The organism is Sporofaciens sp. SGI.106 (assembly GCF_050314255.1).
Taxonomy (GTDB): Bacteria; Bacillota; Clostridia; order Lachnospirales; family Lachnospiraceae; genus Claveliimonas.
This window is the reverse complement of record NZ_JBNPMZ010000004.1, coordinates 115,343-173,013: the sequence shown is the minus strand read 5'-3', so window position 1 is coordinate 173,013 and position 57,671 is coordinate 115,343. Positions and strand designations below refer to the sequence as shown.

At 42.9% G+C, this 57,671-nt stretch carries 53 protein-coding genes and 1 pseudogene (2 of these 54 running past the window's edge); 48 read left to right on the top strand and 6 right to left on the bottom strand.

Features of this window, described 5'->3' with window-relative positions; translation table 11 throughout:
* The 9 genes from ACQRCC_RS04990 to ACQRCC_RS04950 form a co-directional block, all read left to right on the top strand.
* On the top strand, positions 1-673 hold the final stretch of the coding sequence (locus ACQRCC_RS04990) for a diguanylate cyclase domain-containing protein (RefSeq protein WP_427849705.1). The gene continues 1,610 nt to the left of window position 1, outside the view; 673 of the gene's 2,283 nt are visible here — the last part of the coding sequence; its start codon lies beyond the left edge, outside the window; the stop codon is at positions 671-673.
* A complete protein-coding gene (locus ACQRCC_RS04985; protein ID WP_427849704.1) occupies positions 573-3,482 on the top strand; it encodes an ABC transporter substrate binding protein in 2,910 nt (969 codons plus the stop codon). Before ACQRCC_RS04990 ends, ACQRCC_RS04985 begins: the two co-directional genes overlap by 101 nt.
* Positions 3,460-3,804 (top strand): Hpt domain-containing protein, encoded by a 345-nt coding sequence (locus ACQRCC_RS04980; protein WP_427849703.1) that lies wholly within the window; start codon positions 3,460-3,462, stop codon positions 3,802-3,804. Before ACQRCC_RS04985 ends, ACQRCC_RS04980 begins: the two co-directional genes overlap by 23 nt.
* A gap of 91 nt (positions 3,805-3,895) precedes the next feature.
* A complete protein-coding gene (locus ACQRCC_RS04975; protein ID WP_427849702.1) occupies positions 3,896-4,909 on the top strand; it encodes a stage V sporulation protein AD in 1,014 nt (337 codons plus the stop codon).
* A 12-nt stretch (positions 4,910-4,921) separates the two neighbouring features.
* Entirely contained in the window at positions 4,922-5,278 is a 357-nt protein-coding gene (gene spoVAE, locus ACQRCC_RS04970; protein WP_427849701.1) for a stage V sporulation protein AE, read from the top strand.
* A 135-nt stretch (positions 5,279-5,413) separates the two neighbouring features.
* The gene (locus ACQRCC_RS04965) at positions 5,414-7,054 is read left to right on the top strand and encodes a Na/Pi cotransporter family protein (protein ID WP_427849700.1); all 1,641 of its coding nucleotides are present in this window, start codon (positions 5,414-5,416) and stop codon (positions 7,052-7,054) included.
* A 153-nt stretch (positions 7,055-7,207) separates the two neighbouring features.
* Positions 7,208-7,945 (top strand): ABC transporter ATP-binding protein, encoded by a 738-nt coding sequence (locus tag ACQRCC_RS04960; protein WP_427849699.1) that lies wholly within the window; start codon positions 7,208-7,210, stop codon positions 7,943-7,945.
* On the top strand, positions 7,929-9,449 hold the full coding sequence (locus ACQRCC_RS04955) for a COG1361 S-layer family protein (protein WP_427849698.1): 1,521 nt from the start codon (positions 7,929-7,931) through the stop codon (positions 9,447-9,449). Before ACQRCC_RS04960 ends, ACQRCC_RS04955 begins: the two co-directional genes overlap by 17 nt.
* Positions 9,412-10,827, top strand: coding sequence for an ABC transporter permease (locus ACQRCC_RS04950; protein ID WP_427849697.1), 1,416 nt, complete (start codon positions 9,412-9,414; stop codon positions 10,825-10,827). Before ACQRCC_RS04955 ends, ACQRCC_RS04950 begins: the two co-directional genes overlap by 38 nt.
* 25 nt (positions 10,828-10,852) lie before the next feature.
* Here the strand turns inward: ACQRCC_RS04950 and ACQRCC_RS04945 are convergent, their stop codons facing one another.
* The gene (locus tag ACQRCC_RS04945) at positions 10,853-11,116 is read right to left on the bottom strand and encodes a hypothetical protein (RefSeq protein ID WP_427849696.1); all 264 of its coding nucleotides are present in this window, start codon (positions 11,114-11,116) and stop codon (positions 10,853-10,855) included.
* 435 nt (positions 11,117-11,551) lie between these two features.
* On the opposite strand from ACQRCC_RS04945, the gene ACQRCC_RS04940 reads away from it, so the two are divergent.
* The 13 genes from ACQRCC_RS04940 to ACQRCC_RS04880 all read left to right on the top strand — a co-directional run bounded on the left by ACQRCC_RS04940 (position 11,552) and on the right by ACQRCC_RS04880 (position 26,499).
* The gene (locus ACQRCC_RS04940) at positions 11,552-12,616 is read left to right on the top strand and encodes a PTS transporter subunit IIC (RefSeq protein ID WP_427849695.1); all 1,065 of its coding nucleotides are present in this window, start codon (positions 11,552-11,554) and stop codon (positions 12,614-12,616) included.
* A 123-nt stretch (positions 12,617-12,739) separates the two neighbouring features.
* Entirely contained in the window at positions 12,740-13,264 is a 525-nt protein-coding gene (locus ACQRCC_RS04935; RefSeq protein WP_427849694.1) for a cob(I)yrinic acid a,c-diamide adenosyltransferase, read from the top strand.
* Positions 13,265-13,387: 123 nt separating this feature from the next.
* Positions 13,388-14,035, top strand: a complete 648-nt coding sequence (locus tag ACQRCC_RS04930) for a GTP pyrophosphokinase (RefSeq protein ID WP_427849693.1) — start codon at positions 13,388-13,390, stop codon at positions 14,033-14,035.
* 164 nt (positions 14,036-14,199) lie between these two features.
* A complete protein-coding gene (glpK, locus tag ACQRCC_RS04925; RefSeq protein WP_427849692.1) occupies positions 14,200-15,699 on the top strand; it encodes a glycerol kinase GlpK in 1,500 nt (499 codons plus the stop codon).
* A gap of 41 nt (positions 15,700-15,740) precedes the next feature.
* Positions 15,741-15,890: a hypothetical protein gene (locus ACQRCC_RS04920; RefSeq protein ID WP_427849691.1), complete on the top strand. Its 150-nt coding sequence runs from the start codon at positions 15,741-15,743 to the stop codon at positions 15,888-15,890.
* Between the two features lie 110 nt (positions 15,891-16,000).
* Positions 16,001-17,239, top strand: a complete 1,239-nt coding sequence (locus ACQRCC_RS04915) for a 6-phosphofructokinase (RefSeq protein WP_427849690.1) — start codon at positions 16,001-16,003, stop codon at positions 17,237-17,239.
* A gap of 139 nt (positions 17,240-17,378) precedes the next feature.
* Positions 17,379-18,713, top strand: coding sequence for an MATE family efflux transporter (locus ACQRCC_RS04910; protein ID WP_427849761.1), 1,335 nt, complete (start codon positions 17,379-17,381; stop codon positions 18,711-18,713).
* 89 nt (positions 18,714-18,802) lie between these two features.
* Positions 18,803-20,347 (top strand): protein kinase domain-containing protein, encoded by a 1,545-nt coding sequence (locus tag ACQRCC_RS04905; protein ID WP_427849689.1) that lies wholly within the window; start codon positions 18,803-18,805, stop codon positions 20,345-20,347.
* On the top strand, positions 20,332-22,104 hold the full coding sequence (locus ACQRCC_RS04900) for a hypothetical protein (RefSeq protein ID WP_427849688.1): 1,773 nt from the start codon (positions 20,332-20,334) through the stop codon (positions 22,102-22,104). The genes ACQRCC_RS04905 and ACQRCC_RS04900 overlap by 16 nt, the downstream gene beginning before the upstream one ends.
* Before the next feature lie 346 nt (positions 22,105-22,450).
* Complete coding sequence (locus ACQRCC_RS04895; RefSeq protein WP_427849687.1) at positions 22,451-23,467, top strand: glycosyltransferase family 2 protein; 1,017 nt, start codon at positions 22,451-22,453, stop codon at positions 23,465-23,467.
* 55 nt (positions 23,468-23,522) lie between these two features.
* On the top strand, positions 23,523-24,158 hold the full coding sequence (gene rbr / locus ACQRCC_RS04890; RefSeq protein ID WP_427849686.1) for a rubrerythrin: 636 nt from the start codon (positions 23,523-23,525) through the stop codon (positions 24,156-24,158).
* A gap of 55 nt (positions 24,159-24,213) precedes the next feature.
* The gene (locus tag ACQRCC_RS04885) at positions 24,214-25,032 is read left to right on the top strand and encodes a S8 family serine peptidase (protein ID WP_427849685.1); all 819 of its coding nucleotides are present in this window, start codon (positions 24,214-24,216) and stop codon (positions 25,030-25,032) included.
* Positions 25,033-25,137: 105 nt separating this feature from the next.
* Positions 25,138-26,499, top strand: coding sequence for a peptide MFS transporter (locus ACQRCC_RS04880; protein WP_427849684.1), 1,362 nt, complete (start codon positions 25,138-25,140; stop codon positions 26,497-26,499).
* A gap of 104 nt (positions 26,500-26,603) precedes the next feature.
* Here ACQRCC_RS04880 and ACQRCC_RS04875 read toward each other — a convergent pair whose 3' ends face one another.
* A complete protein-coding gene (locus ACQRCC_RS04875) occupies positions 26,604-27,692 on the bottom strand; it encodes a M24 family metallopeptidase (protein WP_427849683.1) in 1,089 nt (362 codons plus the stop codon).
* Positions 27,693-27,713: 21 nt separating this feature from the next.
* On the bottom strand, positions 27,714-28,604 hold the full coding sequence (pepI, locus tag ACQRCC_RS04870) for a proline iminopeptidase (RefSeq protein WP_427849682.1): 891 nt from the start codon (positions 28,602-28,604) through the stop codon (positions 27,714-27,716).
* 199 nt (positions 28,605-28,803) lie between these two features.
* Between pepI and ACQRCC_RS04865 the strand changes: the two genes are divergently transcribed.
* The 5 genes and pseudogenes from ACQRCC_RS04865 (at position 28,804) to ACQRCC_RS04845 (ending at position 32,164) form a co-directional block, all read left to right on the top strand.
* Positions 28,804-30,036, top strand: coding sequence for a recombinase family protein (locus ACQRCC_RS04865; RefSeq protein WP_427849681.1), 1,233 nt, complete (start codon positions 28,804-28,806; stop codon positions 30,034-30,036).
* 17 nt (positions 30,037-30,053) lie between these two features.
* Positions 30,054-30,989 (top strand): annotated as a pseudogene (locus ACQRCC_RS04860) (S8 family peptidase); the annotation flags it as partial.
* Between the two features lie 98 nt (positions 30,990-31,087).
* Positions 31,088-31,411 (top strand): hypothetical protein, encoded by a 324-nt coding sequence (locus tag ACQRCC_RS04855; RefSeq protein WP_427849680.1) that lies wholly within the window; start codon positions 31,088-31,090, stop codon positions 31,409-31,411.
* Positions 31,386-31,751 carry a hypothetical protein gene (locus tag ACQRCC_RS04850; protein ID WP_427849679.1) on the top strand — a complete coding sequence of 122 codons (366 nt, stop codon included), beginning with the start codon at positions 31,386-31,388 and terminating at the stop codon, positions 31,749-31,751. The genes ACQRCC_RS04855 and ACQRCC_RS04850 overlap by 26 nt, the downstream gene beginning before the upstream one ends.
* A gap of 113 nt (positions 31,752-31,864) precedes the next feature.
* Positions 31,865-32,164: an ATP-binding protein gene (locus tag ACQRCC_RS04845; protein WP_427849678.1), complete on the top strand. Its 300-nt coding sequence runs from the start codon at positions 31,865-31,867 to the stop codon at positions 32,162-32,164.
* A 101-nt stretch (positions 32,165-32,265) separates the two neighbouring features.
* Here the strand turns inward: ACQRCC_RS04845 and ACQRCC_RS04840 are convergent, their stop codons facing one another.
* A complete protein-coding gene (locus ACQRCC_RS04840) occupies positions 32,266-33,390 on the bottom strand; it encodes an ROK family protein (RefSeq protein WP_427849677.1) in 1,125 nt (374 codons plus the stop codon).
* 205 nt (positions 33,391-33,595) lie between these two features.
* Here ACQRCC_RS04840 and ACQRCC_RS04835 point away from each other — a divergent pair, with 205 nt between their 5' ends.
* The 7 genes from ACQRCC_RS04835 (at position 33,596) to ACQRCC_RS04805 (ending at position 42,382) form a co-directional block, all read left to right on the top strand.
* Complete coding sequence (locus ACQRCC_RS04835; RefSeq protein ID WP_300110485.1) at positions 33,596-34,372, top strand: SDR family oxidoreductase; 777 nt, start codon at positions 33,596-33,598, stop codon at positions 34,370-34,372.
* 168 nt (positions 34,373-34,540) lie between these two features.
* Complete coding sequence (locus ACQRCC_RS04830) at positions 34,541-35,560, top strand: helix-turn-helix domain-containing protein (protein ID WP_427849676.1); 1,020 nt, start codon at positions 34,541-34,543, stop codon at positions 35,558-35,560.
* A gap of 84 nt (positions 35,561-35,644) precedes the next feature.
* Positions 35,645-37,345 (top strand): alpha-glucosidase, encoded by a 1,701-nt coding sequence (locus ACQRCC_RS04825; protein WP_427849675.1) that lies wholly within the window; start codon positions 35,645-35,647, stop codon positions 37,343-37,345.
* Positions 37,346-37,435: 90 nt separating this feature from the next.
* Positions 37,436-38,041, top strand: a complete 606-nt coding sequence (locus tag ACQRCC_RS04820) for a TetR/AcrR family transcriptional regulator (protein ID WP_427849674.1) — start codon at positions 37,436-37,438, stop codon at positions 38,039-38,041.
* Positions 38,042-38,088: 47 nt separating this feature from the next.
* On the top strand, positions 38,089-38,565 hold the full coding sequence (locus ACQRCC_RS04815; RefSeq protein ID WP_427849673.1) for a hypothetical protein: 477 nt from the start codon (positions 38,089-38,091) through the stop codon (positions 38,563-38,565).
* A 43-nt stretch (positions 38,566-38,608) separates the two neighbouring features.
* Entirely contained in the window at positions 38,609-41,257 is a 2,649-nt protein-coding gene (locus ACQRCC_RS04810; protein WP_427849672.1) for a hypothetical protein, read from the top strand.
* A 30-nt stretch (positions 41,258-41,287) separates the two neighbouring features.
* Positions 41,288-42,382 carry a linear amide C-N hydrolase gene (locus tag ACQRCC_RS04805; protein ID WP_427849671.1) on the top strand — a complete coding sequence of 365 codons (1,095 nt, stop codon included), beginning with the start codon at positions 41,288-41,290 and terminating at the stop codon, positions 42,380-42,382.
* 40 nt (positions 42,383-42,422) lie between these two features.
* Here the strand turns inward: ACQRCC_RS04805 and ACQRCC_RS04800 are convergent, their stop codons facing one another.
* Complete coding sequence (locus ACQRCC_RS04800; RefSeq protein WP_427849670.1) at positions 42,423-43,310, bottom strand: RluA family pseudouridine synthase; 888 nt, start codon at positions 43,308-43,310, stop codon at positions 42,423-42,425.
* An 89-nt stretch (positions 43,311-43,399) separates the two neighbouring features.
* Between ACQRCC_RS04800 and ACQRCC_RS04795 the strand changes: the two genes are divergently transcribed.
* The 11 genes from ACQRCC_RS04795 (at position 43,400) to ACQRCC_RS04745 (ending at position 54,263) form a co-directional block, all read left to right on the top strand.
* Entirely contained in the window at positions 43,400-43,876 is a 477-nt protein-coding gene (locus ACQRCC_RS04795) for an NUDIX hydrolase (protein WP_427849669.1), read from the top strand.
* Between the two features lie 73 nt (positions 43,877-43,949).
* Complete coding sequence (locus tag ACQRCC_RS04790; protein WP_427849668.1) at positions 43,950-44,384, top strand: MarR family winged helix-turn-helix transcriptional regulator; 435 nt, start codon at positions 43,950-43,952, stop codon at positions 44,382-44,384.
* Between the two features lie 155 nt (positions 44,385-44,539).
* Positions 44,540-44,824, top strand: coding sequence for a co-chaperone GroES (locus tag ACQRCC_RS04785; protein ID WP_427849667.1), 285 nt, complete (start codon positions 44,540-44,542; stop codon positions 44,822-44,824).
* 31 nt (positions 44,825-44,855) lie between these two features.
* The gene (gene groL, locus ACQRCC_RS04780) at positions 44,856-46,469 is read left to right on the top strand and encodes a chaperonin GroEL (protein WP_427849666.1); all 1,614 of its coding nucleotides are present in this window, start codon (positions 44,856-44,858) and stop codon (positions 46,467-46,469) included.
* A gap of 104 nt (positions 46,470-46,573) precedes the next feature.
* Positions 46,574-47,101: a hypothetical protein gene (locus tag ACQRCC_RS04775; protein ID WP_427849665.1), complete on the top strand. Its 528-nt coding sequence runs from the start codon at positions 46,574-46,576 to the stop codon at positions 47,099-47,101.
* On the top strand, positions 47,073-48,413 hold the full coding sequence (locus tag ACQRCC_RS04770) for a citrate/2-methylcitrate synthase (RefSeq protein ID WP_427849664.1): 1,341 nt from the start codon (positions 47,073-47,075) through the stop codon (positions 48,411-48,413). Before ACQRCC_RS04775 ends, ACQRCC_RS04770 begins: the two co-directional genes overlap by 29 nt.
* A 140-nt stretch (positions 48,414-48,553) precedes the next feature.
* A complete protein-coding gene (locus ACQRCC_RS04765; protein WP_427849663.1) occupies positions 48,554-48,997 on the top strand; it encodes a hypothetical protein in 444 nt (147 codons plus the stop codon).
* Positions 48,976-49,194 carry a type II toxin-antitoxin system HicA family toxin gene (locus ACQRCC_RS04760; protein ID WP_427849662.1) on the top strand — a complete coding sequence of 73 codons (219 nt, stop codon included), beginning with the start codon at positions 48,976-48,978 and terminating at the stop codon, positions 49,192-49,194. The genes ACQRCC_RS04765 and ACQRCC_RS04760 overlap by 22 nt, the downstream gene beginning before the upstream one ends.
* Positions 49,195-49,353: 159 nt before the next feature.
* On the top strand, positions 49,354-51,936 hold the full coding sequence (gene clpB, locus ACQRCC_RS04755) for an ATP-dependent chaperone ClpB (protein WP_427849661.1): 2,583 nt from the start codon (positions 49,354-49,356) through the stop codon (positions 51,934-51,936).
* Between the two features lie 57 nt (positions 51,937-51,993).
* Positions 51,994-53,283 carry a Y-family DNA polymerase gene (locus tag ACQRCC_RS04750; protein ID WP_427849660.1) on the top strand — a complete coding sequence of 430 codons (1,290 nt, stop codon included), beginning with the start codon at positions 51,994-51,996 and terminating at the stop codon, positions 53,281-53,283.
* A 119-nt stretch (positions 53,284-53,402) separates the two neighbouring features.
* On the top strand, positions 53,403-54,263 hold the full coding sequence (locus ACQRCC_RS04745; RefSeq protein ID WP_427849760.1) for a YitT family protein: 861 nt from the start codon (positions 53,403-53,405) through the stop codon (positions 54,261-54,263).
* Here ACQRCC_RS04745 and pepT read toward each other — a convergent pair whose 3' ends face one another.
* Complete coding sequence (gene pepT, locus ACQRCC_RS04740) at positions 54,264-55,484, bottom strand: peptidase T (protein WP_427849659.1); 1,221 nt, start codon at positions 55,482-55,484, stop codon at positions 54,264-54,266.
* Positions 55,485-55,677: 193 nt separating this feature from the next.
* Here pepT and ACQRCC_RS04735 point away from each other — a divergent pair, with 193 nt between their 5' ends.
* The 3 genes in view from ACQRCC_RS04735 to ACQRCC_RS04725 are tightly spaced (at most 20 nt apart) and all read left to right on the top strand, a layout consistent with a single transcriptional unit that may run on beyond the window.
* Positions 55,678-56,889 carry an ATP-grasp domain-containing protein gene (locus ACQRCC_RS04735; protein ID WP_427849658.1) on the top strand — a complete coding sequence of 404 codons (1,212 nt, stop codon included), beginning with the start codon at positions 55,678-55,680 and terminating at the stop codon, positions 56,887-56,889.
* 16 nt (positions 56,890-56,905) lie between these two features.
* Positions 56,906-57,622 (top strand): aspartate/glutamate racemase family protein, encoded by a 717-nt coding sequence (locus ACQRCC_RS04730; protein ID WP_427849657.1) that lies wholly within the window; start codon positions 56,906-56,908, stop codon positions 57,620-57,622.
* 20 nt (positions 57,623-57,642) lie between these two features.
* Positions 57,643-57,671, top strand: the beginning of a protein-coding gene (locus ACQRCC_RS04725) for a Mur ligase family protein (protein ID WP_427849656.1). 1,492 nt of this gene lie beyond the right edge of the window; the window shows 29 of its 1,521 coding nt (coding positions 1-29); its start codon is at positions 57,643-57,645; its stop codon lies beyond the right edge, outside the window.

Below are 57,671 nucleotides of genomic sequence, written 5' to 3'. Positions count from 1 at the left end.
TTTTGAAACAGGTATTTATGATACGGTTCTGGAATATCAGACTCAAGAAGCAGACGGCAATGTGTATTGGATTGCCTGCAATATTCGGGTGAAAAAGTCGGAAGATCAGAAAGAATTGATAGCTTATCTGGTATATAGGAATATTGATAAGCGTAAGAAACAACAGATGAAACTTGAGAAGGAAGCAACTTATGACACATTGACCGGAGCATTTAAGAGACAGCCGGCAAAGGAGAGGATCCAGAAGAAGATGCAGGAGTCTCTTCCACAGGGATGTTGTCATGCATTTCTTCTGTTGGATATGGATAATTTTAAGAAACTGAATGATACTCTGGGTCATATGTGTGGAGATCAGGCACTGATTAATTTTGTCAAAATTGCAAAAGAGAACTGCCGTCGTCAGGATATTGTCTGTCGTCTGGGAGGAGATGAATTCATTATCTTTCTGGAAAGTACGGTTGAAGATGCAGTGGAAAAGAAGATCCAGTCACTTCAGGAGAAATTCCGTGTAACATATGAAAAGGATGGTAAGTCGGTGACGGTCAGCGCGTCCATAGGAGTGGTAATGATTTATGATAATACCAGAAGCTTCGAAGAACTGTATGCGTTGGCAGATAAGGCACTTTACAGAGTCAAAACTTCGAAAAAAGGAACATATTGTTTTGCGGATTAATCAGGTAAATGGAGGAAGACTGTTTATGAAGGGCGGGAAAAGATATATATGCCGCATAGCGGCGGCAGTGGCTGCAGTCATTCTTTTTCTCTGCAATCAGGGACAGGTTCTGGCACAGGAACAGGATGAGGAAAAAACAGAAACCCGGATGGCGGAAAGCCGCCGGGTATTGTTTATCAGCTCTTATTCTTATACATGGTCAACAGTGCCATTGCAGATGAAAGGTATCCAGACTTCACTTGCGGACAGTGTATCGCTGGATGTGGAATTTATGGATACTAAAAATCTGTCGCCGGAGATTGCGGAGGAGGAGCTTCTGGAGAGAGTGAAGTTCAAGGAAGAACATGCCGGGGGATATGATGCAGTGATCGTAGGGGATGATGCGGCTTTTCAATTTGCAATGAAATACCGGGAGGAGTTATTTCCGGGAATCCCCGTGGTATTTGAGGGAATAAATAATATTGAGTATGCCCGGGAGATGAGTCAGGATCCACTGGTAACTGGCGTGATTGAGAGTTTCTCTTATAAAGAGAATATTGAATTTGCTCTTAAGATTCAGCCAGAGGCAAAACACATACTGGCTATTGTAGATGATACAGTAACCGGGGAAGGGGAACAGCAGCAGTTTTATGCACAGGAGAAGGATTATCCCCAGCTTGATTTTGGTGTGATCAATGGTTCGCGCCTGACAGAGAAGGAGATCATTTCGGCCATTTCAGATGTGGAAGAAGATACGATTCTGATATATTTGATTCTCTCGGAAGATAAGGAGGGAAATCTGTATACGAATGAGCAGATTTGTCACATGCTTCGGGAATATGCAAAAGTTCCTGTGCTCCGATTTGTCCAGGCGGGTATTGGTGATGGAGTTTTGGGTGGAAATATTGTGCTCCACGAGGAGTCCGGGGTCATTGCAGGAAGAATGGTTATGGAGATTCTGAATGGCACAGATCCGGCCTCTATTGCGATGGTGAATGACAGCCCGAATGGTTTCTATCTGGATCAGAATGTGCTGGACCGTTTTCAGATATCTGAAAAAATAATTCCGGAAGATGCGGTGATTATTAATCAGCGTACGAGTTTCTGGGAAGAGCATGGAAAAGTGATATTGATTACGGTAGGAGCAGCACTGGTTGTTATGGCTGTGATCGTGCTTTTGATACGTGCGGAATATGCCAGACGAAGACGTATGGAACTGGAGGAGAAGAACAGGCAGCTTGCAGAAGCGGTGCTGGCGGCTGAAAATGCTAATGGAGCAAAGTCCCAGTTCCTGGCTCAGATGAGCCACGAGATACGGACACCTATGAATGCGGTGATCGGTCTGACGACCATAGCAAAGACAGAAGTGAATTCTCCGGATAAGGTGAAAGAGTATTTGATGAAAATAGAATCCAGTTCCCGGCTTTTGCTTGGAATTATTAATGATATTCTGGATATGTCGGCCATTGAGCGTGGTAAGATGAAACTGGAAAATGTTCCTTTTGATTTTAAAAAGCAGTTGTCCAGTGTGGTTTCCATGTTCTATCAGCAGGCAAAACAGAAAAATATAACTTTCAGGATGCATATGAACGGAGTTACGGAAGAGTCACTGGTTGGAGATGAATTAAGGATCAGTCAGATTATGATGAATCTGTTGTCTAATGCGGTGAAGTTTACTCCTTCCGGAGGAACGATAGATTTTACTGTTACCCAGACCAACCGTTCATTGGATAAGGTTTACATGCGGTTTGTAGTGAAAGACAGTGGCTGCGGTATGAATGAAGACATGCTGAAGCGTCTGTTCCGGCCTTTTGAACAGCAGGATGCATCTACGGCACGCAAACACGGGGGTAGTGGACTGGGTCTTTCTATTACCAGAAGTCTGGTAGAAATGATGGGAGGAACCATCCGGGCAGAGAGTGCTCCGGGAGAAGGAAGTGCTTTTATTGCAGACATTCCTTTCGGTTCCTGTAAAGATGTCCGGTTTGTGGCAGAAGGTTTTGAAAACATCCGTACACTGATAGTGGACGATGACGAGGAGACTTGTCAATATTGTGGAATTCTTCTGAAACGTCTGGGTGTTCCTTATGATTATGTGATGGATGGAGAGGCGGCCTTAGACGCTTTGGGAGAAGCAGAGAATGAAGGAAATCCATATCGTCTCTGTATCATTGACTGGCAGATGCCATCCATGGATGGCATGGAGATCACCCGCATGATTCGAACAATCTACGGAGACGAGTCTGTTGTAGTTCTTCTCTCTGCATTTGACCTGAATGAGGTGGAGAACGAAGGAAGAGAAGCCGGTGCCAATTATTTCGTGACAAAGCCAATATTTCAATCTGTTCTTTTTAATGTATTGAGCCGTGTTGCTGGAAAAACAGTAGAGGAGCATACAGAGGGACGAACCGAAAATTATGACTTCTCAGGACGGCGTGTTCTGATTGCGGAAGATGTGGAGCTGAATATGGAAGTTGCGGTAAAGATTCTTGAGCGAACCGGCATAGAGGTGAGCTGTGCTGAGAATGGAAAGAAAGCACTGGAAATCTATGAACAGTCTCCGGAAAAATATTTTGACTGCATTTTCCTGGATATTAACATGCCGGAGATGGATGGATATGAGACAGTGCGTGCTATTCGTAAAAGTGGAAGAAAAGATGCGTCAGATGTTCCGGTATTTGCTATGACGGCAAATGCATTTGCTGAGGATATTTCGGCAGTAATGGATGCAGGTATGAATGGCCATATTGCAAAGCCTATAGAAATAGATATTTTATATGAGACACTTCAGGAGGTTTTCAAAAAAAGTGAACAGATACAGATTATTTAAAGCAGGAGTGGATGTGAACCAGGGCCTGAAACGGATGGATAATGATATAGAGTTTTATGAAAAAATGCTGAAAAGATTCCGGGAGGATGATTATTGCAGACTGTTGGAGAATGCGCTGGGACAGAATGACATTGAAAAGGCATTTCAATATGCGCATGCCTTTAAAGGGGCAGCAGGCAACCTGAGCCTTGTCCGGTTAAATGATGCGCTGGTGCCTTTGGTGGAGGAATTAAGAAAGGGTGACAGAGAGACGGCAGAACAGTATCTGCCGGAGGTGAAAACAGCATATGATGCTCTGATAGGAGCGTTGGGAGACAGTTAAGGCTGTCTCCTTTTTTTCGATGAACCGGCACATAATGGTGAATAATAAAGAAAAACCGGCGAATACTAGTATAGAAATGGGAGGTGACAGAATGATTCAGAAAACAAAAGGTAAGCAGAGCATCCGGTTCTCTGAGGCGCCTTACATTCTATCCTCAGCCTCAGTGGCAGGTAAGAAGGAAGGAGAGGGACCTTTGGGAAAGTTCTTTGATGTAATAGATTCAGAGAATCTGTTCGGAGAGAATACATGGGAAGCGGCGGAAGGAACCATGCAGAAGGAGGCGTGTTCTCTCGCTCTGGGAAAGATACATCTGGGCCCGGAGAAAATACGATGTATCTTTGGAGGAGATCTGCTTCGACAGGGAATTGCCACTTCCATGGGTGTGGAAAGCCTGCAGATTCCCCTGTTCGGTCTATTTGGAGCCTGTTCCACATCCGGGGAGGCGCTGGCGCTGGCAGCGATGAGTGTGGCAGCAGGATATGGAGACTATATGATGGCAGTAACTTCCAGCCATTTTGGAACGGCTGAAAAGGAATTCCGTTTCCCACTGAGTTATGCGAATCAGCGTCCGCTCTCCGCACACTGGACGGTGACAGGAAGCGGGGCGTTCGTAGTGGGTATGCAAAAGAGTCATGTTAGAATCATAGGAGTGACGGTGGGAAAGATCGTAGATTTCGGACTAAAGGATTCTCAGAATATGGGTGCCTGTATGGCTCCTGCTGCAGCAGATACGATTGCTCAGAATCTGGAGGATTTTGGATACAAAGAACAGGATTATGACCGGATCATTACAGGGGATCTGGGGTATGTAGGACAGAGCATTCTTTTTGATCTGATGCGAAAAAAAGGACTGGATATTATGAAAAATCATATGGATTGTGGGATGACAATATTTGACCGGCAGACTCAGGATACTCATGCCGGAGGAAGCGGCTGTGGCTGTGCGGCTGTCACATTAGCTGCTTATATTCTTCCCAAAATCATAAAAGGGGAATGGAAGAGGGTACTTTTTGTTCCTACAGGAGCACTCTTGTCCACTGTAAGCTATAACGAGGGGGAGAGCGTGCCGGGAATAGCCCATGGGATTGTTCTGGAGCACTGCTAGAAAGGAGAGGTTATGGATTATATTAATGCATTTTGGACAGGGGGACTGATATGTGCTCTGGTTCAGATTCTTCTGGATCGGACAAAGCTGATGCCGGGCAGGATAATGGTGCTTCTGGTATGCAGCGGTGCCATACTTGGATTTCTGGGGCTTTATCAGCCCTTTCAGGAATTTGCAGGTGCCGGAGCCAGTGTTCCGCTGCTCGGATTCGGTAATACGCTGTTCAAGGGAGTAAAGGAAGCGGTAGATAAAGAAGGGTTCATCGGCATCTTTCTGGGAGGTTTCAAGTCCAGTGCGGCAGGCATCAGTGCAGCACTGATTTTTGGATATCTTGCATCAATAGTATTTGAGCCAAAGATGAAAAAGTAGGCATTAGGACAAAATCATATTTTATAATTGTTTTCCATAAATAAAGGTGTTATGATGAAAATTGTATGAAAAGTAAATAACAAATGAGAAAAGAATGAGGAACATCGGGGTGTTCTGAGATTCGGGAGGGAAACAGTGGACTACGTAAATATTATCATCCCCTTTGTCGGGGGACTCGGAATGTTTATTTACGGTATGCAGATCATGGCACAGGGTCTGGAAAATGCAGCCGGAAATAAGATGAAATCACTGCTGGAAGTATTGACGAAAAACAAATTGATGGGAGTACTGCTTGGAGCAGCAATCACTGCTGTTATTCAGAGTTCTTCCGCGACGACTGTCATGGTTGTCGGATTTGTAAATGCGGGAATTATGAACCTGACCCAGGCAATGGGCGTGATCATGGGTGCCAATGTGGGTACAACCGTAACCGGATGGCTGGTATCATCCGTGGAATGGGCAGAATTCCTGAGTCCGTCCAAGTTGGCACCGATAGCTGTAATCATTGGTGTTGTTATTATGCTTACCGGAAAGCGGCGTTCCGCAAAGGATATCTCCAGTATTATCATTGGATTTGGTATCCTGTTTATCGGTATCTCTACTATGTCATCATCCGTGGCACCGCTTCAGGAATCGGAGGCTTTTTGTAATCTGTTTGTAACACTGGGACAGAACCCGCTTCTGGGTATATTTGCAGGTGCGCTGGTTACTGCTGTGATCCAGAGCTCCTCTGCATCAGTAGGTATCCTGCAAAGTCTTGCGGCAGCAGGGCTGGTGCCGTTCAGTGCGGCTATTTACATTATCATGGGACAGAATATCGGTACCTGTGTGACGGCGATGATGTCCGGTATGGGTGCAAAGAAGAATGCGAAGACTGCAGCGCTGATGCATCTTCTGTTTAATATTATCGGAACAGTCATCTTCAGCGTCATAGCTATTTTATATTTTGAAGTGCTGAACCCAACGGGAGGAACAGGACTCATTTCCCAGACTCAGATCAGTATGGTGCATACAGTCTTCAATATCGGAACGACGGTGATGCTTTTCCCGGCATCCAACCTGATCATTAACCTGGCTAAGAAGATCGGCAGAGTGGAAGAAGCCGAGCAGGATGACAGCCGGGTGCTGCTGGATGACCGTATGCTGCAGACTCCTGGTATTGCACTTCAGTCAACCGTAAAAGAAGTGCTTCGTATGGGAGAAATCGTAGCAGAGTCCCTGAAAGTAGCAAAGGATGTTATGTTTACAACAAAAGCAGAGGATATAGCATTTTTGAAAGAAGAAGAAACCAAGGTGGATAAGCTGAGTGCTGGAATTACCGAGTATGCAATTAAACTGAGCGGTCTTCAGATTAGCGAGAAGGAGCATCAGCAAGTATCTCATCTGTTGCAGATGGTGTCGGATATTGAACGTGTCAGTGATTACTGTGAGAATATTTCTGAATTTGCAGAAACTCTGCAGGAAAAGAAACTCAGTTTCTCAGAGATTGGTACACAGCAGCTGAAAGAGATGCTGGATATCTGCGTCGACAGTTACATGTATGCGCTGGAAAGTTTCCGTGAACAGAGCAGAGAAAGTGCGCTGAAGGTAATCGAGAAAGAGACTCAGGCAGATGATCTGGAGATATCACTGCGCAGCAGGCATATTCAGAGACTTGCAAGCGGACAGTGCAATACAGAAGCAGGAGTGGTATTCCTGGATGCACTGGTATGTCTGGAACGTGTGTCTGACCATTCCAGGAATATTGCAGAAGAAGTGCTGGAACAGATTGCATAGTTCCTATTATAAAACCATAGAGGATATGAAATTCAAGATACAAAGAATTTCGTATCTTCTTTTTTAATATTAAGAAAATCTTCATAAATTCATATGGGAAGTCTTTTGTTTTATCGTATATGATGGAATCAGTAATTGTGAGAGGAGGGTATTATGAGGAAGGTAATAGAAGTCCGGAATTTGTATAAGCTTTATCGGGTAGGCACGGAAGTGGTACACGCGCTGGACGGAGTGGACTTTGCGATATATGAGGGAGAGTTCTGTGCCATTGTAGGAACCTCGGGTTCGGGAAAGTCGACGCTTTTAAATATGCTTGCCGGTCTGGAAAAACCTACGAAAGGGGAAATTGTTATCAGTGGACAGCATATTGAAAAATTAGGGGAGGAACAGCTGGTAAAGTTCCGGCGGGATCATGTGGGATTCGTGTTTCAGTCCTTCCATCTGCTGGGGACTATGAATGCGGTAGAAAATGTGGCCCTACCATTAAGCTTTCGCGGTGTGCCCAGGGCGGTAAGATTGAAGAAAGCGGAAAAAATGCTGGAGCTTGTGAAGCTTGGCGGCCATAAGAATCACATGCCGAATCAGATGTCCGGCGGACAGCAGCAGAGAGTGGGCGTTGCCAGGGCTCTGGTGGTGGATCCGGATATCATATTTGCCGACGAGCCTACGGGTAATCTGGATTCCCATACGTCTGAGGAGGTTATGAGGCTGATGCAGCAGGTGGTTCGTGAACAGAAGAAGACTCTGGTCATGGTAACCCATGATGATCATCTCGCCACATATGCAGACCGGATATTTCATATTATTGATGGGAAAATCGTCCGGATTGAAGATAATCGAAAGGATATAAAAAAAGAGCAGGAGGATAGGGAAAATGAAGAAAATCAGTAAGTGGGGATGTATGATTCTTGCGGTTATTATGGCATTTATCATGACAGGCGGAATACCGGTCACCGCAGCGGAACCGGCTGGACCGTCAGTAAAGGTTTCGGTACCCGATAATAAGGTGCTGACCTATAAATACAGGGAAAAACAGGATTTTATACTGAATGTGACCAATACCGGAGATCAGGATCTTTCGAATGTAACAGTTGAGCCAATTTTAAAAGAGGAAGGAGAAAAATGGCCTTTCCAGACGGAATATCAGAGCTACAGTGAAACGATTGCACTGCTCCCCAGGGGAGAAACGGCTCAGGTGAAATTTACCTTTACGGAGAGAGATGATGTGCCAACGGCACGGTTTGTGCTGACGTTTGTTGTTACGGCAACGGACGGAACTGGGGCTCAGGTTATTAATAATCAGCAGTCTTTCTATGTAAATACGACGGCGAAACCGGCTGAGGAAGCAAAGGAAGATCCCAAATCGGGAGAATCGCAGGGAAAGGGGCAGGAGCAGGCGGTAAGTGATGAGGGGCTTCTGACCGCAGAGGCAGGAGGATTTGATAATGGGGGCGTTACTTATTCGGGCGGCGGCTCCGGCAATGGTTCGGTACCAAGGGTTATTGTGACGGGATTTTCTACAGATCCGGTACAGGTGAAGGCGGGCAGTGATTTCACTTTAACTATTCACCTGAAAAACACTTCCAAATCCACCAGAGTAAGCAATATGCTGTTTGAACTCACGGCACCGACAGAGGGAAGTGATGAGCAGACGGCTGCTCCGGCATTTCTTCCCACATCCGGATCCAACTCTATTTATCTGGAAGGGATGAAAGCAAATGGTACAGCTGATATTTCCATACAGCTTAATGCCAAGGCGGATCTGGTGCAGAAGCCTTATAGCATTAATCTGAGTATGCAGTACGAGGACGGTAATGCTTCACAGATAGAGGCGCAGTCCAGCATTTCCATACCGGTAAAGCAGGATGCCAGGTATGAGTTCAGTGAGTTTGAGATTACTCCGGATACAATCGAGGTGGGGGATGAAGCCAATGTATCCTGCAGTCTCTACAATCTGGGCCGTATCAAACTTTATAATGTAAAGGCTGTTTTTGAAGGAAGTGATATCGAGCGGGAAGAGGTATTTATCGGTCATGTAGAGGCAGGGGCCAGTGCGTCCATAGATGCTATGCTGGAAGGAAAGAAAGCAGGCACGGCAGCCGGAAAGGTGAAAATGACTTTGTCCTACGAGGATGAGGCGGGAGCAGTATCTACGACAGAAAAAGAGTTCTCCCTTACTGTGACTGAGAAAATGGAAGAGCCGGCAGGTATGGAGACCATGGAGTCGGAAGAAAAAGGATTTCCGGTGATTCCGGTTCTGATCGTTGTAGTGATTCTTATTGTGCTTGCAGCAGTTCTGGTAATCAGAAATAAAAAGAAGAAACAATTATTGTCAGAAGAAGAGGAGGGATTGTTAGATGAGCTGGATAGACCTTCTGAGGATGAGCAGCAGTAATTTAAAGAGGCGAAAGCTTAGAACCTTCCTGACGATTCTTGGTGTGCTGATTGGAACTACTTCCATTGTGGTAATGATTTCACTGGGACTTGGAATGCAGCAGGCTATTTATAAAGATGTGGAAATGTCCGGTGGGTTAAATACCATCAATGTGACAGGGGCAAGTGCCGGGGACAGTATGATTATATATCATAACGGTGGCGATTCTGAAGAGTCCGATAAACGAATTACGGACGAGGCACTGGAGGAGCTTAAGAAGCTGGAGCATGTGACAATGGTGATTCCGGTCTATGAAATGCCGGTCATTATGTTGAAGGGGCCGTATGAGGGATGGGCACAGCTGATCGGTATGCCGGAAGAAGGAATTGCAGCACAGAATCTGGAGCTTCGCCCGGGAGGAACCATCCCCAAAAGCGGCAGCAAGCTGGAGCTGATCTATGGAAATGGTATCATTACACAGTTTACGGACCGTTCTGGTAATAACCCTTATTGGGAGACCGGAGAACTTCCGGATATTGACCTGGAGAATGATTCTGTATTTCTTATTCTGGATCAGGACGGCTATTATCAGGCGAAGGATTCACAGGGAATGGCGGCGTCTCAGGGAGATGTGAAAGAAGGTGGGAATCAGAATGCTGTAAAGCCTGTACAGAAATATGCAGTCCGTTCAAGTGGAGTGTTGAAGGGCGACCCGGAAACCTATACGGCGGGATATTATAATGTATATTGTAATCTGGATACTCTGAAGCAGGTGCTGAAAAAGGAATTTTCAGGAAGAGTCATACCCGGACAGCCGACCACAAAATCTGGGAAAGCCTATCGGGAGTTTTCTTACTCTTATGCACAGGTAAAAGTGGATGATATTGAAGCGGTGGACAGTGTTGTATCAGCCATTCGCCAGATGGGTTACAATACCAGCACCAATGCAGAATACATGGAGAGCATGAAGGGGCAGCTTGCCATTATACAGGCTGTTCTCGGCGGCATCGGAGCAGTTTCCCTTCTGGTGGCAGCCATCGGTATAGCAAATACAATGATGATGTCTATCTATGAGCGAACCAAAGAGATAGGAATTATTAAAGTATTGGGATGCAGCCTTCGCAATATTAAGCAGATGTTTCTGATAGAAGCAGCATTTATCGGACTGATCGGAGGTGTGATCGGAAGTATCTTAAGTTATCTAATGTCGGCTGTAATCAATGCACTTACAGGGCATGGAGCGGCCATGGGTATGGAGGGTGTGAACATTTCTCATATCCCTGTATGGCTGGTGCTGGCGGCAATTGGTTTTGCTATGTTGGTGGGAATACTGGCAGGTTACTTCCCCGCACTTCGTGCAATGCGCCTGAGTCCGCTTGCCGCAATCAGAGGCGAGTAGGCATAGAAGCAGAGACTGTGAAGGATTATTCCTCAATCACATGGATCTCCAGATAATCAAAATCAATGGAGTCCACAAAGTTATCCTGATAAAAACGGGCTTTGTCGTGCCGTTTAAATTCCTGGACGGTACTGTCAAGCCAGATAGGCTTGCTTAAATCAAATTCATAACATATGGCATCCAGTGCATGGAAAATCTTATGGGTCCGGGTATCGTCACTGTCGTCGCAGATGACGGTATCCCGGACCATTCTGTTGTCTTTAAATTCTTTTGCCCATAAACGAAACATGAATCGGGCACCTCCTTTTGTATTGATGAATTTTAGTATAGCGGATTTAGCCGGGGAAGTAAAGAAGGACAAAAAAAGAGCTATCTGTGTATTCCAGATAGCCCCAAAAGAAAGGAATGAGAGAAAATTTATCTAAATGTTAGTTAATGTCTTTAGTCGACGCCGGCGGAAATCCAGACCATCTGTCGTGTACCTCCGTCGGCCCCTTTGTTTTGATGTATTTAGTATATAAAATAAATGTGGCTAAATTGTGACATCCTTCTAAAGAAATAGTGAAGATATCATTAGAAAGTTCTAAAATATCTAAAGAAAAAATGAAGGTCAGTGGATTGTTCAAAGAAAAACAATACTTGATTTCCCGGAATGAATGTGCTACACTTTGACAGGTGACAAGACAGTTGTAAAAATGATTGTAAACTATTAGGAGAGAGTACAATGGAAAAAGTGAAAAAAATATTGGATCGAATTTTTATTGATGGATTGAGCGGCATGGCGCAGGGACTTTTTGCTACACTGATCGTGGGAACGATTATTCAGCAGATAGGACAGCTTCTGGGTGGAAATATCGGGGATATGCTGTTTGTTCTCGGCAAAGTAGCAGCATCCCTGACCGGAGCAGGAATCGGAATCGGTGTAGCTTATAAGTTCAAGGAAAGCCAGCTTGTGGTAGTATCTGCAGCAACTGCAGGAATGGTGGGAGCATTTGCCAGCAAGCTCCTTGCGGGAACGGTACTGGTGGAAGGAACGATGGTCTATGCAGGACCCGGAGAGCCTCTGGGAGCATTTATTGCAGCATATGTAGGAATTGAGCTGGGACATCTGGTATCCGGAAAGACAAAAGTAGACATCCTGGTAACTCCGCTTGTAACTATCGGGGCAGGTTCCGCAGTGGGACTTCTTCTTGGACCACCGATCTCCGGATTCATGACAGGACTTGGAGCAATTATTAACTGGGGAACAGAGCAGCAGCCATTTCTGATGGGAATCGTTGTGTCTGTGCTGATGGGTATGATTCTGACTCTGCCGATCAGTTCAGCAGCCCTTGGTATCATTCTGAATTTGTCCGGTCTTGCGGCAGGAGCAGCTACAGTAGGATGCTGCTGTAACATGGTGGGATTTGCAGTTGCAAGCTATCGTGAGAACAAGATTGGAGGCCTTCTTGCACAGGGAATCGGAACATCCATGCTTCAGGTGCCGAATATTGTCAGAAAGCCGATTATCTGGCTTCCTGTTATTCTATCCAGTGCGATTCTTGGGCCAGTTGGAACGATGGTTCTTCATATGACAAGCAATGCGACAGGATCTGGTATGGGAACCGCCGGACTTGTGGGACAGATTATGACCTGGCAGACCATGATTCAGTCAGAAGCAGCAATGGTTGTACTGATTAAGATTCTGGTAATCCAGATTATTCTTCCGGCTGTTGTAACACTTATAATTTCTGAATTTATGAGGAAAAAGAACTGGATTAAGTTTGGCGATATGAAACTTGATTTATAAAACCTTGACTTATCAGGAGAAAATCCCTACAATAATTACATCAGGAAAAAAAACCGCATGGCATTCTTGATAGAAGCGCGATGCGGTTTTTTACAGACTAGAGAGAAAGCAAGGGAGATACAGATGTTAGGAACAGGTTTAATTCATATTTATTATGGAGACGGAAAGGGCAAGACAACAGCGGCGATGGGACAGGCAGTCCGGGCAGCGGGAAGTGGGCTCAAGGTACTGGTATTCCAGTTTATGAAGGATAATTCTTCCAGCGAGAGAAAAGCACTGGAACAGATTCCGGGAATTACCTGCCTTCCGGGAAAGCGCCATACAAAGTTTTACAGTCAGATGAATAAGGATGAAAAAGCAGAATACCGTCATTATAATACCAAGGCTCTGGATGAGATTATTAAATTCAGCGTTAATTTTGACGTACTGGTATTGGATGAGGCAGTCTGTGCGGTGGATCTGGGGCTTTTGAGTGAGAAAAAGCTGTTGGATTTTCTGAAACATAAACCGCGTGGTCTGGAAGTAATCATGACCGGCCACCATGTATCGGAAAATCTGCTTAATATGGCAAACTATGTTACGGAGATGTCCAAGGTAAAACATCCTTATGATGAAGGACGCACAGCCAGACAGGGAATCGAATTCTAGAGAGATTGTAATCCTTTTCTTAAATAACTGTGAAGTTTGTGACAATGTTTCCATATTGTGATATAATAACAATAATGAGATATATGTACGGCGCAACTCTTCGTCAGGAGAGGAGAGGATTGTATGGAAGCAGCAATTAAGAATTATGAGGATGTTGACAGCTGGAAGACAATCATGTTTCTGTATACGGCAGCACTTAAGGAAGTTGGAACAAAGCTTGAGATTCTGAATGATGAATTTCAGCATGTGCACAGCTATAATCCGATCGAGCATATTAAGACGAGGATTAAGACTCCGGAAAGTATTGTAAAGAAGCTGAAACGTAACGGACATGAGACATCCATAGAGAACATGGTCAAGTATGTTAATGATATAGCTGGGGTTCGCTTGATCTGCTCTTTTACATCCGACATTTACAAATTGGCAGAGATGATTGGAAATCAGAGCGACTTGAAGGTTTTGGCAATTAAGGATTATATTAAGAATCCGAAGGAAAGTGGCTATAAGAGTTATCATATGTTGGTATCTGTTCCGATATTTTTGTCGGACAGTGTAGTGGATACAAAGGTAGAGATTCAGATACGAACGATAGCAATGGATTTCTGGGCGAGCCTGGAGCACAAAATATATTACAAGTTTGAGGGGAATGCTCCGGAGTATATAAGCAGAGATTTAAGAGAGTGTGCCGAGATGGTGGCAACTCTGGATGAAAAGATGCTGTCGCTCAACAACGCTATTCAGGCGTGTCTGGAAGAGCCAGGAAGAGTTTAAGAAACGTACAGAGTGAATCAGAGAAAAAGATTGCGCGGGATGTGCAATCTTTTTTATATCTTTGGAATCTTTATACATAGCTTGCTTTTCATGTGGAAAGTAGAGTAAAATAAAACTAATATTTGTATCGACAGTAATAATGATGATAAAGATGGGGTGAAAAAATGGCAAAATATATTATGGCGCTGGATGCGGGGACTACCAGTAACAGATGTATTCTTTTTAATGAAAAAGGTGAGATGGTCAGTGTTGCACAGAAGGAATTTACACAGTATTTTCCGAAACCGGGATGGGTGGAACATGATGCGGACGAAATATGGTCTACCCAGCTTGGGGTTGCTGTGGAAGCTATGACAAAAATCGGAGCTGAAGCCGGAGATATTGCTGCAATCGGAATTACCAATCAAAGAGAAACTGCTATTGTGTGGGATAAGAATACAGGAGAGCCGATCTATCATGCAATCGTTTGGCAGTGCAGAAGGACGGCAGAGTATTGTGATAGTTTGAAGGAAAAAGGGCTGACTGAAAGTTTTCGAAAAAAGACAGGACTGATGATCGATGCTTATTTTTCCGGAACAAAGATCCGCTGGATATTAAATCATGTGGAAGGTGCCATGGAAAGAGCGAAGCGGGGAGAGCTGCTTTTTGGAACAGTGGAGACATGGCTGATCTGGAAGCTTACCAAGGGAAAGGTGCATGTGACAGATTATTCCAATGCATCCCGCACACTGTTATTTAATATTAATACGCTTCAGTGGGATGAGGAAATTCTGAATGAACTGGAGATTCCGATGTGTATGCTTCCGAAGGCTATGCCTTCAAGTTATATCTATGGAGAGGCAGATCCATCTTATTTTGGAGGGGCAATTCCCATTGCAGGGGCAGCCGGTGATCAGCAGTCTGCACTGTTTGGTCAGACCTGTTTCCGACCGGGTGAAGCGAAGAATACATACGGAACAGGATGCTTTCTGCTGATGAATACCGGGGAGAAGCCGGTGTTTTCTGAAAATGGACTGGTGACAACCATTGCCTGGGGTCTGGATGGAAAGGTGAATTATGCACTGGAAGGTTCAATATTTGTTGCAGGAGCTGCAATTCAGTGGCTTCGGGATGAACTTCATCTGATTGATTCGGCAGCCGACAGTGAGTATATGGCTCAGAAAGTGGAGGATACGAACGGATGTTACGTGGTTCCTGCTTTTACAGGGCTTGGTGCCCCCTATTGGGATCAGTATGCCAGAGGGGCTATAGTAGGCCTGACGAGAGGAGTGAATAAATATCATATTATCCGGGCAACATTAGAATCGCTGGCTTATCAGGTAAATGATGTGTTGAAGGCTATGGAGGCCGATTCCGGCATCTCTCTCAGTGCTTTAAAGGTAGATGGTGGAGCCAGTGCAAATGATTTTCTGATGCAGACGCAGGCAGACATTATTCAGGCTCCGGTAAATCGTCCTCAGTGTGTGGAAACTACCGCAATGGGAGCCGCTTACCTTGCCGGCCTGGCAGTGGGATACTGGAAGGATAAAGAGGATGTGATTCAGAACTGGGCAATCGACCGTACATTCAATCCGATGATTTCCGAAGAAAAGAGAGATGAGAAGGTGAAGGGATGGAATAAGGCTGTAAAACGTTCCTTTGACTGGGCAAAAGATGATGTGTAGATCGAAGATTTCAGAATTGAAGAATGTGAGGAGAAGGAAAAGTGGAGAAAAAGACATTACATTGCAAAATATGTAAGAACCAGTGTGAGATTACGGTAGAGATAGAAGATGATGAAGTTATCTCCGTAGATGGGAACGGATGCCTGAAGGGATTAATTTTTGCTGAAAGAGAAGCATTGAATCCGGAATAGAACCAAATTGTTATAATCAACAAAAACCAATTATTATAGTAGACAAAAATGGTGAAATGTACTAAAATAGTGTTATTGACATTAGACTAAAGGACGGAGGTAACAAAAGTATGAAGGGAAATGTAATTGTAGGACAGTCTGGCGGCCCAACAGCTGCGATCAACTCCAGCCTGGCGGGCGTTTACAGAACAGCTAAGGATCGTGGAGCAAAGAAAGTGTATGGAATGCTTCATGGTATTCAGGGCTTATTACAGGAGAGATATATTGATCTGTCTGAATATATTAAGACGGAACTGGATGCAGAATTATTAAAGAGAACACCAGCAGCTTTTCTGGGATCCTGCCGTTATAAACTGCCGGAGATTCATGAGGATCGCGCTGTTTATGATAAAATTTTCAGTATTTTGGATAAATTGGAGATTGAGGCATTTATTTATATTGGTGGTAATGATTCCATGGATACTATCAAGAAATTATCTGATTACGCAATCATTACCGGACATCCGACCAGATTTGTAGGATGCCCGAAGACAATTGATAATGACCTTGCACTGACAGACCATACGCCTGGATATGGAAGTGCAGCAAAGTATATCGGTACATCTGTGAAAGAAATTATCCGGGATGGTTTCTGTCTGGAATACAGCAGAGGTCTGGTAACAATCGTAGAGATTATGGGACGTAATGCAGGATGGCTTACCGGTGCGGCAGCTCTTTCTAAAGGCGAGGATTGTGACGGACCGGATCTGATCTACCTGCCGGAGCGTATATTCGATCTGCATGAGTTCAGTGACAGGGTGAAGGCACTCCTGGAGAAAAAATCATCAGTTGTTGTTTGTGTATCCGAGGGTATCCGCACTGCAGACGGTCAGTATGTATGTGAGCTTGGAAACAGTATCGATTTTGTGGATGCATTTGGTCATAAGCAGTTGTCCGGAACGGCTTCTTATCTTGCAAGCTTTATCGCAGGTGAGACTGGATGTAAGGCACGTTCTATCGAGCTTAGTACACTGCAGAGATCCGCATCTCATGCAGCATCCCGTGTAGACATTCTTGAGGCATATCAGGTTGGTGGTGCAGCTGTAAAAGCAGCAGATGAAGGGGATTCCGGTAAGATGGTAGTTCTTCAGAGACTGTCTGATGATCCGTATCAGTGTGGTACAGAAGTGAAAGATGTTCATAAGATTGCTAATGACGAGAAATTAGTACCAGGTGAGTGGGTAACGGAAGATGGAACTTATGTAACAGATGAGTTTGTTGCATATGTGCGTCCGTTGATTCAGGGCGATGTATCTCCTGTTATGGTAGATGGTATCCCAAGACATCTGTTCAGACCATATAATCTGTAATTATTATCGTTAAATATAAGAGAGTTCAGAATCCCTGCGTTGTGTGGTATGTGGCGCGGGGATTCTTATTTTGCTCTAAAAGAAACTATTTTTTGGTAAGGGAGATGATAATTTGAACAAAAATAAATATGAAATTGATATGTGCAATGGTTCCATCATGGATAAGTTGATATCTTTCTCATTACCGCTTATGCTTTCAGGTATGCTGCAGCTGATGTTTAATGCCGTCGATATTATTGTTGTGGGAAGATTTGCCGGAAGTCAGGCATTGGCGGCAGTCGGTTCCACGACGGCTCTTATCAATGTGTTTACATATCTATTTATTGGAATCTCAATGGGGACAAATGTACTGGCAGCTCAATTTTTTGCTGCAGGAAAAGCGCGGCAGATGTCGGAGACAGTACATACATCAATTGCATTTGCGACGGTCAGTGGAATTGTTATGGTTTTTGTGGGAATATTTTTCTCCAGGCTTGCGCTTGAGTTGATGGAGACCCCGGCAGATGTTATTGATCAGTCTGCACTTTACATGCAGATTTATTTTCTTGGAATGCCGTTTTTTATGCTTTACAATTACGGTGCGGCAATTCTAAGAGCTGTAGGCGATACGAAGCGTCCGCTGATTTTCCTTATTATATCCGGAGTGATCAATGCGGTACTGAACATGATTCTGGTCATTATATTTGACCTTTCTGTAGTCGGAGTGGCTGTTGCAACAGTGATATCACAAATGATTTCCTGTATTCTGGTTCTGCGTTGTCTATATCGTTCGGAAGGAAGCTACCAGCTCAGGCTTTCAAAAATGATGATAAAGACCTGCTATTTGAAACAGATTTTCCGGGTAGGAATACCTGCGGGAATTCAGAGCATGGTCATTAATTTTTCAAATGTACTTCTGCAGTCATCCGTAAATTCTTTTGGCTCTATAGCTATGGCCGGATATACAGCGGCAAATAATATTTTAGGGTTTTTGTTTGTGGCAGTTAATTCCGTTACACAGACATGTATGAGTTTTACCGGTCAGAATTTTGGAGTCAGAAAATATAAACGAATGGATAAAGTGCTGACAGACTGTATCATGTTGAGTATTGTTGTCTCGCTTGTATTAGGATGTGGCTCTTACATATTTGGTAAGGAGATTCTTAGAATTTATACAGAGAATACAGAAGTAATCCGTTGTGGTATGGAAATATTGTCTTATACTACAGTTACCTATTTTTTATGTGGATTAATGGATTTGTTTCCCGGAGCTATGCGGGGAATGGGATATTCTGCCGTACCGATGATTCTGTCAATTGTAGGCACAGTAGGTGTCCGAATTGTGTGGATATTCGGAATTTTTCCACGTTATCGATCACTTTCAGTGTTATTTATATCTTATCCGGCATCATGGCTGCTGACGATTATCATGCAGGTAATCTGTTTTTATTTTGTGCGGAAAGCGGTGCATGGGAATGGAAAAAATAAAATGTAATAAAAATGATAAAAACCACTTGATTTTTTGTGAAAAATAAATTAACATAACTATCACACTTATGTAATCATTAAGAAAGGAGTAAAAACATGGAAGAACGAAGTAGTTACGAAGTTCTGAAGCTGGTGATGAATGGTGAGAGATGTTATGTCAGTACGGATTATGTAAGAGGAAGACCATTGATACAATGGCTGAAATATCATTCCAGAATTCCGAAAGAACAGATGTATCAGTGGCTTCTTGAGATTATCCGGCAGTTAGAGAATTTTCACAGGTGCAGAGAGAACCCCTGTTATCAGTATTTAAATCCATATAGTATCATTGTAACAGAGGAAGAAAGGCTGCTTCTCCTGGACGTGGGGAGTGGAAATCAGGAGGATATACTGCATCAGATGCAGAGGCGGAAAATAAGAGAAAATTTTCTTTCGCCGGATAATCAGTATTATCAGAAGACTACGGAACGGGAAGATGTCTACAGTCTGGGTAAGACATTTCAATATATTCTGGCTGTAACCGAGACAGACCCGCCGCTTACACGTCGGGAAGAAATTAGATTTCAAAAAATTATTTCAAAATGTCTGAATCAAAAATCTGGGAAACAATATCAAACCATTCGGGAAGTATCAGAACATTTTCCAAAAAGAAAAGAACAAAGTAATCATCAAAAAAGGAATAGGAGGACATGGATCATTGCGGGAGTTGCAGGTTTATTTTTTATATTAACTACAGGATTCGTTCTCCGGTCTCATGACAGACAGGCAGAAAAAGTAATGAAGACCAGTTATTCAGAAGACAGTCCATCAGAAAAATCAGCTTCCGCTAAAAAGAGTTTAAAAGAAGCAGATACAGGGACAGAGCTGGAGAAGAAAAATCAGGAAGAGAAAGAGCTGGTCTATGATATGGGGTTTCTCTATCTTCTGGAGATAGAGGATTATGGGAAGAGCAGGGAGGTCTTTGACAGATTAGACGATGATCAGCTGGCAAAAGATTTTGTTAAGCTGTCTGATATCCTGATGAGGCAGCAGGACAATATTCGCAGCAGAGAATTGGAAATGTTGTTGACAGAAATGGAAGAGCAGATTCCGGATAGAAAGGATGAGAGATATTATCTGAGTTTATTAAAGGGATATGCTTTTCTGGATACGGAGGAAGCATGGGCAGAGAAGGTGAGGCTGTGCGAATACTGTTTGAACATGAATGAGTGGAAGGTGCAGGACAGAGAACATGAAAAAGAGAAAGAAATAAAAGAAATCCTGGCGTCTGCCTGTGAAAGGACCGGTAATATGGAAGGCGCAAAACAGCAATATATGGAATTGCTTGAGATGGAAGTGGGAGAGGAAAGAAAAAATCTGTACCAGAAGCTTGTGGTGTTACTGAAAGAAATGAAGGAGACAGATAAAGCTGTCGAGGTTTGTCAGAAAGGGATAACAGAATATCCGGACTCTATGGAGATGAAAAACACTCTAATCCGGATTCAGTGTGCTGATGCATCGCTGGATCGGCAGATTTGTGCAGATACAGTGAAAAAATTGCTTGCAGATAGTCCGGGACTGGGAGAAACAGAGGAATTCCAGAAGCTGAAACAGGAGTATGAAATTCGTGTGGAAGGAGAAGAGGTATGGGTCGGAAAATAAAAAAACAGATTCTTTTATTAATACTGGTGCTTACGGCAATATACTGGCAGCAGGAATATATGGGGTGGAAGGAAATATTTGCACAGGAAATCAGTGTGGAGCAGGAAGAACCGGGGATGGAAGAGCCTGACGAAGAAGAGATTCAGGAGCCGTTGGAAAAATATGAGCTTTGGTACTCGGAAGCAGGAGGAGAAAACGGATATTATACATCCATCCCAGAGCTGAAGCTTCGGCATATGGATCAGAGAGGGTGCACCAGATACCGGATGGTGGATGGTACAGGGGCAATAAGAGAAGGACAGTTAAGTCATGGAGAGGAAATCTGCATACATGATGAATTTACAGATGGAGAGAACAGGATAATGATATGGATGGAAGATATGCAGACGGAGAACGATGAGGGGGACATCAAATTTCCGGTTCGGCAGGACGAACAGGAAATCGTCTTTATGATCGACACACTTCCTCCGCAGCTGCAGGTAAATACTCCACAGGGAAATGATTTCTGGTATCAGATGAGTACATCTGTTTCGGTAAGAGGCGTGGATAGTGCTGAAAATGTTTGGAACAGTGGAGTAAAAAAGATTGCATGCTATGTAAATGGAAACTGGATAGGAGAATATGAGAACAGTGAGGGAATATTCCTGATTCAGTCTCCTTCGATAGGAGGACAGGCAAATGAGGTTGTATTAACAGCAACTGATTATGCGGGAAATCAATCGAATCACGTTTGCAGCCTTTATATTGATCAAAAACCACCTCTGGTAAGTATAGAAGGAATAGAGGATTATATGATCACTGCGAACCCTGTACGGATAGAATATATTGCCAGAGAGGAAAATGCTCTAAGCGGTTTTGAGACGAAGACCGTATGGAAGGATGTAGATGGAAAAGAACAGATAATTCCAGCAGAAGAAGGGAAGGAAACAGAAGGAAACAATCAAAAAAGCATTGGACAGATATTAGACCGGGATGGGCTTTACCGTATGGAAATTCGTGCGGCAGATAAAGCCGGGTTTGAGAGTAGCACATCAGCGCAGATTATTATAGACAGTCAGAATCCGGTTATACTAAAGCTGGAAGAAATTGATGGGACTTACCTCCAGGAATTTGCCTTTTCCTACACTGCGGAAGAATGCATTCAGGATTACACCAGTTATACATATGAAATGCGGCTGGATGATAATCTGTACAGTTCCGGCAGCTGGATTACCCGGGAAGGATATCATCAGTTGCAGATATCAGCTGTAGATGCGGCAGGAAATCAGTCTGTGGCAAAAGCCGGATTTGTTATAGACACGACAGAACCGGTCATTCAGATACTGGGGGTGGAGGACGGAACTGCATACGAGGAAAAAGCGGAAATTTCTGTCCAAACAGAAGATTCGCAGGATAAGATAGAAAGCATTGTGGTAAACGGAACATCTCTGGGAATTAAAGGCGGGAAAAGAAGCTATACATATGAATTTACAGAATATGGAACTTATGAAATTATTGTAAATGCTATAGACCTGGCTGGAAATAGAGCCGAAAAAAGAGTAATGTTTGAAGTGCGTGCAAAGGAAACGGCAGTAGAGAAAATCCTGAAACCTGTGAAAAAATCTCTGGGATTTGATACGGATACATTTACGAAGAAATCAGATGGTGAATTAGAAGAAACAAAGGAAAGAGGACACTTAAGAATTTTTATCGTGCTGGCTGTTTTGGGAGCGATAGTTGTGGTGACAGGAATATATAGAAAAGAAAAAACCTTATAAAAGGGAGGATGCCGGGTAACTGTTTGATCAGTCCCCGGCACGTATTATGAAAAAGTTTATTCCAAATAGTATTTTATACTAGTAAGTGGTCTGTGTGTTTTTCAAATCTATTCTTCATTTGATGATTTTAGTATACGCGACAGCTGTGAAGAAAACGTGTTCAATAAATGAAGGTTTTTTGAAAGATAAATGAACAAATTATGAACAAATAATAGTGATACATAATTTTGGAAAGCTTTTAGCAAGATTTTACAAAACTTTGTGTTGGAAAAACCTGTGGAATGATTTATACTGTTAAAAGTGTTTGAAGTTTTGAGAGTAATTGCGAACTGAAAGGAGACAAAGGATGAAATATATTTCATTTGCAATTCCATGTTATAATTCACAGGAATATATGGCACATGCTATCGAGAGTATCCTGCCGGGCGGAGATGATGTTGAAATTCTCATCGTAAATGATGGTTCAAAGGACAATACGTCAAAAATCGCCCATGAATATGAAAAGAAATATCCGAATATAGTCAGAGTAATTGATAAGGAAAACGGAGGACATGGAGATGCAGTTAATGCAGGTCTTCGTAATGCTTCCGGCAAGTATTTTAAGGTTGTGGACAGTGATGACTGGGTAAAAGAGGGATCGCTTCATCGAATCCTGAGAGTGCTGCGGGACTTTGAAGAAGAAGACCAGGAAATTGATATGCTCATTGCCAATTATGTATATGAAAAAGAGGGGGCAGAGCACAAGAAAGTAATTCATTATAGGAATGTTCTTCCTCAGGATGAGATATTCCGCTGGTCTGATGTGGGACGATTCCATCTGGATCAATATATTTTGATGCATTCTGTTATTTATCGTACGGACATGCTGAAGCTCTGCCAGTTGGAACTTCCGAAGCATACATTTTATGTGGATAATATCTATGTATACTATCCGCTTCCACATGTACGGAAGATGTATTACATGGATGAAGATTTTTATCGGTATTATATTGGCCGTGAAGATCAGTCTGTTAATGAAAAGGTTATGATCAAGCGGATTGACCAGCAGATTTTCGTGACGAAGAAAATGATCGATATGTATCAGATGAAGGAGATTACAAATAAGAAGCTTAGAAATTATATGATTAATTATCTGGCTATTATGATGACAGTTTCTTCTATTTTATTGATTCGATCTAAAGAAAAGGAAAATCTGGACAAGAAAAAGGAGCTTTGGCTGTATTTAAGGACAAAGGATCCGAAAACCTTTTTCCGTATCCGTTATGGCATTCTGGGACAGACTATGAACCTTCCGGGGAAATCCGGAAGAAAAATTTCTTCTCTGGCATATACCATTGCAAGAAGATTAATTGGATTTAATTAGTATATTTTTATCGCCATGTCACATACTATTATTGGAAAAGTAAGGAGGGTGTGTCATGGCGATTCATTTTATGGAGAGTAAAACGAAGGAAAATCTGATGAAAGCATTTGCAGGAGAAAGCCAGGCGAGAAACAGGTATACAATGGCGGCGGAAAAAGCGGATGAGCTTAAAATGCAGGCAGTCCGAAATGTTTTTCTGTTTACGGCCGACCAGGAGCGGGCGCATGCTCAGCGTTTCTATGAATTACTTGGGGAGGCGCAGGGAACTACCATTGATATTTGTGGCGGATATCCGGTGGATAAAAGCGATACTCTTGTGGATCTTCTGCAGGCGGCAGTCCACAATGAGATGGAGGAATATGAGGATGTCTATCAGGCGTTTGGTGACACTGCAAAAGAGGAGGGATTTATGAAGATTGCCTCTGCTTTTTATCGTACAGCGGAGGTGGAATTTACGCATGCAAAGCGTTTTGGGAAAATACTGGAACTGATAAAAAGTGGAAAATACTTCGAGAGTGAGGCAACAGGAATGTGGATGTGCCTCAACTGCGGATATATTTACACCGGTAAGAAAGTCCCGGATGTCTGTCCGCTTTGCCGACACGATAAGGGATATTTCATTCCGCTTTGTATGGCGCCGTATACCTGTTCTGAAATTACGGACGGGAGAAAGGCCTGTTATAAACAGTAATGAGGATGGGCCGGCTTTCATAGGATATCAGGGAGAGGATTAATCGGAGGAAACTATGGCAAGTCAGAAGGCGGAAAATCTGTTGAATCTTGCGCTGGATGCGACAGAAGAAGAGAGAGAAAAATCACTGGAGTTGGAAGTGGGATATAATCCTATTGAGCGGGAGTGGGATCTGATTATTAAATATTCCGGCAGCCTGGAGGCTGTTCGGGAAATCGCAACCCGCGTGGATGAACTTTTAAATGAATATGCGATTATCACCATTCGGGAATCTCAGATAGACAGACTGGCTGCGCTTCCGCAGGTAGAATACATTGAGAAGCCCAAAAGATTATTTTTTCAGGTGGAGACCGGGAAACGGGTATCCTGTATCAATGAGGTACAGGATGCCCGTTTTTCGCTGTTCGGACAGGGAGTGCTGATTGCCGTGGTGGATTCAGGGATTGACTATACACTTGCAGATTTCAGAAAGGCAGATGGGACTACCAGGATCCGTACTCTGTGGGATCAGACTACGGGGAAGGAGTATACCCGGGATGAAATTAATCAGGCGCTGGAGGCTTCTACAGAGACAGAGAGAAGAGCGCTTGTGCCAGAAATGGATGTGTCGGGACATGGAACCGCTGTGGCCGGGATTGCGGCGGGAAGTGGAGAAAGACCAGGTGTTGCACCGGAGAGTGAGTTGATCATTATAAAGCTTGGAAGTCCCAGGCAGGATGGATTCCCAAGAACAACGGAGCTGATGCAGGGGGTGGATTTTGCTGTGAGAAGATCTCTGGAGTATCAGATGCCTATGGTAATAAATCTGAGCTTTGGCAATACCTATGGTTCTCATGAGCCATATTTCAGATGGGAGTTTATGGAAATTTTATAAAATCATAAGAATTAAATAATTTTTTTAATACTTTTCTTGCAAAATTTGTCGACTTTTGGTATTGTATATATGTATGTTTTCAAAAAAATATAGGAGGGTACTATAATGGGAAACGCAAAAAAAGGCAGACCATTTGGCTTTTATGTATGTGCTCTTGGATTCACATTTGAAAGATGTGCATTCTATACAGTAAAATACTTATTAGCTATGTGGATCGCTACAGAAGCTATGGCTGGAGGTCTTGGACTTTCAGACGCAGAAGGAGCTGCAGTATCAGCATCATTCGTTGCATGGACTTACATCACACCATTGATCGGCGGATACATTGCAGACCATTTCATCAGCCCAAGAATCTGTGTGGCATTAGGAATGATTCTTATGGGAGCTGGTTATCTCGTTGCATGGAGAGCAACATCACTTAGCATGGTTTGGGTTATGATCGTGCTTGTAGCTGTCGGTACAGGTTTCTTCAAGGGAAATCTTTCAGGAATTAACGGTTTGTTATTCCACAGCCAGGACGAATTGGATTCTGCATTCTCAATCCAGTATTCATTCGTTAACATTGGTTCATTCATTGGAACAACATTTATCGCAATTCTTGCAACAACAGGACTTTTCGGAATTAAGACAAGCTTTAATACCGTATTCCTGATCTGTGGATTGTTCCTTCTTTTTGATGCTTTCTGGTTCATCTTTGTTGGTGGAAAAGCACTTGGGGAGACTGGTAAGGTTCCATTTAAGAAAGACCAGAGAGAATTTGCTCACGCCGATGACAAAAAGGGAGAGAATGCACCTCTTACTACAGGAGACAAAAAGAAAATTGCAGCTATCATCCTTGTAACATTATTCTCAGTTGTATTCTGGATGCTGTGGTACATGGCTTACATGCCGGCATACTACTACTTCGGATACGGTGACGGAGATTCCTTCCTGAATAAAGCAAACTGGATGATCGGTAACTTCCTGATTCCGACATCATGGTTTGACTCAGTTAACGCATTTGCATGTATGGCACTTGGTCCGATACTTGCTGTTGTATGGGCTAAGCTTGCAGCAAGACCGAAGGGAGACCTTAGCATGTACAAGAAGACAGCACTTGGCTGTGGACTTCTTGGAGTATCCTACCTGGTAATGGTAGTTGCTAACATCGTTGCCGGAGAAGGACAGTGTTCTGTTCTTTGGCTTGGACTTGTTTGTCTGTTGATGTCAGTTGGAGAGATGGTATTCTCACCACTTGGAAACTCATTCATCAGCAAACTTGCGCCGGCAAAAGTACTTGGATTGCTCCTTGGTTTCTGGCCGATCGCTGTATTCTTCTCACAGAAGATTTATCCTAGTGTTTATAACTGGACAAAAACACAGGATTTCAACTTTGCATACGGACTCCTCGGAGGCGTTGTAGTTGTATTTGGTGTTGTTCTCTGGATGCTCAGTGGAAAACTTGACGCATGGGCAGAAGAAGAGTAAAAGAAACGAAATAATAAAAATGGGACAGGAAAAAATTTCCTGTCCTTTTTTTGTAACAGAGAAGTTCCGAAAGGATTTCTCTGTTACATCAATTATAGTTGTTTTTAATCTTCGAATGGAAGAATAATCAGATCTTTTGGATATTTGTTTAATACTTCACATCCATCTTCTGTGATGATAACAAGGTCTTCAATACGAACACCAATATTTTCTTCCGGAAGGTAAATACCAGGTTCGATGGAGAAGCACTGTCCCGGCTTGATGATTGCTTCATTTACAGAAGAAACATCGCCCCATTCATGGTCTTCCAATCCACAGGAGTGTCCGGTTCTGTGAGTGAAATATTCTCCAAAGCCTTTCTCTGTGATGTAATCTCTGCAGGCAAGGTCGACATCTTTCATTTTATTTCCCGGTTTTGCAGCGGCAATACCACGAGCTTCAGCTTCACGTACAATCTCATATACCTCTCTTGCACGGTCAGAAACTTCTCCGAGGAAGAAGGTTCTTGTCATATCAGAAGCATAATTGTCTTTGAATCCACCGATATCTAATAATACACAATCTCCGCGTTTTCCTTTGGAATCATCTGTTACATGATGTGGGTCAGCTGCACCTCCTGCATAAGCAGTGATCGGGTCGAAGGAAACACCTTCACATCCATGAGCAGCGTAGATTTCTCTTGCTTTTGCATTCAGTTCTTTTTCTGTAAGACCCTGGTTTACATATTTTACAAGATCAGCCATTACATCATCATTGATCTTGGAGGAAATACGAAGAAGTTCGATTTCCTTCTCATCTTTAATCTGACGAACTGTATCTACAATAATGGAGCCGTTTACAAATTTGCTGCCTGCGCCTAATTCCTGAAGACGAAGTAAGAATTTTGCAGGCCATGTTTTGTCGATACCGATAGGCTGAGTTTTGTCAATAAACTGGCTCATAATCTCAACACCGTCTTCGATATCATCATAATATGTAATTTCAACGCCCAGATCCTTTTTCTGTGGGAAGAGCTTGTTGATCATCATATGGTTGTCACCATTTACATTGATGTAAAGGGCAAGAAGTCTCTCTCCCGGGAAAATCCATGCTCCTGTTAAATAGAATATAGAAACAGGGTCAGATATAATCATCTGTGGCATGTCCTGTTCATTCATTGCTGCAACGATTCTTGATAATTTTCCTTGATCCATTTTTTAAATCCTCCTGATTTGTTAATCATTTTTATTGAGCCATTTAATCAGCTCTTCAATATATTCCTCTGTCTCCTCAACAAAACACATATGTCTTGAGTGGGCAAATAAATGCCATTCTGCATTCGGAATATTATCGTACATATATTTTGCCACAACCGGTGAACAAAGGTCTTCTGCACCGTTAAAAATCATGCAGGGAGTGTCAATGCTTTTGATTTCTTCCGCATAATCATAGTCCTTAAGAGAACCGTTAGGAGTAAATTCGTTATTGCCCCATCCGTATACATATGATTCGGAACCGGCACGTTTTGGTCTGGTAAGACATTCAGGAGAGTTCTCATCGGGAGCTCCATTACAGAATCGATCCATGAATTCAGCAACGGCTTTGTCGTAAGCTTCTCCGGAATAGTTACCGGTACGCTCAGCTTCCGCAATCGCTTCCTGTGTTTCCTTTGTTAAATATTTCATCCGGCGGTGATGTTCATCCGTCCAGATCTTATTATGTGAGAGTGTGCTGGAAAGAATAAATGATTTTACACCCTCATGCTTGTAATCGCAGGCGTAAATGATGCACATCATTCCACCCCAGGACTGCCCAAGGATATGACACTCTTTCAATCCAAGGTGTTCGCGGAGAGCTTCCAGTTCCTCCATCCATGTTTTTTTGGTCCACATTTCAGGACATCCGTCCAGATAGGAATTTCCACAGCCAATCTGATCATACATGATAAGCTGTCTGTCATCCATATCAGCAATGCAGTCCAATACCTCAAAATAGTTGTGTGTAGAGCCCGGGCCGCCGTGAAGAAGAATCAAAGGAGCTTTTCCATTGTTCTTATTCTCACCTACAATTCTGTAGTAGGTTTCGTGACCAAGGTAAGGCATATAGCCTTCGGTAATTTTTGCCATTTTATAACCTCCCTGTGGGACAGGAAAATGTCCTTTGCTGTCCCGTTTTGTCATGCATATATAGTTTAACATATATATAAATTTTTTGCCAGTATGAGCATCGCATGTGGGAGGAAAAATTTCAAAGAGAAAACAATTCAAATTGTACAATCCTGAAAGCATAGATTTTATAGACGTTTGATGAAAGTAAGGGTGTCATATGTATCAGATGGCAGCGTATTGCCGTGTATCAAAGGATGATGGCGAAAATAAAATCAGTGAAAGTATTGAGAATCAGCTGAAGCTGATCCGGGAGTATATAGAAAAATCGGATGATATGGAACTTGCTGATATTTACATAGATGATGGCTATTCTGGGCTTTATTTTTCAAACAGACCGGAGTTTCAAAGAATGATGGAAGATATTTACAAAGGGCGTATTCAGGGGATTATTACGAAAGATATCTCCAGGTTGGGACGCGAACATATCGAAACAAGTAACTATATGGAACGGGTATTTCCAGCATTGAAAATCCGGTATATTGCTATCCTGGATGGTGTGGATTCTGTTTCCCATCAGAATGAGGAACTGGCTCAGTTTAAGACGTTATTTAATGACATGTATAGCCGGGATATTTCCCGGAAAATCAAAGGTGCACTTACCGTACAGAAAAAACGGGGACAATTTATGTCGGGATTTGCCCCGTATGGTTACATGAAAAATCCGGATGATAAGCATCGGTTTCTGGTGGATGAAGAAGCTGCCAGGGTGGTCCGGAGGATTTATTCCATGTATCTGGCCGGCTACTCCAAAGGAGGAATAGCCAGAATGCTGAATGAGGAAGGAGTACTTACTCCCTCGGAATACAAGCGGAAAGTACAGGGACTGAAATATGCAAATGCAAAGCAGAAGCCAGGTGCAGAAGGCTGGGCATATCCTACAATCCATGTGATTTTAAAAAACAGGGTCTATACGGGAGCTATGGTGCAGCATAAGTCGGAGAAACTTTCCTACAAAATGGAAAAGTACCGCTATATTCCGGAAGAACAGCAATATATTGTGGAAGGAATGCATGAGCCGATTATCAGTAAAGATATCTTTGAACAGGCGCAGGAAATCGGGAAAAAGAGAACCCGGACACCGGGATTTGGAGGTGAGGTAAAAAAAGTAAATCCTTATGCAGGGATTCTTGTCTGTGGAGACTGCGGATACAATCTTCAAAGAGTTACCGGCAGAGACGGTTATGAATGCAGTACATATCATAAGAAAGGGAATGCTTTCTGCCGGTCACATTTTATGAAAAAAGAAACTTTGGACTCCATTGTGAAAACGGAGATGGAAAAGGAGGGCAAATCTGAGACGATTTCGGAAGTGACGAGAGAAATGGTAATCGAAAAGATTGAAAAAATCACAGTTTACAGTGGCAGAAATGTTGAAATTGTTTTTAAATAAAATCCCCTTAATTATAAGGAACACATGACGGAACTTCCCTTTTAGAAAGATATCTGGATGATGTATCCAATCTGGGGAGAATCAGTATCTGTGTGGGAACAGGAAATGAAGGAAGGGGAGCAGGCCATACGTCAGGTGTCTTGAGGGAAGGGCAGAGAGAGACAATAGAACTGGCAGTGCAGGAGAGGCAGACGTCTTTCAATATTCAGATATGGAAGTCCTATACGGATGAAGCGGCTATATCTCTGGTGTCTCCTTCAGGAGCGCAGGCAGGCCCGTTTCGGGAGGTGCTGGGACCTCAGCGGTTTGTGTTGGGACAGACGGAGATTCTCCTTTATTACGGCGAACCGAGTCCCTATAGTGTAAGACAGGAAATATTTATTGATCTGATTCCGAGGGAGAGCTATGTGACAACAGGAATCTGGCAGATTCTTCTGGATGCGGGAAGAGTAGTAGATGGGAATTATGAGATGTGGCTTCCCAGTGAAAATGCGCTGAATGCCGGGACTGGATTTCGTTATCCGGTTCCGCGGACTACGCTGACGATTCCTTCTACAGCCTCCAGAGTAATTTCGGTAGGTGCGTATGATGCAAGGACATTTACCTATGCAGATTTTTCCGGACGGGGGACTACCGGACAGGGGACGGAGCCCATGTCCGGAAATCTGATAAAGCCGGATATTGCGGCACCGGGGGTGGGAGTGATAACGGTGGCAGCAGGAGGCGGGTATGCACCGGTTACAGGAACATCCTTTGCCACGCCTTTTGTGACAGGTGGGGCGGCTCTACTGATGGAGTGGGGGATTGTGAGAGGGAATGATCCGTATCTTTATGGGGAGAAGGTGAAAGCGTACTTAAGGAGAGGGGCAAGACAATTGCCGGGATATGAGCAGTGGCCCAATAATCAGTTGGGGTATGGGGCGCTGTGTGTGGGGGATAGCCTGCCGATATAAACTGCCTTTTATAAGTATAATGCAAATAATGATAAATTAGTGTTGAATTTATGTGGAGAATAGTCAGAATAGGAGTACTATGAAAGAAAACAGCAGATATGCTTGAAACGGGAATGCTTCGGCGTTCTTTTGTATTTATGCTAACGGCTGCATTTACGATGCTGTTAGGCACATTGATAGATGGTATTGTGATCGGGAGTGTTCTGGGAGCAGAGGCTATGGCTGCCTATGGATTAATCAATCCTGTTGTGATTGCTGTCAGTGCTTTTTTTGGAGCTGTTCCAATTGTGAACATGTTGAGCGGTGCGAATTCTTCCGCCGGAATGCTGGATATGGGCTGCAGATATTTGCGGGGACTGTCTGGTGGCGTTTGTTCTCGATTGGGGAATGTTTGGAATGGGAATGACGACATCTGTAAGTAATTATGCGGCGCTTTTAGTCTTGCTCGGGCATTTTCGTGAAAAGGATATTGTATTGAAATTTTCATTTCGCGGTATTCCATGGAAGAGCCTGGGGAAGGTGATAACAATGGCGGTAGCGGCACTGGGAAGAGCGGTGCTTATGGTGACAGGAGTGTTATATGGGGAAGAAGACAGGAATGAAATTCGTAAAATTATCATGCTACCAGACGCCTTTGGAAAGCGAATCTGTTGTTGGTTTTGGAAAGCTTGGTCCTGCTTGTCTTTTTTGCTCAGATATTTTCGAAAACAGCACTTGGGATTACTGGCGTATGGCTCTCTTTTCCGGCAGCAGAAATTGTGACAGTTTTTATTCCGATATTATGGAATGTTATTAAAAATAAAAACATTTCTTTCTCTTTGGAATCATTGCTGGATTTTTCAAACGGTTTCGGAAACATTGGAGATTCGTTTGAAATGACTGTTGAAAATAGTGCTCAGGTGACAGAGGCATCACAGCTTGCCAGAAAGTTTTGTGATGAACATGAGGCAAAGGAGAGAACATCCTATGTGATATCTCTTTCAGTTGAAGAAATGGTTGGTAATATTGTTGAATATGGGTTTGCGGATGGTAAGAGGCATATTGTAAGTGTTAAGTTATTCTATAAAAATGAGCAGTTTCTTCTGAGAATTCGGATGATTATGAAAATGGCAAATGATGTGGAGTATCAGAATGCATTAAATGTCAATAATCTTCTGATTAAGGTGAATTCCTGATGCATTTGAAGAAAAATTAAGAGCAGAAATTGACGATTGACACATTTCAAGAAGAACTTGGTGGTTGTCAATCGCCGTTTTTAGTAGATCATAAAAACACTTTAGTTTTCAAGAAATTCCTGAATATACGGAAGTGCAGCCCCGATTGCAATATTATGCTTTGGCATTTTACTGATACGAAGAAAATCAGAAGGTTCATCGAATGGAGTCATTTGATGAATTTTTTCATGTAAAAATGCAAGATCACTTTCGCACAGATAGGGGGCCAGGTAACCTCCGAGTATAAAATCAGTATCGAAGATCAGGTGAAGCATATTAATTGCTTTTGCAAGATTTGTCAGGAAATGATTCCAACGGATCATATAAGAGGAATCCTCCAGTCTCAGATACTTGAAAAAGTCATCCAGGGTTTCATTTTTGTTTAACAGTGCATTGAGAGAGCAAAGTGTTTCCATGCATCCGCGTTTTCCGCAGTAGCATAATGCTCCATCAGATTGCATGTTAATGTGCTCAATTGTGGAGCTGTGTCCATGCTTTCCTGCTAAAATCATTCCTTTTGAGATGATAGCTGCTCCCAGATGATTACTTATTGACAGATAAAATGCGTCTTCAAGTTCCGGGGAAATCCATAATTCAGAAACAGCAGCACTCTCTGCATCATGTACAAAGGAACAGGGAAAAGGAAGGTATTTTGTAAAAACATTGATAGAAAGTTCGGTACATGACAGTATCTTGCCGTATATTACCGTTTTTTTGTCCGGAGAAATCAACGCCTGCATGGCAAATCCAACGCCAAGAATCTGATGATCCGATAAATGCATGGAATTTATAAAATTAAAAATTTTGTCACACACAGATTGGTAATACATTTCTGCATTTTCATAATTAATTGCAAATGCCAGACGGCTGATTTTCCTGCCGTAGAGGTCGACTGCAATCATTTTCACTTCATCTTTTAAAATTTCCACACCAATCCCTACGCGATAATCTGAGACAATAGAGTATGCAGAGGCTTTTCGACCAACGTATTCCGTGTCGATTTGCCCGTTTTTTTGAATGAGTCCATCAGCTTCCAGATTAGTTAAATTGGTAGTGATTGTAGGACGGCTTAGACGAAGATTATAGGAAATGTCTTGTTGGGATACTTTCCCGTTTTGGTAAATATAGTGATAAATCAGATTCCTGTTATTTTCCTTAATTTGATTAGGTGTAATGCTTTTTTTCATAATATCAATCCTTGTTTTGTAAAATGTCTTTACCAAAACAATTATATCATACACAAAAACTTTAATACTATTGTGCAAAACTTACAATTTTAAAATCTAATAACTGTGAAAAATAGAAGATTGACTGTGCGAGGTGTTTGATATAATATGTAATTGCAATTTGACAAATGAATTTACAAAATAAATTTCAAAAAGGAGAATGGACATGGGTATTATTGAAAAAATGAGATTAGATGAAAAAAAAGGATTTGTAACAGGTGCTGCAAGAGGAATCGGAAAGTGTACAGCAAGAGCATTTGCAGAGGCGGGAGCTGATGTGGCAATTGTGGATCTTGATTTTGAAGAAGCGCAGAAGACTGCAAAAGAACTTGCGGAGGAAACAGGAAGAAAAGTAATTGCCATTAAAACAGACTGCACCGATCAAAAACAGGTGGATGCAATGGTGTCACAGGTAGTAAAAGAATTGGGCGGACTGGATTTCTGTCATAACAATGCCGGAATCTGTATCAATGCACCTGCGGAGGAGATGACGTATGAACAGTGGTATAAAGTCATCAATATTAATCTGAATGGAATTTTCCTTACAGACATTGCTGCAGGTAAATATATGTTGGAAAACGGAGGCGGTTCTATAATTAATACAGCATCTATGTCTGCACATATTGTTAATGTTCCACAGCCACAGTGTGCATACAATGCATCAAAAGCTGCGGTCATTCAGTTGACAAAATCACTTGCGATCGAATGGGCAAAACGTGGCGTTCGTGTAAATAGCATTAGCCCGGGATATATTGGAACAGAACTGACATTAAATTCCCCGACATTGATTCCATTAATTGAAAAATGGAATGAAATGGCGCCGCTTGGCAGAATGGGAAAACCGGAAGAACTGGAGGCTATCTGTGTTTATCTTGCCGGTGATACAAGTTCATTTACAACAGGTTCCGATTTCCTGATTGATGGAGCGTTCACCTGTTTTTAAGCATAGGATGAGATATATAAGTATAGAAAGATGCGGGAATATAAGACTGGCATGTGAAAATACATTTTTGCAACTGGCGGTTGACACATTTCAAGGAGAACTTGGTGGTTGTCAACCGCTATTTTTGCTATAATTTGGATATCAGGAAGAGGTACAAGGAGGTATATTATGATATTAGCAGAAAAAATAACCAGGCTTAGAAAACAAAAAGGATGGTCACAGGAAGAACTGGCAGCCAGATTGAATATTTCCCGCCAGTCGGTATCAAAGTGGGAAAGTACGGCATCCATTCCGGATTTGGACAAGATTATTAAATTGAGTGAGATATTTGGTGTGAGTACGGATTACCTATTAAAAGAAGAAATAGAAGAGTTTCCTGCGACATTTTATTCTGAACAGGAGTCAGAAGATGAATCTGTTCAAAATGAGAATCATATGGAGAAGAAAGCAGTTCGGCAGGTATCTTTGGATGAGGCAAATGCGTATATGAATCTGGTAAGGGGATCTGCGTGGAAGATGGCGGCAGCAGTATTTCTGTGCATCGTCTCCCCGGTTTTACTGATTCTTCTGGGAGGTATGGCAGAATATGGAGTTATCTCGATTACTGAGGATATGGCAGGAGGGATTGGAGTAGTGATTCTTCTGGTTATGATAGCAGGAGCTGTTTCTATCTTCATATCTCTCGGAATGAAATTAGAGAAATACGATTATCTGGAAAAGGAAGAAATCACTCTTCAATATGGTGTTGCGGGTATTGCAGAGAAAAAACGGGAAGAATTTGAGCCGGCATATAAAAAATGCATTATTTCAGGCGTGTCACTTTGTATTCTGAGTGTAGTGCCTTTGATGGCAGCGGCTGCATTCGGTTCTCCCGATATAATATATGTATATTGTGTGGGAATCTTATTGGCACTTGTGGCATCCGGTGTATTTCTGTTTGTATGGTCCGGAATGATATTGGGAAGTTATCAGAAGCTTTTAGAAGAAGGTGATTTTACTCCTGAGAAAAAATTAGAGAGTAAAAGAAACAATAATCTTTCCAGAGCGTATTGGTGTATTGTTACAGCTATTTATCTGGGAATCAGTTTTTATACAAATGACTGGCGAATGACCTGGATCATATGGCCATGTGCAGGTGTGCTCTTTGCGGCAGTCTGTGCCATAGCTGCCATAGTAAGAAAAGAATAATCTTTATTGGTAGATTGTCGGCTGGGGGATAGATGGTGTATAATAAAAAACCGAAAATGAGAATCGAACAAAGGAGAAGGAAAGATGCAGAAGAAATGGTGGCATAACAAGACTGCATATCAGATCTATCCCAAAAGCTTTTGTGACAGCAATGGAGATGGAATCGGTGATATAAGAGGGATTATAGGTAAACTGGATTATCTGAAGGAACTGGGAATAGAGATTATTTGGATTTCACCCATTTATCAATCCCCCTTTGTGGATCAGGGGTATGATATTTCGGATTATTATGCCCTGGATCCGGTGTTTGGAACTATGGAAGATATGGATGAGCTTCTTGCGGAAGCGAAGAAAAGAGAAATGTATATTGTAATGGATCTGGTGGTAAATCATTGTTCAGACCAGCATGAGTGGTTCCAAAAGGCCATGAAAGATCCATATGGAAAATACGGAAAATATTTTTATATTAAAGAAGGAAAAAATGGGAATCCGCCCTGTAACTGGCGTTCCTATTTTGGGGGTAGTGTGTGGGAACCGGTTCCCGGATATGACAATCTGTTTTATTTACACATGTTTGCAAAAGAACAGCCCGATCTGAACTGGGAGAATCCTGAGGTGCGTGAAGAAATATATAAGATGATACGCTGGTGGCTCGAAAAGGGAGTGGCCGGTTTCCGTCTGGATGCTATCATCAATATCAAGAAGGATCTGAGGTTTGAGGATTTTCCGGCGGATCGCGAGGACGGCATGTGTTCCTGTACAACGATGCTTCAGTATGCAGACGGTGTACACGCATTTCTGCAGGAAATGAAGCAGGAAGCATTTGCGCCGTATCAGGCATTTACCATTGGAGAACTGTTTGATTTCCGGGAGGAAGAGCTGGAACGATATATCGGGGCAGAAGGGTGCTTTGAGTCGATTTTTGATTTTGCGCCGCATCTGATAGGAGCAAGCGGAAAGGGCTGGTATGACTGCAGAAAAGTGACTCCGGATGAATATCGGGATACGATTTATAATAGTAAAAAGATGTCCCAGCATATAGGGCTTGAGGCAAATATAATTGAAAATCATGATGAACCCCGGGGTGTGAGCCGTTATCTCCCGGATGGAGAGGTGAATGAGACCGGCAAGAAGATGCTTGCGGGAATTATGATGATGACTTATGGGCTTCCGTTCTTATATCAGGGACAGGAAATTGGAATGGAAAATACTGTCTTTCAAAGTATAGATGAAATCAATGATATCAGTACGATTGATGAATATCATGTGGCAAGAAAGCAGGGGTTCGACGAAAAACAGGCGCTTGATATCGTGACACGGATCAGCAGGGATAATGCCAGGACACCGATGCAGTGGTCGGATGATAAGCATGCCGGATTTACGGAAGGAACACCGTGGCTTAAGGAAAATCCGAATTACATTAAGATTAATGTGGCTGATCAGGAAGGAAGAAAAGATTCAGTACTCAACTTTTATAAAGAATTGATCAGGCTGAGAAAAGACTGTGTATACGGTGAATGCGTCGTTTACGGAAGACAGGTGCCGATCCTGGAGGAAGAGCACAATCTGGTGGCATTTTACCGGAAGGGAGAAGAAAAGGAACTGCTCATTCTTGCCAATTATCAGAAAGAAAAAAGAACCATTGTTGTGAAAGACCATGTAAAAAAGGTTGTTGTGAACAATGATTCTTCTAAAAAATCAGGCGATTCATTCCTGAAGGAATTGGCAGATGGAACACAGATTCAGCTTGGAGGCTATCAGTTCCTGGTGCTGGAGAAAGAATAGATGCTCTTTCAGGAGGAGGTTCAGATTGATATCCTAAAAAATATATGATATACTTTATTCGTAACGAACGATAGAAACGGAGGTGGCGAATTGCCGAACTATACGAAAGAACAATGGAATGCAAAAAAAGAATGCCTTATGGAGAAGTGTTATGAATGTTTTGCGGAATACGGACTGCACGGAACAGGTATAAGGGCATTGGCAAATTATTGTGGGTGTACTTCTAATATGCTGTATACCTATTTTGAAAATTTGGATGATCTTATTGTTCAATCCACGGAATACTGTATGAGTAAGGTGGAAGATGATTTTATGGCAAAGGCCCCTACGGATGTTGAGGAATTGTGGCGTTTTATTGAGGAGATACCATACTGGACGGCGGAAAAACACGGGAAGAAGTACAGATTGATGTATCAAGTTTATACGCACCCGAAATACAGAGAATACGGTAAGAAATTCTTTGAAGGTGTTGACAGACGATATACCGAATACGCGAAACTCCTGGAAAGCAAACTCGGTATTCCCTATCAGAAGCTGACACCAATGATATTCATTCTGATTCGAGCTTGCGTACACTACGCATTGTTCGAGGATGAATTCTATCTGAAATCCCAGATTGAAGTGCTGAAAGAGAGTATGGAACTCTTTATCATGAAGTATAACAGGAAAGTGAGGTGTGACATACGGACGGAATAAATATAGAAAACAATTTTGAAATCTTATACAATAAAGCGGAGGTGTATATGCGAAACAAAGTTATAAAAAAAATGATTTCAATGCTTCTTGTTATCGTGATGTTGTGTTCATTAACAGGATGCAGCGGTTCCGGTGATTCCGCTGATTCCGCTGATTCCGGCAATCCCGGTGATTTGATAACAGGAACATGGTATCTTGTTGAGATGGATACAGGAAATGGTACCTATAATAAAGGAGAACTGGCAGAAATATTCGGTGCCGCTGAGGATGCCGAGATATCTGTAAGGCTTGATGTGAAGAGCGGGGAATTTACACTGTCAGAAGAAGAAAGTGACAATAAAAACAGTGAGACAACGGTTTTGTCCACAGGTACATATGAAGAAAACGATGGAGAATATGTTTTTGTAATAAAAGGCCAGGAAGATGTGGACGAAAATGATGTGACAGGAATCCTGGAAGACGGACGTCTCATTCTGGAAAATAAGAACGATAGTGGGGACATCAGGATGATTCTTGAAAAGTAGCGATTTTATAATAGTAATTCAGAGCTTGAAAGGGGAGAGAAACGTGAAAAGATTTTCTAAGAAGGTTACAGCAATATTTACGACAATGATGATGTCTCTTACCTGCATAGCATGTCCGATACGTGCCAATGCAGCCACAACATACAATACACAGGGGGCAAGTGAAGATTTCAAATCCTTTACGAGACATGACGACAATCAGGAGACAACGTATTACGATATATATGAGGGTCAGACAAAGGACAGACCTGTTGTGGATGACCCGGATGCCCTCATGGAGCAGACTCTGTACAACTGTAAGGTAATAGGGACGAATTATACTCCCGCTCAATACTGGGCAGCTTTTGCAAACGGTGTCTTCGCAGCTAATCCGTTATCGTATTATTCAGTTAATAAAAAACCTTATAAAGACAGATTCATGAATGATGTGAACGGTGGCAAAGGTTACGGAAATCTGTACAAAGCTTTATCTTCTGTAAAAGGCAGCACTCAGTCTACCGGTAAAAATAAAAAAACGTGTGATATATACACGATCATTTCGGGAAAACGTACTGCAAAAAATCTTAATGAAGTACAGGAAGCAGCATATAGTTTGCTTGTAGAAGTAAAGCCGGGAAAAATCAAGACAAGTGACTTTAGAAAACATAGTTCGCTGAAAGCTATGGCAGATGACAAAGAGTCGGATGGAACTGTAATCTATAATCTGATGGCCACAAGGGATCGTGATGGCGGTACATATAAATATACATATAACTGTCTTGGAATCGCCTACAGTGACTTTTCAATAACGCCTGTCAGTGCAGAATATAATGAGGAAGAAGAAAATAGCACTGGTGTAACGCCGGCGTTGAGGGGGTATGGTAATCTTGATAATGCACTGTCAGCGGTTCGGAACGGTACGAAAATCGAAGGATTTACTGCAAAGGAAAATGGCAAAAGAACTGTAAGCTCATTAATAAACGAGAGTACGCAGCCTGCAACGCAACAAATAAAAACTACAAAATCACGGAAGGAAACGCTTTCTTCGACAATTTCCCATAAAAAACAGGTTACGTTTTCATCAACACAGAGCGCTAAATTCTCATTCGGTAAAAATACCGATTTTTATCATGCGGAAGTAGGTTTTTCTTTTACAGAAGGCGCGCTGTGGGAAAATGGTGTGAGCGATACAAATAGTACAGAACAATCAGAATCTTCTGAGAGTACTCAAAGTATACAGATTCCCGGACATACAGGTGTGGCTCAGAGTATTGTGAATACGGATTATGTATATTCGACAGTTTATGACTGCCCGGTAGCAATATCATATACGGTAACCATATTTTCGTATGATGGATGCTACTATGATGACGATGCGGCAACGACTTATTTCACATCGACAGGATATTCACAGTCAGCATTTATGACACAGTTTAAGAATGCGAATGAGAATCTCAGAGAGAGAATGAGCAGGGATGCCGGTTATGATGAATCCAACGGCATCACAAGGGGAATCAAGGTAAAGCATGGATACAAAAGATCCAGTTATGATTGGGATAACCCGTGGATAAAACATCTTGATTATAGTAAAATCTCTGATGCAATGAAAGAAATAGGAATAAAGCCGGATTATAAGGAAACGACACAGGGCTTGACAGCAAACAGGGCAATGTCTATAACAGGAGGCACGCTTAAGCGTACAGGTGAAGGAACACAGGGGACTATTGGAAAAATCTATCCTCTTTATACGCTGCATACGGTTAAACTGAACAATGCGAATGACAGCAGCCAGTCTATTGCTCCGGGGAAAAAGCTGAATCTCGGTACGCTGGAAATGAACGGTGTTGATGAAAAAGACGGAGCTTTTTATGGTTTCAGAAGTGATAAAGGAAGCTGGATACTGACAGACGGAGAGGGGAATAAGATAGATACTTCTGATGTGGTAACACTGAAAGAGGATCCGAATGGTGATTTCATAGTAACCGGGTTGAAAGAGGGTACTGCTTATGTGAAGTATGTTGTCGATAATGAAGTATATCAGCTTTACTCGGAAAATCCTGATATAATACCTTATGTTAAGTCTTCTGATGTTAAGAGGACGCCAATGATAACAATTAATGTGGAAGCAGCTGCGACTGTAGATGAGGAGCAGCCTGTGGAGAATGGTGATACACTTGAAATAAGTGAAGCAGAAAAGAATGAATTTTTAAAGGCGCTGGAGTGTGCACCGGGAGAGTGTTCCATAGCACAGGCAACATTATTTATAAAGAACAGCCTGGGGGTAGATCTGGATCTTTCAGAAAAGATGTACGTAAGTGCACTACTGCAAATGACAGAAGATGAAATCAGCAGTAATTCAGTTCAGACGAAATATGAGGCCGATGCTGTAGTTTGGGCTATGAAAGAAGGTATTTATAACAATGTTGATCGTGAGTTCATAGGCGCATATAGCGGTATTACAGAACTTGAATTTGCAGAGATAGCGTATAATGCAGCAAAGAAATACGGCTGTGATGTGAAGTGCGAGGATGTTTCGGGAAAATATGCCGGATTTGAGGATTTGGATGATTATGAGAAAGCGGCTATGAACTGGGCAATCAACAAGGGTATACTTACCGAAGATGAGACAGCATCCGGGGTAATAAAGACGGATAGAATAGTCAGTGATAAAGAAGCCGTGGCGTTCTTTGATAATAATCCGTACAGTAGTTAAAACACATTTATTCTATAAGGTGGGAACGATATGAATAAAGCAATAAAGAGGGGGCTGCTCATTTTGGCTGCGGCTGTTGCAATAGTCGGCGTTGCGTTTTTGGGGCTGTATTTTACCCGAATTCAAACCATCGGCAGCATAGAGCGCCTTACAGATTACGAGGATGGCTACAATCTCTATCGCATGGATATCAAATACGATTACAGTATTGATGATGTGATCGAGTATGGCATTGCGGACGATCAGACGATGATTGACGCAATTCTGAAAGAGGCGCTGCCGCTTCTGCCTGTGAAAGTAAAAGCGCCTAATTTCGGTTGCACGGCGTTTACGCTGACCGATACGGACGGAGATGTTCATATGGGACGAAATTACGATTTCAGGAACGACACCTCTGCCATGCTGGTGTACTGTTCGCCGAAGGACGGATATAAATCTTTAGCCGTTGCTGCACTTGACAACGTTTCGGCAAATGTGCCGGATGAGAATATGAAAAAGAAACTGGCAAGCCTGAGTGCACCGTTTATATGTCTTGACGGTATGAATGAAAAAGGGGTATCCATCGCCGTGCTGACGGTGGACAGTGAGCCTGTAAGGCAGCACACCGGGAAGCCTGTCATTTCTACTACGCTTGCCATACGTCTCGTGCTTGACCGGGCGGCAACTACAGAGGAAGCGGTGGAGCTTTTGCGTGGCTATGACATGTACGCTTCCAGCGGAAGAGATTATCATTTTTACATCACCGATGCATCGGGTGACGGCAGAGTAGTGGAATATTATGACTGTGACAGCGAAACAAGGGAGTTGGTGGCAACACCGACTGAGGCGGTCACCAATTTCTTTATCCGCTATAAAGAACAGGTGCTTCCGAATCAGAAAAATGGCATCTACGGCCACGGAAAGGAACGCTATGACGCCGTGCTGGAGGTGTTGGAGGCGGAAAAAGGTAATTACACCAACGATACCGTGTGGAATGCGATAAAATCTGCGGCACAAGACCCCAATCCCGATGAGATTACAAGCAACACCCAGTGGTCCGTCTCGTATAACAATACGGAGCTTACTGCCGAGATTGTACTCCACCGCAATTGGGAGGATGTAACGCGCTACGCGCTGGAGAAATAAGATGACGGCATCGGGCAAATCAGTGGAATGAGGACGGTCTTTATGATAGCACAGATGCCATATCCTCCGGTAGAGGAGCGGTAAATTCCATGGGTTTTCCGGTAATGGGATGCGTAAATGCAATGCGGTGTGAGTGAAGTGCCTGCCTGGTCATATATTCCATATCCGGGTTATACAGGTAGTCACCAATTAATGGGAATCCCAGATATTTCATATGAATACGAATCTGATGGGTGCGGCCGGTTTCCAGACGAAGGGAAACCAGGCTGTGCCCATTTTTTTCTGCTATGACTTTATAATGGGTAATGGCGGTCTCCCCGCGCTCCCAGTCTACGGTGCGCTCGATAATGGTCCCTTCCTTTCTGGCAAGGGGAGCATGGATGGTACCGGATTCGGGAGTTACAGAACCCCGCACTATGGCAAGATATTCACGATGAAATTCTCTTCGTGCCACCATAGAGGACAGGATATTGCCGCTTACCAGATGCTTTGCCACAACGGTAAGTCCGGATGTATCCCGGTCCAGCCGGTTGCTGCAGCGGAAGATAAAAGGTTTTCCCTGTTCCCGGTAGTACCATGCAAGCGCATTTGCCATAGAGTTGGTGTAATTATTTAAAGATGGATGAATGGGCATTCCGGCCGGTTTGTTGATGACGATAATATCTTCATCCTCATATACGATAGAAAGGGGAATATTCACCGGAGGAATTTTTTCGGAAGACTGGGTCTCACTGATTCGGATTGTCAGAATATCCCCGGTATGAAGCGTCTGGTTCATGTAGCTGAAGATACCGTTAAGAAGCACACTTTCCGGCATGTGCTTGATACTGACAATGTTCTGGTGGGAATATCCTTTTCTTTTCAAAAATAATTCAATTCGAAGCCCGTCATCTTCGGCTTCAATAAGATAATCAATTGTACGGTTCATTGCATTTTCCTCTAAATATGGTTATGATAATATTACTATAACATATAGCTTGCATTGATGTACAGACGCTATGGGAATGGAGGAAAAGTATGGTTGGTTTGAGTACGCTTTGTTATATAGAACGTGATGGAAAATATCTGATGCTTCACAGAACGGTAAAGGAAAATGATGTGAATCAGGATAAGTGGATTGGTGTGGGAGGACATTTTGAGGCGGATGAAAGCCCGGAGGAATGCCTGCTGCGGGAAGTGAAAGAGGAGACGGGATATACGCTGACTTCATATCGTTTCCGGGGATTGGTGACTTTTGTATCGGGAAATGGTGTGACCGAATATATGTCCCTTTTCACGGCTGACGGTTTTGAGGGAGAGTCGATTCCATGTGATGAGGGTGAATTGGAATGGGTAGATATTGCGAAGATACAAAAGCTGAACATCTGGGAAGGGGATAAGATTTTCCTGCGGCTTCTGGCGGAGGAGCATCCATTTTTTTCGTTGAAGCTAGTGTATGATGGTCAGGACAGACTCCTGGAAGCAGTGCTGGATGGTGTAGCGCTGGAAGTATAGTTTAAAATTAAAAGATGACGAATCAATTAACTTGTGATAGAATAGAAAAAATTTACGGAAAGAAGAGAAGGATATGGATAGACAAATTGATATCATTTTGCAGGGCGGGCAGTTTAAAAAACTGTTGGAAGAACAGAGTGCCGAGCTGCGTCAAAAATATGATATGAAAAGGGCAGAACTGGAGATTTTGTATTTTTTGTCAAAGTCCGGAGAACATAACACCTCTACAGATATTCATCGTCAGCTAATGATGAATCGCGGACATATTTCGCAGGCTGTTGACAATCTTTGCAGAAGAAACTACATTATTGCGATACCGGACAAGAATGACAGAAGATATGTTCATTATGAAATATCTGATCATGCGAAAGAACTGATAACGGAAATGACAAGTAGAAGAGAAGCCATGAATCAAAAGATTTTGGAGGGAGTGTCAGAAGAAGAATTGAAGATTTATCGGGAAGTATCCGAAAAGATCAGAAACAATATAAATAAATTAATTTTCTAAACCTATTGACAAGCTGATTTTTAATGATATAATACTTTAAAAATAAACAATTTAAAAACAAAATAAATAATGTTTCGCAAGAAACTATTTTTTTGTGAATCACACTGGCACTCAATAAAATAGAGTGCTAACAAAAAGAAAGGCAGGTTATTCATATGAAATTAAGACCATTGGGTGACAAAGTAGTTCTTCAGTATCAGGATGTTGAGGAAAAGACAGAATCAGGAATCATTCTGCCAGACAGTGCAAAAGAGAAACCGCAGGAAGCGGTAGTAATCGCGGTTGGTCCGGGAGAATGCAAGGATGGACAAATGACTGCTATGCAGGTAAAAGAAGGAGATAAGGTTATTATTTCTCAATATGGCGGCACAGATGTGAAGATTGACGATGAAGAATTTAAGATCATAAGTCAGAGCGATATTCTGGCAATTGTAGAATAATTAAAATAGTAGAGGAAAGAAGGAGTTTATCATGGCAAAAGATATTACATTTGATATTGATGTTCGTAAGAAAATGGAAGCTGGTGTAGACCGCCTGGCCGATACAGTAAAGGTTACATTGGGACCAAAAGGAAGAAATGTTGTATTGGATAAATCCTATGGTGCACCGTTAATCACGAATGATGGTGTAACAATCGCAAAAGAAATTGAATTGGAAGACCGTTTTGAAAACATGGGCGCCCAGCTTGTAAAAGAAGTAGCTACTAAAACAAACGATATTGCAGGAGATGGAACAACAACTGCTACAGTTCTGGCACAGGCGCTTGTTAAAGAGGGGATGAAGAATATTGCTGCAGGCGCAAATCCGATTATTTTGAGAAGAGGAATGAAGAAAGCTTCCGATGCAGCTGTTGAGGCAATTGAAGCAATGAGTCATCCGGTTACAGGAAAAGAACATATTGCAAAAGTAGCTGCAATCTCTGCCGGAAATGAAGAAGTCGGTGGAATGATTGCAGATGCAATGGAAAAAGTCGGAGAAAATGGTGTCATTACAATTGAAGAATCTAAAACCATGAAGACAGAGATTGATGTGGTTGAGGGTATGCAGTTCGATAATGGATACCTTTCCGGATACATGTGTGATGATAAAGAGAAGATGATCGCGAACATGGAAGATCCGTATATCCTTATGACAGATAAGAAGATTTCCAACATTCAGGACATTCTTCCAATTTTGGAAAATGTGATGAGAGAGAGAAAGGAACTTCTGATTATCGCCGAAGATGTAGAAGGAGAAGCACTCACTACATTAATTGTTAACAGACTGAGAGGAACGCTGAAAGTTGTTGCTGTAAAGGCACCGGGATATGGTGACAGCAGAAAAGCAATGCTTCAGGATATCGCAACACTTACCGGCGGACAGGTAATCATGGAAGATCTTGGACTTGAATTAAAAGATACCACAATGGATATGCTGGGTCGTGCAAAATCTGTAAAGGTTACAAAAGAAAATACAACAATCGTAGACGGTGCCGGAAATAAAGATGATATTGATTCACGTATCGCCAGCATGAAGAGACAGATGGCTGATGCAACATCAGAAATGGATAAAGACAAACTAATGGAACGTATTGCCAAAATGGGTGGAGGTGTAGCAGTAATCCGTGTCGGTGCAGCTACAGAGACCGAGATGAAAGAAGCAAAATACCGTATGGAAGACGCTATGAATGCAACGAAAGCAGCTGTAGCAGAAGGCGTGATCTGTGGTGGTGGATCCGCATATATCCATGCACAGAAAAATGTAGATGAACTGGCTGCAACTCTGGAAGGCGACGAGAAGACAGGAGCCAGAATCGTAGCGAAAGCATTGGAAGCTCCGTTATTTACAATTGCGGATAATGCCGGACTGGAAGGTCCTGTTATTGTAGATCAGGTAAAGAAAAGTGAGCTTGGTGTAGGATTTGATGCTGCAACGGAAACCTTTGTGGATATGATGAAACAGGGTATCATTGATCCGGTTAAGGTAACAAAGAATGCATTGACAAATGCAGTAAGTGTGGCGGCTACACTTCTTACTACAGAGGCAGCAGTAGCAGATATCAAAGAGAATACACCTGCTCCGCAACCACAGCCGGAAATGTATTAAAATGAACAGCTAGGAACATATAACAGTAAAGCAAAAGGGGAGATGGCTGGCACATCTCCCTTTTTGCTTTTACTTGAAGTAAGATCACAGAGGAGGGACACCGGATGTCAGAAAAGAGTAAAACATTTGATGCAAATGAAATAAGAAAGTTTACAAATGAATTAACATATCGGAGATATCTGATGAACAAAGGAAAAATCCAGGAACTGTTTCGTAAAATGACACTGCAGGAGTACATTGCCTTGTACACCATAGTATCTGAGAGAAATGGCTCTTCAGATCATGTCGGCAGGAGTTATTTAAAGAATCTGTCAGAAAAAATGCAGCTGACAATACGTCAGACATCACAAATGGTCGAGAAATTGAAAGACCGGGGACTGGTTCTGTGGTCTTATGACGGAACAGGAAGTGAAGGAACCTATGTGACGGTTACTGAAATGGGAGAGAAACTCTTTCAGGAACAGGAAAAGATTTTGAGAGACTGTTATGGAAAGGTGATTAATAAATTCGGAAAAGAAAATCTGACTTTGCTGTTAAAGCTGATGAAACAGCTGGATAATCTGATGTGCAGCGAAATTAAAGAAATGGGGGAGGATGATTCGTATGACAGAGATGATGAATCAGATGAATGATTATGTATTACAAAAAGAGGGCATATGCCGGAAAAATGATCATATTGATCCGCGTCTCTATGAGGAATTTGGAGTTAACCGGGGGCTTAGGGATGAAAATGGAAAAGGTGTGCTGACAGGTCTGACAAAGATATCCAAAGTTATTTCAACACGTGTGAAAGACGGGAAAAGAGTCCCCTGTGATGGAGAATTGTGGTATCGGGGATATCGGGTAGAAAAACTGATCTGTGATCTGGGAGAAGAAGAGACCGGATTTGAAAAAATAGCATATCTTCTTCTGATGGGAGAAATGCCGTCGCGGGAAGAAGAGGTACAATTTAAAGAAATGCTTGGCAGATGCAGAACACTTCCGACGAATTTTACCAGAGATGTCATTATGAAAGCGCCTTCTGAAGATATCATGAATTCTATGACGAGAAGTATACTGACACTGGCTTCCTATGATAAAAAAGCGAAAGACATCAGTATCAGTAATTCGCTGAGACAGTGTATCCAGCTGATCAGTGAGTTCCCGCTCCTTGCGGTATATGCATACCACGCATATAATCACTATGAAAAAAACCAGAGTATGTATATCCATAATCCGGATCCAAATCTTTCTACGGCTGAGAACATTCTGATGATGCTTCGGCCGGATCAGAAATATACACCGGTTGAGTCAAAGGTTCTGGATACAGCATTGATTCTGCACATGGAGCATGGTGGCGGAAACAATTCTACATTTACAACCAGAGTGGTAACATCGTCCGGTTCAGATACATATTCGACAATTGCTGCTGCCATGTCTTCCTTAAAGGGACCAAAGCATGGCGGTGCGAATATCAAAGTTATGGATATGATGGATAATATACGGGAAAATGTGAGAGATTTTTCTGATCAGGAAGAAATATCTGCTTATTTAAGAAAGATCATTGATAAACAGGCTTTTGACAAAAAAGGTTTGATTTATGGAATGGGACATGCCGTATATACATTATCCGATCCCAGAGAAAGGGTATTTAAGAAATACGTCGAAGAGCTGGCAAAAGAAAAGGGCAGGGAGAGAGACCTTGAGCTTTATGAGAATGTTGAGATGATTGCTCCGAAGTTAATTGCTGAACACAGGAATACGGTGAAAAGTGTCAGCCCGAATGTGGATTTTTACAGTGGATTTGTGTATGACATGCTGGGAATTCCGCGTGAATTGTACACGGCAATTTTTGCAGTGGCAAGGGTCGTTGGATGGAGTGCACACCGGATGGAAGAACTGATCTGCACGGATAAGATCATCCGCCCGGCATATATGAGCGTAATGGAGGAGAGACAGGTATAATAAATAGAATGGTATAGCTCGTAAAACGGGCTATATTTTTTTTACTGTATTTTTGTGGGAAAATCAGCATATGATAATATAATAATGTACGTTTTGCACGTTGTTGACATTGTGTGCATAGTATATTATACTGGAGGTACATGAAGGAGATGATAGAGATGTTAATGGAACAGGCTACAACAGTAAGGAAAGAATGGAGTTCAGTTTGTGATAGTGTTATGCATGACAAACCGAAATTTATTAAACGTACAAGAGACAAAATGTGGTTTTCTAATTTGGAAACAATGGCTGAAATATTGAAAGCATACAAATTTACTGCAGAGAAGTATCTGGAGGATGATGGATCAGTTACGTTGTCTCTTAATGAAATTGACCTGATTGAGAATGGAAAAGATGAACAGGAAGCAAGGGAATTGTTGGGTAAAGCCATATTGGAGTACTCTGTGGAGTATTATAATGAGTATGCATTATATTCACATACGCCTAACAGAAAAGCCCATGTTCCATATATTTTTAAAGCGCTGATTATGGATGAACCGAAAGAGATAGGAGCGAGTATTGAATGCCGAGGTGGAAAGAACTAAAGAGATTCTGTGAACGGGATGGATGGGAACTTTATAAAGACACAGATCATTATTTTTATCGGAAGATGGATGACGATGGCAGTATCAGAATGACCAAAGTTTCTAAAGGTTCAGGAGAGATACATACGCGGATGTGGAAGGAAATTCTGAAGAAACAATTGAGAGTCAGTCAGGAATATTTTAATGAACATATATAGTATAGAAGAAAAGATGTCGGCAGTTTGTTGCTGACACTTTCTTTTTTATAAGAAATTAGCACTCGATACTTGACGTGGCTAATAAATAGTGTTATATTCCTTGTAGAACAAAGAAAATTACAGCCTTTTAAGGCGTGTTCTAAGTGAGGAGGTATCACTATGAATATAAATAAATTTACGCAGAAGTCTCTTCAGGCAGTTCAGGACTGTGAGAAGACGGCAATGGAATATGGTAATCAGGAGATTGAGCAGGAACATCTTCTCTATGCGCTCCTGACTCAGGATGACGGTTTGATTCCTAAGATGATGGAGAAGATGGGTCTGGATAAGAATCTGGTAGTAAACCGGATTGAGCAGGCTATCGGTAAACGTCCCAAAGTGCAGGGCGGTCAGCCATTTGTAGGGCAGGATCTGAATCAGGCTCTGATCCATGCGGAGGATGAAGCAAAGCAGATGGGAGATGAATATGTCTCTGTAGAGCATCTTTTCCTGTCAATCCTTCGTTATCCCAGCAAGACAGTGAAAGAGATCTTTCGGGAGCTTGGAATCAGCAGAGAGGGATTTTTGCAGGCGCTTTCTACCGTGAGGGGGAATCAGAGAGTGACCAGTGATAATCCGGAAGCTACCTATGATACGTTGAACAAATATGGTGTGGATCTGGTAGAACGAGCCAGGGATCAGAAGATGGATCCGGTTATCGGCCGTGATTCAGAGATACGTAATGTGATCCGGATTCTGTCCCGTAAGACGAAGAATAACCCGGTGCTGATCGGTGAACCGGGTGTTGGTAAAACTGCGGTTGTAGAAGGACTGGCGCAGCGAATTGTGAAAGGCGATGTGCCGGAAGGTCTGAAGGATAAGACAATTTTCTCCCTGGATATGGGAGCTCTGGTGGCAGGTGCAAAATACAGAGGCGAATTTGAGGAACGTCTGAAGGCTGTTCTGGAGGAAGTGAAGAACAGCGAAGGTAAGATTATTCTCTTCATCGATGAGCTGCATACGATCGTAGGTGCAGGCAAGACGGATGGTGCCATGGATGCAGGCAATATGCTGAAGCCTATGCTGGCCCGGGGCGAGCTGCACTGTATCGGTGCCACAACACTGGATGAATATCGTCAGTATATTGAAAAGGATGCGGCACTGGAGCGTCGTTTCCAGCCTGTGCAGGTGGATGAACCTACTGTAGAGGATGCGATTTCCATCCTGCGTGGATTAAAGGAACGCTATGAAGTATTCCATGGAGTTAAGATTACCGATAGTGCGCTGGTGGCAGCGGCAACTCTGTCACATCGATATATTTCGGATCGTTTCCTTCCGGATAAGGCCATTGACCTGGTGGATGAGGCATGTGCTCTGATTAAGACGGAGCTGGATTCTATGCCGACAGAATTGGATGAACTGAATCGACGGATTATGCAGCTGGAAATTGAGGAGACGGCACTTAAGAAAGAAGAAGACCGGCTGAGCCAGGAGAGACTGGAGAATCTGCAGCAGGAGCTGGCAGAGCTGCGAGAAGAATTTGCCGGAAAGAAAGCACAGTGGGATAATGAAAAAGTCGGTGTTGAGAAAGTCCAGAAGCTGCGTGAAGAGATTGAGCAGGTTGGAAAAGAAATTCAGAAGGCACAGCAGTCTTATGATCTGAACCGTGCAGCGGAGCTTCAGTATGGAAAGCTTCCGGAGCTTAAGAAACAGCTTGCCGAGCTGGAGGCCGGGGTAAAGGATGAAGATCGTTCACTGGTTCATGAAAGTGTGACAGAGGATGAGATTGCAAGAATTGTATCACGATGGACGGGGATTCCGGTTGCGAAGCTGAATGAGAGTGAGCGGAGCAAGACCCTGCATCTGGCAGATGAGCTGCATAAGCGCGTGATCGGACAGGATGAGGGAGTTGAACTGGTGACAGAAGCAATTATCCGTTCCAAAGCCGGAATTAAGGATCCGACAAAACCGATTGGTTCCTTCCTCTTCCTGGGACCTACCGGTGTTGGTAAGACGGAGCTTGCAAAAGCACTGGCAGAGAGTCTTTTTGATGATGAATCCAACATGGTCCGTATCGATATGAGTGAGTACATGGAGAAATATTCCGTGTCCCGTCTGATCGGAGCGCCTCCGGGATATGTAGGCTATGATGAGGGAGGTCAGCTCACCGAGGCTGTCCGGAGAAAACCTTATTCTGTTGTACTTTTCGATGAGGTGGAGAAGGCACATCCGGATGTATTTAATGTACTGCTTCAGGTTCTGGATGACGGGCGTATTACCGATTCACAGGGCAGAACGGTAGATTTTAAAAATACGATTCTGATCATGACCTCCAATATCGGTTCCGCCTATCTGTTGGATGGTATCGATGAGCAGGGCAATATCAGTGAAGAAAGCCAGAAGGCTGTGATGGATGATCTGCGTGCGCATTTCCGGCCGGAATTTTTGAACCGTCTGGATGAGACAATTATGTTCAAACCATTGACGAAGGATAATATTTACCATATTATTGATTTACTGGTTGCAGATGTGAATAAACGTCTTGCTGACAGAGAAATCCAGATTGCTCTTACGGATGCGGCTAAGAATCACATTGTAGAGGGTGGTTATGACCCGATGTACGGTGCGAGACCGCTGAAGAGATATCTGCAGAAGCATGTGGAGACACTGGCTGCGAAGCTGATGCTGAAGGGCGATGTTGGAACCGGTCAGACCATCCTTCTGGACGTGGAGAACGGCAGTCTGACAGCAAGAGCCAGATAATACATCTGTGCAAATTGTGGCAGGTATGCCGAGGCGTACCTGAAAAAGGAGTTACGGATGCGGCGGATCATATTTCACATCGATGTTAATTCAGCATATCTGAGCTGGACAGCAGTGGAAGAATTGAAACATGGAGCAGAGCGGGATTTACGGATGATTCCTGCCATTATTGGCGGGAATCAGAAGTCCCGGCATGGAGTTGTGCTGGCAAAATCCCTGCCTGCAAAGAAATATGGTATCCGGACGGGAGAGCCGGTGGCAAATGCATTTCGCAAATGTCCGAACCTGGTAATGGAGCCGCCGGATCATGAATTATACAGTGCATACAGTCACAGACTGATGGACTTTTTACATACATATACGCCGGACATTGAGCAGGTCAGTGTAGATGAGTGCTACATGGATTTTACCGGGATTGCTCATCGTTTCCATTCACCGGTGGATGGAGCGATAGAGATTAAGAACCGGGTTCGGGAATTGTTCGGCTTTACTGTGAATATAGGAATATCCAATAACAAGCTTCTGGCGAAGATGGCATCAGATTTTGAAAAGCCGGATAAGGTTCATACACTTTTTCCTGAGGAAATTCAGGTGAAAATGTGGCCTCTCCCGGTCTCGGAGCTCTATATGGCGGGGCATTCCAGTGTGGAGACGCTGAAAAAGCTGGAGATATTTACCATCGGAGATCTGGCAAATACTAAGCCTGAGTTATTGGAACTGCACCTGAAAAGCCATGGACGAATGCTGTGGGAATTTGCCAACGGCATTGGAAATGACGTGGTGATGTCAGAAAAATCTGAGGCAAAAGGTATCGGGAATTCCACCACACTTCCCCGGGATGCCGAGACGAGAGAAGAGGCCGCGAAGGTATTGCTACGTCTGGCTGAAAGTGTGGGCGCAAGGCTTAGGGAGGCCGGTCAGAGGGCTGGCATGCTGAGTGTGGAGATTAAGTATTATACATTTGAGACAGCGTCTCATCAGCGACAGCTTGTGAAGCAGACCTCCGGGGATACGGAGATTTACCGGACAGCATTGGAGCTTTTTGATGAGCTTTGGGACGGACGGCCTATCCGCCTTCTGGGAATCCGAAGCTCAAAGCTTGCAGGAGAAGATGAACCGGAGCAGCTCAGTATCTTTGATCTTCCTTCGGTAAATGAAAGGAAAAAGCTTTCTCATGTGGAACCGGAAAAGAGAAGAAGCGTGGCAGTCCCGACAGAAAAACAGAAAAAGCTTGATAAAGCTTTGGATGAGATTAAGCGAAAATTCGGGGATCAGGCTGTGCAAAGAGGGCGATTTTTGCAGAAACCGGGTGTTGACAGGGGAGATAAAAACGAATACAATGGATAATGTAAAGAGCAGATGCGAATTATATTTATATAGTTTGCGTCTGCTTTTTTTGCATGTGGGGATAGTGTTGGTGTGAAAATAAGAAAACAGAGGTGATAGTTTTGAAAAAGAACAGGGGAATGAATTTGGACTTAAAGGAACTGGGGATGGATATCCTGATTGATATCATTGCAGGAATGCTGGCTGCGGCAGGTATTTATAATTTTGCTCTGAATGCAAATTTTCCGGTGGCAGGCTTTTCGGGTATTGCAATTATTATGTATCATTTGTGGGGAGTGCCGGTGGGAATAGGAACGATTCTTTTAAATATACCGGTTACGATTTTTTGTTATAAATTTCTTGGAAAGAAATTTTTTATGAAATCGCTTAAGTCTATGTTTATTTTTTCGATTTTGATGGATTATGTGGCTCCGCTTTTCCCGATATATAAGGGCAGCAGACTTCTGGCAGCTCTGTGTATGGGAGTGCTGAGCGGTGCGGGGTTTGCACTGTTTTTTATGCGGGGTTCTTCTACCGGAGGGCAGGACTTTATCAGTGTGGCGCTTAAGAAGATAAAGCCGCATCTTTCATTGGGACTGATTACATTTGTATTGGATCTTATGACGATTATACTTGGAAGTGTGCTGGTATTCCGGGACATAGACGGCCTGATTTACGGAATAATTGTAACTTATCTGATGGCTATTGTTATGGACCGTATTATGTACGGAATTGATGAGGGGAAAATGACTCTGATCGTAACGGAAAACGGAGAACGTATCGCGGAACAGATTGATGAATATTCCGGCCGGGGCTCCACCATCCTGCAGGGACGGGGGAGCTACTCCGGTCAGAAAAAAGATGTTGTAATGTGCGCCTGCAACAATAAACAGATGTACGTGATTAAAAAGATGGTACACGAAATCGATCCGGGCGCATTTACGATTATTATGGAATCGAATGAAGTTGTGGGTGAGGGCTTTAAAGAGGATGTACAGTAATTAAGCCTCAGCGTATATTTTCACAAGCTCAGTGATCATATCCACAGTTTTATCCATTCCCTCTACGGTAATGTGTTCATAAGGACCGTGGTAAGCGAAGCCGCCGGTTCCCAGGTTCGGACAGGGCAGTCCCATGAAGCTTAAATGGCATCCGTCTGTGCCGCCTCGAATCGGGATGACAAGCGGTTCCACACCGGAAGCCTCAGCAGCAGCTTTGGCATTGTCAATCAGATGCATACAGTTGCAGATGACCTCGGACATGTTCTGATACTGGTCAGTCAGAGTCAGTGTTACGGTTCCTTCGCCCCATTTTTCATTCAGATTTTTCTCAATCAGGCGGAGCGTCTTTTTCTTTGCCTCAAAGCTGTGCTTATCATGGTCTCTTATAAGATAATCCAGCTGTGCAGAGGCACAGTTTCCCGACATGTCGGTCAGATGGTAAAAGCCCTCGTAATTCTCTGTATGCCGCGGTATCTCCATTCCCGGAAGCAGGGAATTTATTTCCATAGCAACCAGACAGGCATTGATCATGGTATCCTTGGATGAACCGGGATGCACATTAAAACCGGTGATGTCAAAATGAGCTCCGCAGGCATTGAAGTTCTCATACTGAATCTCGCCCTCTACGCCGCCGTCCAGAGTATAGGCATACTGTGCACCGAAACGGGAGACGTCAAATCCGGTCGTTCCCGTTCCAATCTCTTCATCCGGAGTGAAGGCAATGCAAATAGGACCATGAGGAATATTTTCTGATAAAATGTGTTCTGCAAGGGTCAGGATCTCGGCAATTCCGGCCTTGTCATCTGCTCCCAGAATGGTCGTTCCATCAGAGGTAATGAGAGTTCGGCCCTTGAGGGAAGGAAGATGATGGAAAATCTCAGGTGAAAGGGTACGTCCGCTGTCACCAAGAGTGAGTTCCTGTCCGTCATAGTTTTCAGTTATGACAGGTGTAATGGCTTTGTCGCAGAAATCGGATACTGTATCCATATGCGCGATAAATCCCAATGCAGTTTTTTCTTCATAACCGGGAGTTGCGGGAATCTTTCCGTAAAGATAGCACTGTTTGTCCAGGTAGATGTCACTGATTCCCAGTTCTTCCATTTCTTCTTTTAATACCTCCGCAAGATTCATCTGGCATTCAGAAGAAGGATGTGTCTCCACTTCGGCACAGCTCGGGGTGAGAATCTGAGCATATTTTAGTAGTCGTTCATAAGCTTTCATAATATAAAATCCTTTCTATAATTAAAAGATAACCTCTAAGATATAGTATCATATTTCCGGAAATTTTTGCGGAAAATTTTCGGAAATCAGGAGATACGGACATTCGTTGACACTTCTGTCTGCCGGAGTTATAATATGATAATGGATATTTTTGAATAGATTAATTTACCACAAGGGAGACTTTGGAGAGACTATGAATTTTAAAGAAAGAGAATTTATACCGGTGCTGCTGGGAGGAGACATTAATACCTACAGTGTTGCCCGGGCTTTTTATGAGCAATATCAGGTGAAGTCCTATGTATTTGGGAAATATCAGACAGGCCCAAGCTATAACAGCCAGATTACGATTTATGAAGGAAATCCGGCCATTGACACAGATGAGTACTTTATGAAGCGTATCACACGTTTTGCAAAGGAGCATAAAGATAAGAAGATTCTGCTGATCGGATGCGGTGACAGTTATGTGGCACTGGCAAGCCGTCACAAGGACGAGTTCCCGAAGAATGTAATCGCACCGTATATTGATTTTGAACTGATGGACAGTCTGCAGCAGAAGGAGAGATTCTATCAGCTTTGTGAGAAACACGGTGTGGATTATCCGAAGACGATCGTATACAGACCGGACATGGGAATGGACTTTGCGTGTGAATTTTCCTACCCGGTAATTGTGAAGCCTTCGAACAGTATTGCGTACTGGGAGCATCCGTTCCCGACCCAGAACAAGATTTATAAACTGGATACAAGGGAGGAGATGGAGAAGGTAATCGGCCAGATTTATGAAGCGGGATATGATGACGCGCTGATTATTCAGGATACTATTCCGGGTAATGATGAGTATATGCGTGTGCTGACTTCTTACTCAGACCGTAACGGTAAGGTAAAGATGATGTGCCTTGGTCATGTTCTTCTGGAGGAACATACACCTCATGGACTTGGCAATCATGCAGTTATTATTACAGAGCCGAACAAAGAGCTGATGGGCCGTGTGAAAAATCTTCTGGAAGATCTGCATTATGTGGGATTTTCCAATTTTGATATTAAATACGATATGAGAGACGGTACTTACCGTTTCTTTGAAATTAACACCAGACAGGGCAGAAGCAACTATTATGTGACCAATTCCGGATTTAATGTAGCCAAGTATTTTGTGGAAGATTACATTTATAATAAAGAACTCCCGTATGAGGAGGCAACAGAGGAATATCTCTGGATGACCGTACCAAAGGGTGTTGCTTATAAGCATATCAAGAATCCGGAATATGTTGCCAAGATGAAGAAGCTTGTGAAGGAAGGTAAGATGGTGAATCCGGTATTTAAGCGCGGAGACTTAAAGCCGATGCGTTTTCTGCGGATGCTGAAGACCCATTTGAAACAGTATTCCTATTTTAATCAGTATTATAAATAATTAAAGGGAAAATGGTATGAATCAGGAGAAAAAGTTGAAGAAGCTGGGAGTAATCGGAGGCATGGGACCGGAGGCCTCCTGTTACTATTATGAAAATGTAATCGCGCATACAGATGCGTCAAAGGATCAGGAACATATTGATATGGTCATCCTGAGTCATGCTACGATGCCGGATCGTACAGAGGCGATTATGAGTGGGGATGATAAATATCTGATCCACCTCTTGCAGGAGGATGCCCGGACACTGGAGAGTCTGGGAGTCTCCAATATTGCGATTACCTGCAACACCTCTCATTATTTTTATAATCAGATTCAGAAAGCAGTGCAGATTCCGGTGATCAATATGATCCATGAGAGTGTGGCATTTGCTGTGAAAGAGTATGATAATGTAAAGAAAATCGGAATTATGGCGACAGATGGAACCATTAATTCCAGAATCTATCACAAGGAATGCCGGAAAATGGGTGTGACTCCGGTAAAGCCTTCTGAAGAACGGCAGAAGGATGTGATGTCCCTGATCTATGATGATATTAAGAGCGGCAGACCGGGAGACCGGAATAAGTTTGACCGGGTCATGAATGAATTCGTGAGAAAAGGGTGTGATGCTGTAATTCTGGCGTGTACAGAGTTATCCGTTTTTAAGGGAAGGCATGAAATACCGTCGATCTGTCTGGACGCCATGGATGTGCTGGTGAGAGAATCGATCCTGCGTTCCGGTGCACAGTATAAATAAGAAAACAGGGGGATACAAAGATGGCAGAGATGAAATATTATACCATGCA

Bases quoted from the DNA above. Each gene is read 5' to 3' on its own strand.
- ACQRCC_RS04945 (WP_427849696.1), bottom strand. From the start codon at position 11,116: ATGTTTCGTTTATGGGCAAAAGAATTTAAAGACAACAGAATGGTCCGG.
- ACQRCC_RS04900 (WP_427849688.1), top strand. From the start codon at position 20,332: ATGGGTCGGAAAATAAAAAAACAGATTCTTTTATTAATACTGGTGCTT.
- ACQRCC_RS04845 (WP_427849678.1), top strand. From the start codon at position 31,865: ATGACTGTTGAAAATAGTGCTCAGGTGACAGAGGCATCACAGCTTGCC.
- ACQRCC_RS04815 (WP_427849673.1), top strand. From the start codon at position 38,089: ATGCGAAACAAAGTTATAAAAAAAATGATTTCAATGCTTCTTGTTATC.
- ACQRCC_RS04905 (WP_427849689.1), top strand. From the start codon at position 18,803: ATGGAAGAACGAAGTAGTTACGAAGTTCTGAAGCTGGTGATGAATGGT.
- ACQRCC_RS04785 (WP_427849667.1), top strand. From the start codon at position 44,540: ATGAAATTAAGACCATTGGGTGACAAAGTAGTTCTTCAGTATCAGGAT.
- ACQRCC_RS04830 (WP_427849676.1), top strand. From the start codon at position 34,541: ATGATATTAGCAGAAAAAATAACCAGGCTTAGAAAACAAAAAGGATGG.
- ACQRCC_RS04775 (WP_427849665.1), top strand. From the start codon at position 46,574: ATGTCAGAAAAGAGTAAAACATTTGATGCAAATGAAATAAGAAAGTTT.
- ACQRCC_RS04850 (WP_427849679.1), top strand. From the start codon at position 31,386: ATGGGAATGACGACATCTGTAAGTAATTATGCGGCGCTTTTAGTCTTG.
- ACQRCC_RS04745 (WP_427849760.1), top strand. From the start codon at position 53,403: ATGAATTTGGACTTAAAGGAACTGGGGATGGATATCCTGATTGATATC.
- ACQRCC_RS04765 (WP_427849663.1), top strand. From the start codon at position 48,554: ATGAAGGAGATGATAGAGATGTTAATGGAACAGGCTACAACAGTAAGG.
- ACQRCC_RS04790 (WP_427849668.1), top strand. From the start codon at position 43,950: ATGGATAGACAAATTGATATCATTTTGCAGGGCGGGCAGTTTAAAAAA.
- ACQRCC_RS04950 (WP_427849697.1), top strand. From the start codon at position 9,412: ATGAGCTGGATAGACCTTCTGAGGATGAGCAGCAGTAATTTAAAGAGG.
- ACQRCC_RS04985 (WP_427849704.1), top strand. From the start codon at position 573: ATGATAATACCAGAAGCTTCGAAGAACTGTATGCGTTGGCAGATAAGG.
- ACQRCC_RS04940 (WP_427849695.1), top strand. From the start codon at position 11,552: ATGGAAAAAGTGAAAAAAATATTGGATCGAATTTTTATTGATGGATTG.
- ACQRCC_RS04735 (WP_427849658.1), top strand. From the start codon at position 55,678: ATGAATTTTAAAGAAAGAGAATTTATACCGGTGCTGCTGGGAGGAGAC.
- ACQRCC_RS04750 (WP_427849660.1), top strand. From the start codon at position 51,994: ATGCGGCGGATCATATTTCACATCGATGTTAATTCAGCATATCTGAGC.
- ACQRCC_RS04885 (WP_427849685.1), top strand. From the start codon at position 24,214: ATGGCAAGTCAGAAGGCGGAAAATCTGTTGAATCTTGCGCTGGATGCG.
- ACQRCC_RS04865 (WP_427849681.1), top strand. From the start codon at position 28,804: ATGTATCAGATGGCAGCGTATTGCCGTGTATCAAAGGATGATGGCGAA.
- ACQRCC_RS04895 (WP_427849687.1), top strand. From the start codon at position 22,451: ATGAAATATATTTCATTTGCAATTCCATGTTATAATTCACAGGAATAT.
- glpK (WP_427849692.1), top strand. From the start codon at position 14,200: ATGGCAAAATATATTATGGCGCTGGATGCGGGGACTACCAGTAACAGA.
- ACQRCC_RS04840 (WP_427849677.1), bottom strand. From the start codon at position 33,390: ATGAAAAAAAGCATTACACCTAATCAAATTAAGGAAAATAACAGGAAT.
- rbr (WP_427849686.1), top strand. From the start codon at position 23,523: ATGGCGATTCATTTTATGGAGAGTAAAACGAAGGAAAATCTGATGAAA.
- ACQRCC_RS04770 (WP_427849664.1), top strand. From the start codon at position 47,073: ATGACAGAGATGATGAATCAGATGAATGATTATGTATTACAAAAAGAG.
- ACQRCC_RS04875 (WP_427849683.1), bottom strand. From the start codon at position 27,692: ATGGATCAAGGAAAATTATCAAGAATCGTTGCAGCAATGAATGAACAG.
- ACQRCC_RS04975 (WP_427849702.1), top strand. From the start codon at position 3,896: ATGATTCAGAAAACAAAAGGTAAGCAGAGCATCCGGTTCTCTGAGGCG.
- pepT (WP_427849659.1), bottom strand. From the start codon at position 55,484: ATGAAAGCTTATGAACGACTACTAAAATATGCTCAGATTCTCACCCCG.
- ACQRCC_RS04880 (WP_427849684.1), top strand. From the start codon at position 25,138: ATGGGAAACGCAAAAAAAGGCAGACCATTTGGCTTTTATGTATGTGCT.
- spoVAE (WP_427849701.1), top strand. From the start codon at position 4,922: ATGGATTATATTAATGCATTTTGGACAGGGGGACTGATATGTGCTCTG.
- ACQRCC_RS04910 (WP_427849761.1), top strand. From the start codon at position 17,379: ATGTGCAATGGTTCCATCATGGATAAGTTGATATCTTTCTCATTACCG.
- ACQRCC_RS04955 (WP_427849698.1), top strand. From the start codon at position 7,929: ATGAAGAAAATCAGTAAGTGGGGATGTATGATTCTTGCGGTTATTATG.
- ACQRCC_RS04935 (WP_427849694.1), top strand. From the start codon at position 12,740: ATGTTAGGAACAGGTTTAATTCATATTTATTATGGAGACGGAAAGGGC.
- ACQRCC_RS04835 (WP_300110485.1), top strand. From the start codon at position 33,596: ATGGGTATTATTGAAAAAATGAGATTAGATGAAAAAAAAGGATTTGTA.
- ACQRCC_RS04800 (WP_427849670.1), bottom strand. From the start codon at position 43,310: ATGAACCGTACAATTGATTATCTTATTGAAGCCGAAGATGACGGGCTT.
- ACQRCC_RS04805 (WP_427849671.1), top strand. From the start codon at position 41,288: ATGAATAAAGCAATAAAGAGGGGGCTGCTCATTTTGGCTGCGGCTGTT.
- ACQRCC_RS04760 (WP_427849662.1), top strand. From the start codon at position 48,976: ATGCCGAGGTGGAAAGAACTAAAGAGATTCTGTGAACGGGATGGATGG.
- ACQRCC_RS04915 (WP_427849690.1), top strand. From the start codon at position 16,001: ATGAAGGGAAATGTAATTGTAGGACAGTCTGGCGGCCCAACAGCTGCG.
- ACQRCC_RS04730 (WP_427849657.1), top strand. From the start codon at position 56,906: ATGAATCAGGAGAAAAAGTTGAAGAAGCTGGGAGTAATCGGAGGCATG.
- clpB (WP_427849661.1), top strand. From the start codon at position 49,354: ATGAATATAAATAAATTTACGCAGAAGTCTCTTCAGGCAGTTCAGGAC.
- ACQRCC_RS04960 (WP_427849699.1), top strand. From the start codon at position 7,208: ATGAGGAAGGTAATAGAAGTCCGGAATTTGTATAAGCTTTATCGGGTA.
- pepI (WP_427849682.1), bottom strand. From the start codon at position 28,604: ATGGCAAAAATTACCGAAGGCTATATGCCTTACCTTGGTCACGAAACC.
- ACQRCC_RS04795 (WP_427849669.1), top strand. From the start codon at position 43,400: ATGGTTGGTTTGAGTACGCTTTGTTATATAGAACGTGATGGAAAATAT.
- ACQRCC_RS04825 (WP_427849675.1), top strand. From the start codon at position 35,645: ATGCAGAAGAAATGGTGGCATAACAAGACTGCATATCAGATCTATCCC.
- ACQRCC_RS04930 (WP_427849693.1), top strand. From the start codon at position 13,388: ATGGAAGCAGCAATTAAGAATTATGAGGATGTTGACAGCTGGAAGACA.
- ACQRCC_RS04855 (WP_427849680.1), top strand. From the start codon at position 31,088: ATGCTTGAAACGGGAATGCTTCGGCGTTCTTTTGTATTTATGCTAACG.
- groL (WP_427849666.1), top strand. From the start codon at position 44,856: ATGGCAAAAGATATTACATTTGATATTGATGTTCGTAAGAAAATGGAA.